53 protein-coding genes and 4 tRNA genes (2 of these 57 cut by a window edge) are annotated in these 57671 nt (G+C 37.1%); 16 read left to right on the forward strand and 41 right to left on the reverse strand.

Annotation, left to right across the window (positions count from 1 at the left end; genetic code table 11):
• The 4 genes in view from TYM08_RS17130 to TYM08_RS17145 are tightly spaced (at most 55 nt apart) and all read left to right on the forward strand, a layout consistent with a single transcriptional unit that may run on beyond the window.
• Positions 1–903: the 3' portion of a hypothetical protein gene (locus TYM08_RS17130; protein ID WP_422380369.1), read on the forward strand. Its footprint begins 870 nt before the window's first position; 903 of the gene's 1773 nt are visible here — the last part of the coding sequence; the start codon falls outside the window, past its left edge; its stop codon occupies positions 901–903.
• An 18-nt stretch (positions 904–921) separates the two neighbouring features.
• A complete protein-coding gene (locus TYM08_RS17135) occupies positions 922–2982 on the forward strand; it encodes an EAL domain-containing response regulator (RefSeq protein WP_422380370.1) in 2061 nt (686 codons plus the stop codon).
• A gap of 55 nt (positions 2983–3037) precedes the next feature.
• Positions 3038–4222, forward strand: a complete 1185-nt coding sequence (locus TYM08_RS17140) for an MFS transporter (protein ID WP_422380371.1) — start codon at positions 3038–3040, stop codon at positions 4220–4222.
• Positions 4209–4871, forward strand: a complete 663-nt coding sequence (locus TYM08_RS17145) for a pseudouridine synthase (RefSeq protein WP_422380372.1) — start codon at positions 4209–4211, stop codon at positions 4869–4871. Before TYM08_RS17140 ends, TYM08_RS17145 begins: the two co-directional genes overlap by 14 nt.
• On the opposite strand, the gene TYM08_RS17150 is transcribed toward TYM08_RS17145, so the two are convergent.
• The 20 genes from TYM08_RS17150 to rpsB form a co-directional block, all read right to left on the reverse strand.
• On the reverse strand, positions 4861–5808 hold the full coding sequence (locus tag TYM08_RS17150; protein WP_422380373.1) for an RluA family pseudouridine synthase: 948 nt from the start codon (positions 5806–5808) through the stop codon (positions 4861–4863). The two genes, TYM08_RS17145 and TYM08_RS17150, sit on opposite strands and share 11 nt — an antisense overlap.
• A complete protein-coding gene (locus tag TYM08_RS17155; protein WP_422380374.1) occupies positions 5805–6146 on the reverse strand; it encodes a hypothetical protein in 342 nt (113 codons plus the stop codon). Before TYM08_RS17155 ends, TYM08_RS17150 begins: the two co-directional genes overlap by 4 nt.
• Before the next feature lie 17 nt (positions 6147–6163).
• A complete protein-coding gene (locus TYM08_RS17160; RefSeq protein ID WP_422380375.1) occupies positions 6164–6811 on the reverse strand; it encodes a putative 2OG-Fe(II) oxygenase in 648 nt (215 codons plus the stop codon).
• Positions 6808–7230 (reverse strand): universal stress protein, encoded by a 423-nt coding sequence (locus tag TYM08_RS17165; RefSeq protein ID WP_422380376.1) that lies wholly within the window; start codon positions 7228–7230, stop codon positions 6808–6810. The genes TYM08_RS17160 and TYM08_RS17165 overlap by 4 nt, the downstream gene beginning before the upstream one ends.
• A 55-nt stretch (positions 7231–7285) precedes the next feature.
• Positions 7286–7603, reverse strand: coding sequence for a Rieske (2Fe-2S) protein (locus TYM08_RS17170; RefSeq protein ID WP_422380377.1), 318 nt, complete (start codon positions 7601–7603; stop codon positions 7286–7288).
• A complete protein-coding gene (locus tag TYM08_RS17175; protein WP_422380378.1) occupies positions 7600–8979 on the reverse strand; it encodes a hypothetical protein in 1380 nt (459 codons plus the stop codon). The genes TYM08_RS17170 and TYM08_RS17175 overlap by 4 nt, the downstream gene beginning before the upstream one ends.
• Before the next feature lie 72 nt (positions 8980–9051).
• The gene (lpxB, locus tag TYM08_RS17180; protein WP_422380379.1) at positions 9052–10185 is read right to left on the reverse strand and encodes a lipid-A-disaccharide synthase; all 1134 of its coding nucleotides are present in this window, start codon (positions 10183–10185) and stop codon (positions 9052–9054) included.
• Entirely contained in the window at positions 10185–10961 is a 777-nt protein-coding gene (lpxA, locus tag TYM08_RS17185) for an acyl-ACP--UDP-N-acetylglucosamine O-acyltransferase (protein ID WP_422380380.1), read from the reverse strand. Before lpxA ends, lpxB begins: the two co-directional genes overlap by 1 nt.
• Complete coding sequence (gene fabZ, locus TYM08_RS17190) at positions 10961–11413, reverse strand: 3-hydroxyacyl-ACP dehydratase FabZ (RefSeq protein WP_422380381.1); 453 nt, start codon at positions 11411–11413, stop codon at positions 10961–10963. The genes lpxA and fabZ overlap by 1 nt, the downstream gene beginning before the upstream one ends.
• An 11-nt stretch (positions 11414–11424) precedes the next feature.
• On the reverse strand, positions 11425–12471 hold the full coding sequence (gene lpxD, locus TYM08_RS17195; RefSeq protein ID WP_422380382.1) for a UDP-3-O-(3-hydroxymyristoyl)glucosamine N-acyltransferase: 1047 nt from the start codon (positions 12469–12471) through the stop codon (positions 11425–11427).
• A gap of 21 nt (positions 12472–12492) precedes the next feature.
• On the reverse strand, positions 12493–13089 hold the full coding sequence (locus tag TYM08_RS17200) for an OmpH family outer membrane protein (protein WP_422380383.1): 597 nt from the start codon (positions 13087–13089) through the stop codon (positions 12493–12495).
• A 29-nt stretch (positions 13090–13118) separates the two neighbouring features.
• On the reverse strand, positions 13119–15461 hold the full coding sequence (gene bamA / locus TYM08_RS17205; protein ID WP_422380384.1) for an outer membrane protein assembly factor BamA: 2343 nt from the start codon (positions 15459–15461) through the stop codon (positions 13119–13121).
• A 10-nt stretch (positions 15462–15471) separates the two neighbouring features.
• Complete coding sequence (gene rseP / locus TYM08_RS17210) at positions 15472–16818, reverse strand: RIP metalloprotease RseP (protein ID WP_422380385.1); 1347 nt, start codon at positions 16816–16818, stop codon at positions 15472–15474.
• A gap of 2 nt (positions 16819–16820) precedes the next feature.
• Positions 16821–17990, reverse strand: coding sequence for a 1-deoxy-D-xylulose-5-phosphate reductoisomerase (ispC, locus tag TYM08_RS17215; protein WP_422380386.1), 1170 nt, complete (start codon positions 17988–17990; stop codon positions 16821–16823).
• Positions 17987–18817, reverse strand: a complete 831-nt coding sequence (locus tag TYM08_RS17220; RefSeq protein ID WP_422380387.1) for a phosphatidate cytidylyltransferase — start codon at positions 18815–18817, stop codon at positions 17987–17989. Before TYM08_RS17220 ends, ispC begins: the two co-directional genes overlap by 4 nt.
• A gap of 23 nt (positions 18818–18840) precedes the next feature.
• Positions 18841–19569, reverse strand: coding sequence for an isoprenyl transferase (locus TYM08_RS17225; RefSeq protein ID WP_422380388.1), 729 nt, complete (start codon positions 19567–19569; stop codon positions 18841–18843).
• A 64-nt stretch (positions 19570–19633) separates the two neighbouring features.
• Positions 19634–20191, reverse strand: a complete 558-nt coding sequence (frr, locus tag TYM08_RS17230) for a ribosome recycling factor (protein ID WP_422380389.1) — start codon at positions 20189–20191, stop codon at positions 19634–19636.
• Positions 20181–20930, reverse strand: coding sequence for a UMP kinase (gene pyrH / locus TYM08_RS17235; RefSeq protein WP_422380390.1), 750 nt, complete (start codon positions 20928–20930; stop codon positions 20181–20183). The genes frr and pyrH overlap by 11 nt, the downstream gene beginning before the upstream one ends.
• 104 nt (positions 20931–21034) lie before the next feature.
• On the reverse strand, positions 21035–21895 hold the full coding sequence (gene tsf / locus TYM08_RS17240; protein WP_422380391.1) for a translation elongation factor Ts: 861 nt from the start codon (positions 21893–21895) through the stop codon (positions 21035–21037).
• A gap of 67 nt (positions 21896–21962) precedes the next feature.
• Positions 21963–22682 (reverse strand): 30S ribosomal protein S2, encoded by a 720-nt coding sequence (gene rpsB, locus TYM08_RS17245; protein WP_422382844.1) that lies wholly within the window; start codon positions 22680–22682, stop codon positions 21963–21965.
• A 479-nt stretch (positions 22683–23161) separates the two neighbouring features.
• Here rpsB and TYM08_RS17250 point away from each other — a divergent pair, with 479 nt between their 5' ends.
• Genes TYM08_RS17250 through TYM08_RS17265 form a run of 4 tightly spaced genes read left to right on the forward strand, consistent with a single transcriptional unit; the run spans position 23162 to position 27294 of the window.
• A complete protein-coding gene (locus TYM08_RS17250; RefSeq protein ID WP_422380392.1) occupies positions 23162–23329 on the forward strand; it encodes a hypothetical protein in 168 nt (55 codons plus the stop codon).
• Between the two features lie 42 nt (positions 23330–23371).
• Positions 23372–24583 (forward strand): phosphoserine phosphatase SerB, encoded by a 1212-nt coding sequence (gene serB / locus TYM08_RS17255; RefSeq protein ID WP_422380393.1) that lies wholly within the window; start codon positions 23372–23374, stop codon positions 24581–24583.
• A gap of 1 nt (position 24584) precedes the next feature.
• A complete protein-coding gene (locus TYM08_RS17260; protein ID WP_422380394.1) occupies positions 24585–26471 on the forward strand; it encodes an RNB domain-containing ribonuclease in 1887 nt (628 codons plus the stop codon).
• Positions 26464–27294, forward strand: coding sequence for a hypothetical protein (locus TYM08_RS17265; protein WP_422380395.1), 831 nt, complete (start codon positions 26464–26466; stop codon positions 27292–27294). The genes TYM08_RS17260 and TYM08_RS17265 overlap by 8 nt, the downstream gene beginning before the upstream one ends.
• Positions 27295–27346: 52 nt before the next feature.
• On the opposite strand, the gene TYM08_RS17270 is transcribed toward TYM08_RS17265, so the two are convergent.
• The 20 genes from TYM08_RS17270 to pomA all read right to left on the reverse strand — a co-directional run bounded on the left by TYM08_RS17270 (position 27347) and on the right by pomA (position 47614).
• Positions 27347–29209, reverse strand: a complete 1863-nt coding sequence (locus TYM08_RS17270) for a DUF1566 domain-containing protein (protein ID WP_422380396.1) — start codon at positions 29207–29209, stop codon at positions 27347–27349.
• Between the two features lie 82 nt (positions 29210–29291).
• Positions 29292–30143: a carbohydrate ABC transporter permease gene (locus TYM08_RS17275; RefSeq protein WP_422380397.1), complete on the reverse strand. Its 852-nt coding sequence runs from the start codon at positions 30141–30143 to the stop codon at positions 29292–29294.
• The gene (locus TYM08_RS17280) at positions 30143–31150 is read right to left on the reverse strand and encodes a carbohydrate ABC transporter permease (RefSeq protein ID WP_422380398.1); all 1008 of its coding nucleotides are present in this window, start codon (positions 31148–31150) and stop codon (positions 30143–30145) included. The genes TYM08_RS17275 and TYM08_RS17280 overlap by 1 nt, the downstream gene beginning before the upstream one ends.
• 94 nt (positions 31151–31244) lie before the next feature.
• The gene (locus TYM08_RS17285; RefSeq protein ID WP_422380399.1) at positions 31245–32474 is read right to left on the reverse strand and encodes an ABC transporter substrate-binding protein; all 1230 of its coding nucleotides are present in this window, start codon (positions 32472–32474) and stop codon (positions 31245–31247) included.
• 468 nt (positions 32475–32942) lie between these two features.
• Positions 32943–33899, reverse strand: coding sequence for an acetyl-CoA carboxylase carboxyltransferase subunit alpha (locus TYM08_RS17290; RefSeq protein WP_422380400.1), 957 nt, complete (start codon positions 33897–33899; stop codon positions 32943–32945).
• Positions 33900–33950: 51 nt separating this feature from the next.
• Positions 33951–37424, reverse strand: a complete 3474-nt coding sequence (dnaE, locus tag TYM08_RS17295; RefSeq protein WP_422380401.1) for a DNA polymerase III subunit alpha — start codon at positions 37422–37424, stop codon at positions 33951–33953.
• A complete protein-coding gene (rnhB, locus tag TYM08_RS17300; protein WP_422380402.1) occupies positions 37424–38038 on the reverse strand; it encodes a ribonuclease HII in 615 nt (204 codons plus the stop codon). Before rnhB ends, dnaE begins: the two co-directional genes overlap by 1 nt.
• A gap of 108 nt (positions 38039–38146) precedes the next feature.
• Positions 38147–38707 carry a DUF1287 domain-containing protein gene (locus TYM08_RS17305; protein WP_422380403.1) on the reverse strand — a complete coding sequence of 187 codons (561 nt, stop codon included), beginning with the start codon at positions 38705–38707 and terminating at the stop codon, positions 38147–38149.
• A 77-nt stretch (positions 38708–38784) separates the two neighbouring features.
• A tRNA-Asp gene (locus tag TYM08_RS17310) sits at positions 38785–38861 on the reverse strand.
• A 4-nt stretch (positions 38862–38865) separates the two neighbouring features.
• Positions 38866–38941: transfer RNA gene (locus tag TYM08_RS17315), tRNA-Val, on the reverse strand.
• Between the two features lie 67 nt (positions 38942–39008).
• A tRNA-Asp gene (locus TYM08_RS17320) sits at positions 39009–39085 on the reverse strand.
• Between the two features lie 9 nt (positions 39086–39094).
• Positions 39095–39170: transfer RNA gene (locus TYM08_RS17325), tRNA-Val, on the reverse strand.
• A gap of 145 nt (positions 39171–39315) precedes the next feature.
• Positions 39316–40617: a TRAP transporter large permease gene (locus TYM08_RS17330; protein ID WP_422380404.1), complete on the reverse strand. Its 1302-nt coding sequence runs from the start codon at positions 40615–40617 to the stop codon at positions 39316–39318.
• Positions 40618–40626: 9 nt separating this feature from the next.
• Positions 40627–41181, reverse strand: a complete 555-nt coding sequence (locus TYM08_RS17335; protein ID WP_422380405.1) for a TRAP transporter small permease — start codon at positions 41179–41181, stop codon at positions 40627–40629.
• Positions 41182–42177 carry a TRAP transporter substrate-binding protein DctP gene (gene dctP, locus TYM08_RS17340; RefSeq protein ID WP_422380406.1) on the reverse strand — a complete coding sequence of 332 codons (996 nt, stop codon included), beginning with the start codon at positions 42175–42177 and terminating at the stop codon, positions 41182–41184.
• Positions 42178–42257: 80 nt separating this feature from the next.
• Positions 42258–43085: a TRAP transporter TatT component family protein gene (locus TYM08_RS17345; protein WP_422380407.1), complete on the reverse strand. Its 828-nt coding sequence runs from the start codon at positions 43083–43085 to the stop codon at positions 42258–42260.
• A gap of 137 nt (positions 43086–43222) precedes the next feature.
• Complete coding sequence (locus TYM08_RS17350) at positions 43223–43648, reverse strand: c-type cytochrome (RefSeq protein WP_422380408.1); 426 nt, start codon at positions 43646–43648, stop codon at positions 43223–43225.
• A gap of 175 nt (positions 43649–43823) precedes the next feature.
• The gene (gene tkt / locus TYM08_RS17355) at positions 43824–45806 is read right to left on the reverse strand and encodes a transketolase (RefSeq protein ID WP_422380409.1); all 1983 of its coding nucleotides are present in this window, start codon (positions 45804–45806) and stop codon (positions 43824–43826) included.
• Between the two features lie 97 nt (positions 45807–45903).
• A complete protein-coding gene (locus TYM08_RS17360; RefSeq protein WP_422380410.1) occupies positions 45904–46863 on the reverse strand; it encodes a MotB family protein in 960 nt (319 codons plus the stop codon).
• Complete coding sequence (gene pomA, locus TYM08_RS17365; RefSeq protein ID WP_422380411.1) at positions 46856–47614, reverse strand: flagellar motor protein PomA; 759 nt, start codon at positions 47612–47614, stop codon at positions 46856–46858. Before pomA ends, TYM08_RS17360 begins: the two co-directional genes overlap by 8 nt.
• A 196-nt stretch (positions 47615–47810) precedes the next feature.
• On the opposite strand from pomA, the gene TYM08_RS17370 reads away from it, so the two are divergent.
• The 8 genes from TYM08_RS17370 (at position 47811) to creD (ending at position 55729) form a co-directional block, all read left to right on the forward strand.
• Positions 47811–48029 carry an exodeoxyribonuclease VII small subunit gene (locus TYM08_RS17370; protein ID WP_422380412.1) on the forward strand — a complete coding sequence of 73 codons (219 nt, stop codon included), beginning with the start codon at positions 47811–47813 and terminating at the stop codon, positions 48027–48029.
• Positions 48026–48904 carry a polyprenyl synthetase family protein gene (locus TYM08_RS17375; protein WP_422380413.1) on the forward strand — a complete coding sequence of 293 codons (879 nt, stop codon included), beginning with the start codon at positions 48026–48028 and terminating at the stop codon, positions 48902–48904. The genes TYM08_RS17370 and TYM08_RS17375 overlap by 4 nt, the downstream gene beginning before the upstream one ends.
• A gap of 12 nt (positions 48905–48916) precedes the next feature.
• Positions 48917–49600: a two-component system response regulator CreB gene (creB, locus tag TYM08_RS17380; RefSeq protein ID WP_422380414.1), complete on the forward strand. Its 684-nt coding sequence runs from the start codon at positions 48917–48919 to the stop codon at positions 49598–49600.
• A 36-nt stretch (positions 49601–49636) separates the two neighbouring features.
• On the forward strand, positions 49637–50083 hold the full coding sequence (locus TYM08_RS17385; protein ID WP_422380415.1) for a hypothetical protein: 447 nt from the start codon (positions 49637–49639) through the stop codon (positions 50081–50083).
• A gap of 15 nt (positions 50084–50098) precedes the next feature.
• Positions 50099–51079, forward strand: a complete 981-nt coding sequence (locus TYM08_RS17390; RefSeq protein WP_422380416.1) for a phosphotransferase family protein — start codon at positions 50099–50101, stop codon at positions 51077–51079.
• 53 nt (positions 51080–51132) lie between these two features.
• A complete protein-coding gene (locus TYM08_RS17395; RefSeq protein ID WP_422380417.1) occupies positions 51133–52611 on the forward strand; it encodes a hypothetical protein in 1479 nt (492 codons plus the stop codon).
• Positions 52612–52718: 107 nt separating this feature from the next.
• Positions 52719–54200, forward strand: a complete 1482-nt coding sequence (gene creC / locus TYM08_RS17400; protein ID WP_422380418.1) for a two-component system sensor histidine kinase CreC — start codon at positions 52719–52721, stop codon at positions 54198–54200.
• Positions 54201–54286: 86 nt separating this feature from the next.
• Positions 54287–55729 carry a cell envelope integrity protein CreD gene (gene creD / locus TYM08_RS17405; protein ID WP_422380419.1) on the forward strand — a complete coding sequence of 481 codons (1443 nt, stop codon included), beginning with the start codon at positions 54287–54289 and terminating at the stop codon, positions 55727–55729.
• A gap of 390 nt (positions 55730–56119) precedes the next feature.
• On the opposite strand, the gene TYM08_RS17410 is transcribed toward creD, so the two are convergent.
• Positions 56120–57671: the 3' portion of a DUF748 domain-containing protein gene (locus TYM08_RS17410; protein ID WP_422380420.1), read on the reverse strand. The gene runs 971 nt beyond the window's last position; 1552 of the gene's 2523 nt are visible here — the last part of the coding sequence; the start codon falls outside the window, past its right edge — the gene reads right to left on this strand; the stop codon is at positions 56120–56122.

Below are 57671 nucleotides of genomic sequence, written 5' to 3' on the forward strand. Positions count from 1 at the left end.
TCTTTTATCACCAAAGGCGAAGACAAGTCTGATCTTAATGTGCCAGAGTCCATCGATACCAATTTATTGCAGCATTTAATCCAATCTTGGGGAGGAATGAAGCAACGAACGTTCTCTCGCTTTAATGCAACTGGTGAAACTGAAGTTTGCATAGGATTAAGTGCTACTCACTATCATTTGTCTGGCGGACAATCTTTAGCCCAACAAATCTCTAAAGAAAAAATTGGCCTAGTGTCTAAAACCAACCAATTTATTGATGAAAATCTTGAACCATTACCAACTGAAGACATTTGGTCTGGCTCCTTTGATGCAAGTGATAATTTAATTCCTGTGAATCGCGAGTTTTCTAAAAAGCAAAATGATGCGATTAAAAATGATGACTACCCAAAATATAAAACGCTGCTAGTGAATACCAGTCCACGCGGATACTGTTTACAGTGGCCAGGGAAACCTGCCAATAACTTAGTTACAGGCGAAATTGTTGCCATTAAAGAAAAAAACCTATCCCACTGGAATATTGGTATCTTACGTTGGATACGTTTTGGCAAAAGTGGCAATACACAAATGGGTATTGAATTGATATCTCCTAATTGTGTGCCTTGCGCAGCTAGAATAATGAGTAAAGCTGGAGAACACGGCGAACATTTAAGAGCATTATATGTTCCAGAAATTCAAGCAATTGGGCAGCCGGCCTCGGTTATCACCGCCAAAATGCCATTCCAACTTAGCCAAAAAGTCGGGGTAAATATTGCTGGAGACGAATCACGATACCAACTAATTAAAAAAACGCTAAGCACTAGCCGCGTCAATCAATTTCAAGTAAGACCAATTAGTGCATCAACTGTCAAAGAAAATATCAGCGAAACGGGTGATAGCTTTGATAATTTATGGCGCAAACTATAATGAAAAAGAAGTAAATTCATGAAACCAACTAAAGCGACTATTCGATTATTATTAATTCATGACAATCAAGGGGATGCCGAACCATTGTTAAATATTTTACGTAACAATGGTTTTTCAGCACGCACCCATTTTATTGCAAGCGAACAAGAATTAACCCAAGTATTAGGTACGCAAACGTGGGATATGGCTTTTGTAAAGCTGGATACAGAAACGGTTGATCCAATTGAATGTTCGAAAATAATCTTAGCTTCAGAAAAAGACATACCGATTATTGGGTTATTAGATCAGTACAGCGCTGAAGATTTAACAAATGCAATGGAACTTGGTTTACAGGATGTTGTTGTAGAAAGCCAAGAAGACCATTTACATTTAGTGACTTCACGCGAATTTAAAGCATTAAATAATCGTCGCTTAAAAAGAAAAGCCCAAATCGAATTAAAAGAAACACAAAAACGCTGCCAGTTATTATTAGAAAGTTCAAAAGATGCCATTACTTATGTCCATGAAGGCATGCATATTTTTGCAAACAATACCTACATGGAAATGTTCGGTTACGATGATATGGATGAATTATCATGTATGCCAATAATGGATATGATTGCCTCTGAAAATGTCGCAAGCTTAAAAGATGCTTTAAAAATAAAATCCGGTGAACACAATATTGATTGCACTGGCGTCCATGAAAACGGAACTCACTTTAAAATCAAAATGACATTTTCTCCCGCTATTTTTGAAGGCGAAACCTGCCTACAAATTGTAATTCGATCCAATGAAGACAACAGCGCTGAGTTAGAAGAAAAACTTAATGAAATCCGTCAAAAAGACTTAGTTACAGGCTTATTTAATCGTACACATTTTGTTGATCAATTAGATTACTATTACCAACAATCCGTTCAATCTGGAAAACAAACGCCATTATTGTATTTAAGCATCATCAAATTTGCGGAGTTAAAAAGTGAAGTTGGATTAGCCGGTACTGATTTATTATTAAAAGACATTGCGGAAGTTTTAAATCACTGCAAATTAGAAAATAGTATAATTACTCGCTATCGTGATGATGTTTTTACGGTAATATTTCCAGGCTCAAGTAACGAAGAAATCAAAGAGCATGCTAAATTAATTTTACAATCAATCAGCGAACACCTGTTTGAAGTCGATGGAAAAACACTTAATTTACGCCCATTAATTGGCATCAGTAATATCAATGAGAAAAATGAAAGTGCATCTCAAGCTTTAACTCATGCTCATCAATCAAATACCCAAGCAACCGAAGAGCACCCAATCAATGTGTATGACCCAAGTGATTCTTCGAATTTAAAAGACGATGGATTACTTGCTCAATTACAGCATGCCATTGAACATGATCAATTCAATATATACTTTCAACCCATTGTCAGTTTACGTGGGGACAGTAAAGAGCACTACGAAGCATCTATTAGCTTAAAAGGGCCTGATGGCACCGAAATTAATGGCAGTGAGTTTTTAACCATGGCTGTGGATTCTGGTCTAAGCGCAAAAATCGATCGTTGGTTTATCGCTCATTGCGCGACAATTTTAGCCAACCAACGCCAAAAAAGTGGACAAACACGTTTATTTATTACAATCAGCTTTGAATCCATTCAAGATGCTGGATTTATTCCTTGGTTTAACGGTGTACTTACAGAAAGCCATTTACCAAGTGATGCAATATCATTACAAATCACCGAAGAAGTTGCTCAAACTTATTTAAAAGCAGCAAAAGCATTTTCGAAAAGTTTGGATGTTATCAAAACCCCATTATCCATCAGCCATTTTGGATTGATTCAATCCGATCTGAGTATTAATAAACACTTAAATATAAGTTATATTAAAGTGGATAAAAGTTTTGTTAATGATCTTTCTACATCAGATGCCGCTCAAGCAAAACTTAATGAACTGGTTAGTGATATTCACGCTCGTGAAATAAAATCCATTGTCACTCATATAGAAAGTGCCTCAGTCATGGCGACATTATGGCAAGCTGGTGTGCATTATATTCAAGGTCAATATCTTCAGTCACCTTCAAAACAAATGAATTATAATTTTTCAGAAGAAGAATAATCTCGATCAAAATTGCGCATAAAGCCTTTTATGCGCCCCCTTTAATGGTAATAATATGAACCGTTCCATATACTTAATTGCCATTGCGCAACTTTGCTTCATGTCTGTCAATATGATGTTCTTACTAACCGCTAGTTTGGTTGGCGCTGCATTGGATCAAACTGGCCTACTCAGTACAGCACCCCTTGCCATCATGTTATTTACTATTCTAATTTTTACCCCTATTGCTAATAAATTAATGCAACGGTTTGGGAAAATTTATATCTTTAGAATGGTTTCGATATTACTTGGGGTTTGCGTATTTATAGGTTACTTATCCATTATTAACCATTCATTTTATTTATATTTATTTGCATCCTCGCTATTGGGAATCAGCGCAAGTGCGGCTAATTTTTTTCGATTTGCTGCCATGGAATCTGCACAACCAAATAAGATGGCAAAAGCATTAAGTTTGATTATGTTAATGGGCGTAGCAAGCTCAATTATTGCTCCTAATTTAAGTAAAAGTATTGACTCCTTATTAGGTGTTCAATTTTCTGCTGTATACCTTGCAATGATTCCTTTTGCCGTTGTGATGTTCATAGTTTTTAGTATGACTCCTAATATAAAACCCCAACAAACAGCAAAAACCAACAAAAAAATAGCACTACCACCTAAACTTTATTTACCAAGTATACATGCCACAATTGCAAACGCAGTCATGGTATTTGTAATGGGTGTCACGCCTGCTGCTATGTATCATATGAACTTCAATTTTAGCGACTCTGCTTTTGTCATTCAATGGCATATGCTGGGTATGTTTGCACCTTCATTATTTTCTGCATGGATCATCAAAAAAATTGGCGTGTATCAATTTCAGTTTACAGGGGCATGGATATTATTGAGCGCTTTAATTATTAATTTAATTACAACCAATCATTTAAGCTTAACTATTTCATTATTTTTATTGGGTGTAGGGTGGAATTTTGTTTATATTGGCGCTTCTACGCAACTGGTACAATGGAATAAAAAAGAACATCTTGGCCAAGCACAAACTCGAAATGAAATGATGATTTTCGCTTTTTCTGGTTGTGCAATGTTATTTTCTGGGGCTATTTTAAATCTGTTAGGGTGGGAGTTGTTAAATACTTTCGCCATTATACCGGTTCTCTTTTTATTAGGGTTATTATTTTACAAACCCAATCACATCAATCCCTATCACATCAATCCCAACCAATTAAAAACCAATGAACCGACTTAATCAGTACTCCTGTTTTGATATCATAGAAAACAATCATGATTTTTTAATTATTAATAAACATGCAGGAATCAATGTCCATAAAACCAAACTAGAAAAAGGTTTACTTGATTACATACTATTAGAGACAGGGCTATGTGTAGATTTATGTCATCGTTTAGACAAAGATACATCCGGTATTATGGTGTTAGGTAAACACCATGATGCGACAAGTCAAATCAGTCAGCTTTTTGCCAATAAACAAATTCAAAAACGTTATGTGGCCATTTCCTCAGAACCACCAAAAAAGAAACAAGGCGCAATCATTGGTGATATCGTCCCAGCAAGAAATGGAAATTACAAATTAGCAAAAACCAAAGACAATCCAAGTAAAACCTTATTTAAATCTGTTAATTTAATTGCAAAACATAGAGCTTGGTTGTTAACCCCTATAACCGGAAAAACCCACCAGTTGAGGGTCATTTTAAAAAGTTTAGGCAGCCCTATTTTAGGAGACAGTCGATACTCGAATACAGTGGCAAAGCGCATGTATTTACATTGTTTTCATTTAAGTTTTCAATATAACGCTATTAAATATCGTTTTGATTTTTTACCTATCGACGGGGAGTTTTCTTTATTAACACACGCCCCAGAGTTGTGGTTTAGCCCTTAAGCCCAACTTCATTACAAAATTTAATCCATTGCGGTGAGTAATGCTCATCTTTAATTAATTGCTCTACACCATTTATATCTAGCTCAATTTCATAAGCCATTAATAAATGGTGCGATGTTTTTAATTTTAATTCGTCTAATTCAGTAATTTCATCATTTAAGCGTTTTAGATAATATTCACCGTTATTTGCATAAATTTTATCTCCCACAATAGGATGTCCTAGATGCGCAAGGTGAGCACGAAGTTGATGTTTTCGCCCTGTTTTTAAATGACACTCAATAATTGAATAGTCTCCACAGGTTTGTAAAACTTTAAAAAACGTTCCGCTTTGTTTTCCAGTATCGCACACGTACATTTTACAACGAATGTCACTGTCTTGTTTTGTATTTAAAAAACATTCAAAATCCAGCTCTTGCCAATTGGGCTTGCCATAAACAATCGCTTTATATACTTTCTTTTGCATTAAAGCGGCAAGTTTTGGCTGCCAATATTGTGCCTGTTCCTTATTTTTGGTTAATAAGACAATACCCGACGTATCCAAATCTAGTCGGTGTAATAGATGTGCATCTGAAAAATTAGATTCGCGCTGAACAAGTTTTACTAAAGTGTTGATGACATTTCTTGTGGTTTTATGGACAGGTAAATTGGCAGGTTTATGGACAGCAAGAATTTCATCCCCTTCCCAAAGTAATTTCCAGTTAATATCTACGTCAGGTTCGAAATATTCTACAACAGACCAACAAATATTTTGACCTTGTTTTATTTCAGTATTCGTATTTACAACAACCCCATCAATTTTACATTGCGAGTTTAATAATATTTCATCAATAACTGACAACTCTATGGTAGGCATGCAAAATTCAATATAAGTTTTAAGAAGCATCAAATGATGCCGTTGATGCACTATTTCATTAAACGCTTGATTGATTAAGATCAAAACAATTTCAATTCTGTTATATAACCCAATCCAACCGACTGATTGAGTAACAATAAAAACATAATGACCACTGCTGAAAAAAACCACCTCACTCGGGCACCAGAATTTCTAAATTTTGGGAAAATTTGAGCAGCATTTGTGATAAAAAAAGGCATGAGTAACGCATTCCCAAATGTATACAAAACATTAAAAACGCCAGATGAATCAGGATAACTTCGATCTGCAATCATATAAGCCATTATCATATTAAGCAGTATTAAAATTAATGTAATAATGAAAAATATTTTTGTATTTTTCAAACGTCGTTGTCGATCAAGTTCTTCGAAATCTTGTTGCATAGATCAGCGCCTAAAAATTATTCAATATGAATTTGTGCATTAAATGCAACCACGCGTCTTGATATTTTACCAAAATACGCAATTGCTGAATGTTTTAAATAAGATGGAAATATTATCACTTGGCCATCACAGGGTTCAATATCCCAAATGCCATTAGCCCCTAAATACGCAGTGCCTGAATCTTGATAATGATCTGCGTTTGACCGAGGGTCGTAAAAACGATTTTGTCCATTATCAATTTTACTTTCACCTTTATCTAAAAAATAAATACCACACCAAGAGCAGTTAGGATGCGAGTGTACATCATGGTATCCACCATTTTGAGTATCATGAAACCATGATTCAATGATTTCACAATGCACATCAACATTTTCAGGCCAGTATGGATGATTCACTTCATAGGCCACGGTTGAAATTAATTCAATTAAAAAAAATTTTAAATTTTGCACATATTGATCATCGGTATCCAAAAAATCAAACGCACTTTCTTTTAAATTATTTTTAGCTTTAGTGGCAACAAAACTTTGAATATCACATTTTTGAGATTCTATTAAACGATTAATCACAGCATGTAATTCAGGTGCCGTTGCTTGATGATCCACATAATTGGCCTCAAACATTAAAGTTGACCAAAGTTTGATAGGCTCAATTTGTACTTCATTCATACTCTTATCGCCATTACATCGCAAGTTGCTCCATGAATCACACCACTTGAATGGGATCCAAACAATAAGGATAAACCATGGCGACCATGACTACCCACTATAATCAAATCACACTCCAGCTCATCGGCAATCTGTCGAATTTTATTTGAAGTCTTACCATTTTCTAAAATACTATTTTCAACATCAACTGATAAACTTCGCACAAATTCATCTAGGCTTTTTTGAGCATAATTATCTATTTGTGTTTGAACTTGAGAGTAATCAATTGGTGCCTCACTTGCATACGCATATCGAATGGACTCCTGAACATGAACAACACTCAGTTTCGCTTGACTCAACTTAGTTAATTCAATGGCTTTTAATGCAATCTTTTTACTATCTTCAGTTAAATCTACTGCTAACAATATATGTTTATACATTTGATTTTCTCCTGTTATTTATAGTTGAATTTATAGTTGAATTTATAGTTGTAATTTAGAGTGACACCCACACAAATTCTTGTTCAATTTTATTATCAATCAAGATCAAGTGATCGCCTTGGCATGGACCTGATACACACTGACCTGTTTGAATTTCAAACAAAGCACCATGTGTTGAACAAATAATGAGTGCTTTATCCATATCTAAAAATTGATTTGGCATAAATTCCAAATCAATACCTAAATGCGGGCACTTGTTTTCATACACATAACATTGCTCATCTTTATATACAGCAAAAATCTTTTTACCGTTAATTTCAAAACCTTTTTCTTGGATAGATTTGAGTTCATTAACATTTATTAGTTTAATCATGAAGGTCGTCCGTGATATTTTGTAAGAATGGTTTGAGCTTGTTTGTTAAAAATACTTTGGTAGGATTTTTTTGCATTATCTAATTGCCATATTTCGATTTCACTGCCATCAAATCTATTCGTATCTCTTACTACAGACGCTTCAACAATTTCGCCAACACTTTGATTTGAAAACAATTCAGAGTTCACCCAAATTTCATCACCTACATGGGCGCTACTGATGCTTTGCATATCATTATAGACATCCCCTGCAACCATAGGTAAATTAACTCCCAATCGATTGGTCGTTGCAACAAATGCGGTGCCAAATGAAATTGTTATAGCAAATTTGGCTTGATTAAATAGAGTTCGTTTATTATCGTCAAGGTGCTCATCTTTTTTTAGAATTTCTAATGTTTGTTCAAATACTTTTGCTGCACACACACAATTACTGGCAGCTAATTCAATATCACGTTCACCTACTTCGTGCTCCATTCCAAATGCTAACATTGACCCTTCTGGCAATTGAGTTGCTCGATATAATTGAGTTAATTTATAGAGTGTATATTCATAGGTTTCCCATAAATAATTTAAAGTATAAGCGTCAAATTGGCGAGATAATGTATCGGAATTAATGCACCTGACATTTAATAAACATAACTCAGTATAAAACCCTTTATCTGAAATATTTCGCCATTGCTGCATCATTTTTAAAAACGAATGATGTTGTTTTTGTTGAATAATTGATTGGCTAACCGATAATATTTGATTATTTTCAATTGCATCAATAACCTGTTCAATTTGTTGCAATTGAGTTCCCGTTTTTGGTTGCCAATCTACTAAAACAGTTGCAAGTTTATTATTGATTAACTTTAATCTTTGTCTGTTTTTTAAATCATTTCTATACACTAAAAAAACGATAAAACTAAAACTCAAAAGATTAAATAATATAAATTGGATAATGACTTTGTTTTTATATTTTTGAGTAAATTGATCGTCAAACGTAAAATAAATTACGCCTATATTTTGTGATAAATAGTTAACCTCATAAGAATCCGTTACTTTATAAATCACTAATTGTCGTTGTTGCGCTTGGGCTATTATTCGTTGTTTGTCATCAAGTATTTTAATTTCACTTAATATTGGACGCTCAATGACATTAATTGCAATATCGGACAGACTGACGCTATCCCTACTGACAATTAATGGAGCCACTTGCTGTGCAATCAAACTCATCATCGCTTGTCTTTGGTCGAACTGTATTGCTTTCATACTATTAATTGAAGGTAATACTATTAAAAAAAGTAATAACGCATTCACTGCTACTAGAATAAACCCACCCATAATTAATAATGGATGTCGAAGAATATCTTTTATTAAAACATCATTTGAAAGCATTGCTTATTTATTCTAACTAAAATTGGACTTCATTTTATCAGAGGATAGAGAAGGAAGGCTAGTTTGATTAAATTACTTTGATAGAAGTAACGAATCAATCGCATTTACAGCTTGTATATCAGCTTGAGCGATAAGTGAGCGATGCATCTGAGTAAATAATTCGATTTGTCTTAATTGCTCATTCTTACCCATCAAAATAAGCACAGCATTTACTATGTTTTGTTCAGTTGCATCATCTTGCAATAACTCTTTGATGATTTCACGATTCGCGATGATATTCGGCAGTGAAACATAATCGATTGTAAGCATTTTAGAAATAATTTTGTAGGTTAATGCGTTCGCTTTATAAGATACAACCATAGGTGTTTTGCAAAGCATTGCTTCCAATGCTGCTGTACCAGAGGTAATTAACGCAACATTCGCAGCACTTAAAGCACTAATACTATCTTGCTTAATGATTTGATATTTAAAACTAGCTTCAACTAAATATTCTTGAAGTTGTTTTTCTCGTTTCTCACTTGAAACGGGAATTAACACAAACAAATTTTCAATTGATTGGGCTATTTTGTTAACACTTTGAATAAATAATGGTGCCATCCGTTTGATTTCTGACTGTCTCGATCCTGGCATCATGCATAACACAGGTGCGTCTACGTTAAGTTTTAATTTCTCTCGAGCTTGAAGGGTTTGTTTTTCTAACGGAATTTTATCTGCCAAGGTGTGACCAACAAATGTGGCGTTTAGCTGGTGCTTTTGACAAAACTCCACTTCAAAAGGCAATAAACACAACATTGAATCAACACTTTTTTTAATTTTTTCAACACGTTTTTCACGCCACGCCCAAACTGAAGGGCAGACATAATGCATGGTTTTAATTCCGTGCGCTTTTAACATTCGTGCCAAGGGTAAGTTAAAATCTGGCGCATCTATTCCAATATAGACATCTGGAGGGTTTTGTAGAAAATGATTTTTTAATGTTTTTCTAATTTTTAATAATTCGGGTAATCGTGATAGCACTTCGAACAAGCCCATTACTGACAACCTCTCCATATCAAATAAACTTTCAAATCCTTCTGCGATCATTTTTTCACCACCAATACCAATAAACTTAGCGTCAGGGTAACGTTTTTTCAATTCCTTAATTAGGGGGGCACCAAGTTGATCGCCAGATGACTCCCCAACAACAATCGCAAAAGTTTTTGCCATTATCTTATAATTCCACGAGTAGCACGCTGTAACGATTCAACAAATTGATCCACATATTGATTGGATTTCTCATCGTAACTTAATTCTTCAATCGCTTCGCTTAGGGTATGGCCTTCACGGTAAACAATTCGATATGCTCGTTTTAGTAACCGTAAATCGTCTTTATCAAATCCTCGTCGTTTTAACCCTTCAAAATTCATCCCTTTTGGTACAGTGGGTGTGCCCATACATGTTAAAAAATCAGGGACATCTTTTACAATGATTGAAGAGATTCCTATCATACAATGCGCGCCAATTTGACAAAATTGATGCACCATTACATTGCCACCTAAAATACTGTGATCGCCAAGCTTAACATGTCCCGCTAATGTTGATTGATTAGCCATAACAATGTCATTACCTACCAAACAATCATGCGCTATATGAACATATGCCATAAATAAATTACGCGAACCGATGATCGTTTTGGAATTATCTTGAATCGTACCACGTTGAATGGTCGTAAACTCTCGAAATACATTATCATCGCCAACGACCAATTCTGTTGGTTCATTATTGTATTTTTTATCTTGGCACGCTTCACCAATACTTGAAAATTGAAATAGTTTATTTCGCTTACCTAACTTGGTTGGACCATTTAAAACAACATGTGGGCCAATCCAACAATCATCACCTATTTCTACATCAGCTCCAATCACTGTATATGCACCGATAGTTACATTTGTACCCATTTTTACACTTGGGTCAATGATTGCTGTGGGGTGTATTAATTCCATTAGGCTTTTCTTTCTGCACAAAGAATCTCGGCACTGCAGCACACTTTGCCATCAACGGTTGCTTTGGTTTCAAATTTATAGATACCGCGACGTTCAGAGATCAATTTTGATTCTAAAACAAGTTGATCACCCGGAACCACTTGACGTTTAAAACGTACATTATCAATGCCTGCAAATAAATATAAATACCCATCTTGAGGACGGTTACCTGAAGTTAAAAAACCTAATACTGCTGAGACTTGCGCTAACGCTTCAGTAATTAAGACACCCGGCATAATTGCTTTACCAGGAAAATGGCCATTAAAAAACTCTTCATTTCCACTTACATTTTTATAACCTTTTAAAAATGTTCCAGCTTCGTATTCGGTGATTCTATCTACTAATAAAAAAGGGTAGCGGTGGGGTAACAACTCTTTGATTGCTTCATGATCTAACGGTAATTCGATTGACATAATTTAAGTTCTTATTTTTCTGCTTTTAATAATTTTTTTACATTTAAAGTCAGTTCATCAATTTTGCGCAATCTCGCTATGAGTTTACGCCATGATTTGTTATCGCTTAAAGGTAATCCTGAGGAATATATTCCTGGCTCACTAATGGACTTAGTTACCATTGCTTGTCCAGTAAAATGGCAATTATCTGCTATATCTAAGTGTCCTGCAAATCCACACTGTCCTGCTATTGTGCAATTTTTACCAATTTTGGTCGACCCTGCTATTCCTGATTGTCCAGCTACGGCAGTGTTTTCGCCAATAAATACGTTATGAGCAATGTGCACTAAATTATCAATAATCACATTATTTGAAATGATTGTCGCACCAATTGCACCACGATCAATACTGCAATTGGATCCAATTTCAACATTATTGCCAATTTGCACTGTGCCATTTTGATATATTTTTTGCCAACCATTCTCTGTAGGAGCAAAACCAAAACCGTCACTACCAATCACTGTACCCGAGTGTATCAAACAATGTTCACCGATTTTACAATTGTGATAAACGCTCACATTTGACTTAAGTATACTGCCTTTAGCAATGTAACTATGTGCATTTATCACACTACCAGGCCATACCTGACAATCGTCTTCAAGTACAACATCTTCTTCAATCACAGCATTAGCACCAATATAGACACGCTCTCCTAATTTTGCACTAGGGGAAACAAAAGCGGTTGGGTGAATATGAGATTGTACTGATGAACCAGTTTTTGGTACCGTAGAAAACAGTCTTGATATTTTTGCATAAGCAAAATAAGCCCGCTCAACTTTAATAATAATGCCATTAAAGTTAGGGGCCTGTAATTGATTAGAAATGATTAGCGCTTTGGCTCGACAATTTTGAATGTCGGTTAAATATTTAGCGTCACTTATAAATGTGATGTCATTTTCATTTGCATCTAAACAGGTCGATAAAGCGGTAAAACTGATGTCTTCCGCCGATTCATTTAAATTTAATGATAACGCGTCAATTTGCAATTCACTGCAAATACTCGAAAGCTTTACATTCATAACACCACCTATCTATTTTAATTATTGGGTAGCTTTTTGTGACTCTAGTTGTGCTTTTAATTGCTCGTAACTTGCTGCAGTTAACTCATCAAATTTCTTAAGCACATCTGTTGAAATATTTAAGTTTTCATTTACATGCAACAGATTATTACCATCAAACACTAAGTCTAATTGCTTCTCTTTCACTACTAATTCTAGCGCAGAACTATAAACTGAACCGAATTGTTGTGAAAAGCTTTGTGTGAAATTTGCATACAATTGTTGTTGCTGCTGTTGTAACACTTGAATATCGTATTCTTTTTGTTTCATTTCTTGCTGCATAACTTGCAATTCTTGGTCGGTTGCAATGCCTTGCTCATTTTTATACGTTTTTTGCATTTCTTGCAGTTCAGCAATTAATTCATTGCCTTTTTGTTCGATTTTACGGTTTTGAGCTTCAATACTTGGCTTATACAGTTTTGCTATAGCACTTTGCTCGAACAATACTTCTTGGAACATATACCCAATGGTTAATTGCTCCATTTGCATCGATTTTTGCGCATCGTTAAGCTCCACTGCTTGAGCTGCACCAGTAACTGTTAATACAGTCGCCATAAACCATAATTTAATTAATTTCATTATTTATTTCTCCAAAAAATTTACTTAATTTAATACGCGCCACCTAAACCAAACACAAAGTTTCTAAATTGATCACCGTCTTGCTTGTTAATAGGAAACGCGTAAACAAACGCTAAAGGAAACGGCCCTAGTTGCCACGTCAATGACGCGCCATATGAACCTCTCAATTCTTCAAAATTGACTTTTGTCATACAGGTTGTATTTCCATCTACACAATCTTGATTAAATACATTACCAAAATCAATAAATAATGAGGTTCTTGTAGAAGACTCATCTATTAATGGGGTTGGAATCAATAGCTCTAACCCAGCTTTAACTAATATATTTCCACCAAGTGGCGTACCACCAACTGTTGAGGTAATTCCATCAACGCTCACTGTTGATAATGAGGTTTTAGGACCTAACGAGTTTTGATTATACCCTCTGACCGTACTCATACCACCTGCTTTAAACGTCTTATAAAATGGAAACAAATCTTCATCTTTATAAGTTTGACCATATGCCAAACGACTGTGGGCACGTAATGAATATTTGCTATTAAATTTAAAGTATTTTTGACCATTATAACTTAATGAAAAATATTCAATATCGCTACCAGGCACCGTTGAATAGAATGATAAGCTCTGAGACATACCATCATCAGCGAGTAAAGCACCGTTTACTGATGAATAACTATAAGAAGCTCTTAAGTTAAATGTTTTGATATTATCATCATATAAATCAACAAAATTTCTAATTTCAACAGCGGGCAAATTGGTATATAAATCGGTATTAGTAATAGAAGCATTAAAATTCAAACGCTCAAATTCGCTGATTGGATAACCCCAACCTAAACCAAAATCAACTGAGTTAAATCCATAACTACCTGCTGAAATATTTGAATAATCTTTCTTAGATAAATCAAAATTAATTGAGCGACTGCCGCCTGTTTTTGTAAAGTAGGGATCACTATAAGAAATCGAAGTAGAGCTTGCACCTTCACTCCAAGTTAAATCGGTTTTTAAACTTTTACCGGTTCCTAAAAAGTTGTCTTTGGAAAATTGGAAACCAAACTCAACGTCCCCTCCTGGCTGCCAAGCTAATTGAGCTTGAATATTACCAATGAACATTTCTTCCACTTTAATGACAATATCGATTAAATCCTGCCTACCTGGTACAGGCTTTGGAATGATTTGAGCAGATTTAAAAAAACCTAATGCCTGAATACGAGCTTGTGAGCGATTGATTGAAGCACGCGTAGCAATGGTTCCCTCTAACTGGCGAAACTCTCTTCGAACGACTTCATCTAATGTGGTTGTATTTCCCTGTACTTCAATTCTTCTTACGTAGGTTTTAGGGCCAGTTTCAACAAAAAGCACTACGTCAACCTGCTTTGTCACCTCATCAACAATTGTATTATGTCGAACACTTGAATAATAATAACCATACCTGTCTAATAAACTTTGGATACGCTGAATATTTAAATCGATTTGTCGTTGAGAATAACTCCAACCTTTGGTGTATGTGACCAAATTATTGATGCTGTCATCAAGTCCTTGTAAGTCTCCAGCAACTGTAACTTCATCTAAATAAAATATTTCGCCTTCATCAATGTTCACAATTAACGTGACGAAGTTTTTATCTTCACTTAACATAATTTGATGAGATTCAACATCAAAATTTAAATAGCCATTATTTAAGTAGAAAGAACGTAATGCTTCTAAATCCGCACGAAATAATTGACGATTAAATTTAGATTTAGAATTAAACATTTGAACCAACGGATTATCACTAACGCTTCTTTGAGTTAAAACCTCTAATAATTCGTCGTCATGAAATTTGTTATTACCAACAATTTCTATGTGATCAATTTTAACGCTTGGCCCTTCGTATATATCGATTTTTAAATCAATTCGATTGTGTGGTTTTGGTACGATCAACACATTCACCTCTGCGTTATATCGCCCTTGTAATGCATATTGACTCGCAAGTTCTGCTTCAATTTCTGATACAGTTGAGCGTTTAAGAATTTCACCCTCTCTTAAACCAACGCCATTCATGCCCTGCTCTAATCCTTCAGTAGGAATCAATGAATTACCATCAATTGTAATACTGGCGATCATCGGTCGCTCAATCACTTTTACAATAAGATTGGTGTTATCCCAGCCTATTTTGATGTCTTCAAAATTACCTGTTGAATATAATCGACGTATTGCTTGTGAAATCATACTTGAATCCACGTCATCGCCTTTTGAGAAATTTAGTGCATTGTAAATTCCGCCTTGAGACAATCGTTGCAATCCATCAATTTTAATATCACCCACAACTTGAGCCTGTGCCATTGTACAAACAATACTCAACACACTTATTAATAAAATTTTCAATTTAATCATTTAACAACCATTATAAATATCTAAACAGATCATTGGTTATGGCAACAGCCATCACACTGACCACAATCAACAGACCTATCTTTTTAAATCGTATTTGCCAACTTTCAGAGAGTGGCTTTCTACGAATAAGTTCAATTGTATCAAATAAAACATTTCCGCCATCAAGCATAGGAATAGGTAATAAGTTAATGACACCTAACGAAATACTCAAAATGCCAAGCAAGGATAAAAAACTTAAAAACCCAGATTTTGCAGCTGAACCCGATGCATTAGCCATGGTTCCTGGCCCACCCAGATTATCTAAGCCCAGATCGCCTTTTATTAATTTTACAATCGAGATGACATTAAACTTAATCATTTCCCAAGTATACTTAAAACTATATAAAGCAGATTCAAAAATGGTTAAATTTTGCTCAATAATATGACTGTATTCTAAGGCATTGGATTGTACCTGAACTCCTATCAAATAGGGGGAATGTTTCTTGGTTTCATCGCGCTTTGGACGCAATATTAAATCAATTTCATCCCCATCCCTTAATACAGTCCAATCGATTGAATCGCCTTGCGCGATTGCCATTCGCCATTGTGCATCACTGGTTATTGGAACACCGTTAATTTTAATCCATCTATCACCAGCTTGCATACCCGCGATGTGAGCAGCACCTGGATTAATTGTTTGCGCAAAAACTTGATAGCCCACATCAGTTTGAATAAGACCTAGTTGAGAAATCACACTAACAGCTGACTGAACGTCTAATTGATCAATATATAATTGACCAGATTTCAACTCTCCATTGTACTCATACTCTAAATTCACTGTACTTGATTGACCTGCAAACCTATACAAATACAAGCGAAATTCACGTAACGTTTCAAAGGATTTACCATCAAATGCTGTGATTGTAATACCACTTGGAATTCCTGCGTTTGCAGCAATAGAATCTGGCACGACCTCGTTAAAATGCAAATCTTGCTGAGCAATTGGATGGGTAAAAATCAACGCATACAGTAAATAAGCCAATATAAAATTAAATAACGGCCCAGCTAATGAGATTGCAATGCGTTTAATGGGCGGTAACGTGTCGTAATAACGCTCACCTTCTTTTAATTCAATGGGTAAATTGTTGCTGTCTTTTTCTTGGCTTCCTGCCATTCTGACAAACCCACCTAATGGAATGGCCGATATTACAAATTCCGTGTCTTTTTTATTGCGCCATTTAATAAGTTTTTGACCAAAACCCACGCTAAATGTGATGATTTTTACTTTGAATAATCGGGCAATTAAATAGTGCCCCCATTCGTGAAAACTCACCAATATCAGTATGGCAACAACAAAAAACAAGATATTCCACAACATGATTACATTCCTTTAATGATGTTAATGGCTTCTGTTCTTGCAAGGACATCGACTTGCATTAATTGATCAATACTGACCACTTCATCATTTTTAATGTTACTCATGGTTTGTTTCACTACTTTTGCAATATCTAAAAATGCGATGTTATTATTTAAAAAGGCATCAACCGCCTCTTCATTGGCTGCATTTAAAATGGCAGGCATAATGCCACCCTGGGCAAATGCTTGTTTGGCAAGCGCTAGACATTCAAATCGAGATTCGTCTGCTTGATCAAAGGTTAATTGATTAATTTGGAAAAAATCCAAAGGTTCAACGCCCGATTCTATTCGCTCAGGATAACTCAAACCATAAGCAATCGGTGTTCGCATATCAGGATTACCCATCTGCGCAATCACGCTACCATCGGCATAAGACACCATCGAATGAATAATTGATTGTGGATGCACAACCACTTGAACATCTTCAACTTTTAAATCAAACAACCAACAGGCTTCAATTAACTCTAAGCCTTTATTCATCAAACTTGCAGAATCGACGGATATTTTTTGACCCATCGACCAATTTGGATGCGCAACCGCCTGCTCTGGCGTGACATTTTCAAGCTGTTGTTGGGAGAATTTCAAAAACGGACCGCCTGATGCGGTCAGTAATATTTTTTTAACCCCTTGCCCAGACTTTCCTTGCTGGTAATCAAAAGGTAACGATTGAAAAATCGCATTGTGTTCGCTATCAACAGGCAATAACGTGGCGCCGTATTTTTTAACTGCCGACATAAATAATTGACCGCTGATCACTAGCGATTCTTTGTTAGCCAATAATACTCGCTTACCCGCGCATACTGCAGCGTAAGACGATTGTAATCCTGCTGAACCGACAATGGCCGCAACCACGGTATCTGCAATAGGATCTTTAGCTATTTGAATCAATGCGTCTTCGCCTGTTAATACTTCAACAGTTGAATCGTTCATTGCTTCTTTTAATGTTAACGCACTTTGCTCGTCACTCATCACCACCACTTTTGGCTGAAAACGCTGAATAATTTCATGCATTTTCTGCCAATTTTTGTGACCGCTGACGCTGTGTAATTGGTATTTTTCGGGATGACGCTCAATAATATCTAACGTACTGGTCCCGATTGAACCGGTTGCACCTAACAAGCAAATGGTTTTCATTTAACAAACATCGGAATAAATAAAACGAAAAAAGGGACGGCAGCCAATAAGCTATCAACACGATCCATGACACCGCCGTGCCCTGGCAATAATTGACTGCTGTCTTTAATGTTTTCATGACGCTTAAGCAGGCTTTCAAACAAATCACCCACAACAGAAAACAAGACAATCACGGCTGACATAACAAATAATAAACCCCAATCCATTACACTGTAATTGGATTGGTCAAATAAACAAAACGCGGCGATCACTGAAAAGATCATGGCTGTTAGCATTCCGCCATACACGCCTTCCCATGTTTTTTTAGGGCTGACTTTTTCTGCTAATTTGGTTTTACCAAAATGACGACCCGCAAAGTAAGCACCACTGTCTGCGCCCCACACCAAAAACATTAACCATACTAAGTAGTATTCAGCATCGTCACCCATGTTTTTAAGCATAACCAAACCAATCCACATAGGGATAATAGCGAACACACCGATAATTAAGCGCGCTGATTTTGCCCGCCAAAACAATTTAAATTTAGGAAAGCACAACACACAAATAAGCGCTAACACCCACCAAATAATGGCAAGGCGTAATGTCCACGTACGTGAAGCGTCATCATCACCATAGCGAAGGGTCATATAACCAAATAACACAATCGCAATTGCGTAACCCACTCTTACAAAACTAGATTTAAAACCACTTAACTTTGCCCATTCCCAGCTAGCAAGCGCAGCAATAAGCATAATAAAATAAGGGAAATACATTGGGGATAAAAAGAAAATACCCACAATCATCAATGGCGCAAGGACCATTGCCGTTAGTACTCGTTGTTTAAGCATGTTTAGAATTCTTATATAATTAGTTATTTTTCTTTTGAAATTTGATCGTCTGTTTTACCGAATCGGCGTACACGATTTTCATATGCATCCATGGCTTTTTGTAGATCTGCTTTACCAAAATCAGGCCAAAGCACATCAGTGAAATAAAACTCACTATAAGCAAATTGCCATAACAAGAAATTACTAATACGCATCTCATTTGCAGTTCGAATACATAAATCAGGCTCCGGTAAATCACCTAATTGAATATATTGCTGTAAATGGGCTTCTGTAATATCTTGAGGCTCTAACTTGCCATCTTTAACTAATTGCGCCACTTTTTGAGTTGCATTAACGATATCCCATCTGCCGCCATAGTTAGCGGCAATGGCTAATATCAAACCTGTATTGTTTTGAGTTAACGCTTCGGCTTGTTTGACGTGTTGCTGGATTTTTTCATTAAAGCCAGACACATCGCCAATAATTTTCAAGCGGATATTGTTTTTATGCAGTTTTTTGACTTCACGCTGCAAGGCCATTAAAAACAATTCCATTAATGCACTGACTTCATCTTTTGGGCGCTTCCAATTTTCACTAGAAAACGCAAACAACGTCAGTACTTCAACACCTTGATTTGCACAAAATTCAACACTTTCACGCACGGCTTTTTGGGCGGCTTGATGCCCAGCAATGCCACCTAAAAATTTCTTTTTGGCCCAGCGGTTATTGCCATCCATAATGATCGCAATATGTTTTGCACAAGATTTAGTCATACTTCGCTCGATATCTTTAAAACAAAAAAAGGCCGAAGTATCTTCGGCCTTTTAACAAACGGTTTTAAACCGTTAACAGTTGTGTTTCTTTTTCAGCTAAACGCTTATCGATCGTTTCAATAAATGTATTGGTCATTTTTTGAATTTGATCTTCAGCTGCGTGCGCTTCATCTTCAGTGATTTCTTTATCTTTCAATAAGTTTTTCACATCAGTGTTCGCTGCTTTACGTACGTTACGTACAGAAATACGACCGTTTTCAGCTTCTGCTTTTGCATCTTTGATGTAGTTTTTACGCGTTTCTTCAGTCAACATTGGCATAACTAAACGAATCGTCTCACCACTTGTTTGAGGATTTAACCCAAGATCTGATTTCATGATCGCTTTTTCAATCGCCACTACCATTGGTTTTTCCCAAGGTGTAATCGTTAACGTACGACCATCCTCAACACCAATGTTTGCTACAGCAGAGATTTCAGTTTGCTGTCCGTAATAGTCCACTGTAATTGGATCTAAAATACTTGGATTAGCACGACCGGTACGGATTCGCTTAAACGCATTTTCTAGCGCTTCAATTGAGCGATCCATTTTTACTTTTGTTTGGTCAAAAATTTCATTTAACATTATCAATTGTCTCCAGCATTGTGGTGCCAACTGATCGATCAGTTATGACTTTTACAAGTGCACCTGGTTCATTCATATTAAAAACACGTACTGGCATATTGTGATCACGTACTAAACAAATAGCCGTTAAATCCATTACACCTAATTTTTTCTCTAATGCTTCGTTATAGGTTAATTGCTCATACCTAACCGCTTTAGGATTTTTGCGTGGATCACTATCGTAAACGCCATCCACATTGGTTGCTTTAAACACAACATCTGCATCGATTTCAATACCGCGTAAACACGCAGCAGAATCGGTAGTAAAGAATGGATTACCTGTGCCCGCAGCAAAAATAACCACTTCACCTTTAGATAAATGACGCATAGCTTTACGACGATCGTAATCGTCTACAACACCTGTCATTGAAATAGACGACATTACTACAGTTGCAATATTAGATCGCTCTAACGCATCACGCATAGCAATAGCATTCATAACGGTAGCTAGCATACCCATGTGATCGCCGCTTACACGATCAAGACCCGCATCACTTAACTCTTTGCCGCGAAATAAATTTCCGCCACCAATTACTAAACCGATTTGGATACCAATTCCAACTAACTGACCAATTTCAATCGCCATTCGATCCAAAACCGCTGGATCGATCCCAAAACTCTTGCTGCCAGCTAATGCTTCGCCGCTAAGTTTCAGTAAAATTCTTTTATATTTGTTTGTACTATCCGCAGTATTAGCCACTACTCATCCTCTTAAAAAAGTCAGATAATAAAAGAGAGCGCAAGGCACTCTCTTTAATTTGCATTATTATGCAATATTTTTCAGCTTGCGAAAAGCAAAAAGGATTATACGCCTGCTGCTGCCGCTGCTACTTCTGCTGCAAAATCTACAACTTCAACTTCAATACCTTCACCCACTTCAAAACGGATGAATGATTCGATTGTTGCATTCGCTTTTTTAGCCAATTGACCGATTTTAACATCTGGGTCTTTAACGAAAGCTTGTTCAGTTAAGCTGATTTCTGCTAAGAATTTCTTGATACGACCAACCATCATTTTTTCAATGATTTCTGCAGGTTTTCCAGAATCTTCAGATTGAGCACGAACTACTTCTTTTTCACGCTCTAAAACGTCTTCAGACACATCTTCAGGGTTTAAGAATTGTGGATTTGAAGCTGCGATATGCATAGAAATATCTTTCGCTAACTCAGGTGTACCGCCAGTTAATACTGTAACCGCTGCGATTTTTGCGCCGTGAGTATAAGCTGATACAACATCACCTTCAACATACTCAATACGACGTACAGAGATGTTTTCACCGATTTTTTGAACTAATTCTTCACGTGCTTTTTCTAAGTCGCCAGCCATTAATGCCGCAACATCAGTTTGCTTAGTTTCAAACGCTTTCTCAGCAACTAAGTTAGCAAACCCTAAGAAGTTAGCTTCACGTGCTGCAAAGTCAGTCTCAGAGTTAACTTCTACAATAATTGCAGATTTGTTATCATCAGCGATTTTAACAACAGCGATACCTTCTGCCGCTGTACGACCAGATTTTTTCGCTGCTTTTAAGCCAGACGCTTTACGCATGTTATCAATTGCAGTTTCGATGTCGCCTTCAGCTTCTTTCAAAGCTTTTTTGCATTCCATCATACCAAGACCAGTACGGTCACGTAATTCTTTAACTAGGCTCGGAGTAATTGCCGCCATCGTTATATTCCTCTATTTAAAATGTAAAAAGGGGAGCGAATGCCCCCCATCTGAAATCAAAAAACTATTAGTTAGCTTCTTTAACTTCTACGTATTCTTCAGCACTTTGATCACGAGCTTCTAAAACAGCGCCGCTTACAGCTTCTAAGTAAATTTCGATTGCGCGAATCGCGTCATCGTTACCAGGAATTACGTAATCAACACCATCTGGGTTGCTGTTAGTATCAACAACACCAAATACAGGAATACCTAATTTGTTAGCTTCGTTAATAGCGATTCTTTCATGATCCGTATCGATTACGAATAATGCGTCAGGTAAACCACCCATATCTTTAATACCACCGATAGAGTTTTCTAATTTTACCATTTCACGTTGACGAGTTAATGCTTCTTTCTTAGTTAGCATTTCAAACGTACCGTCTTTTTGTTGTGATTCTAAATCACGAAGACGTTTGATTGATTGACGAATAGTTTTGTAGTTCGTCAACATTCCGCCTAACCAACGGTGTGCAACATAAGGCATACCAGAACGTTCAGCTTCTTTACGAATGATTTTGCTTGCAGAGCGCTTAGTACCAACAAATAAGATTTTGTTCTTAGCAGTCGCGATTTTCTTAACTTCTACTAATGCATTGTTTAATGCAGGAACAGTGAATTCTAAGTTGATGATATGGATTTTGTTACGAGCACCAAAGATGTACTGGTCCATTTTAGGATTCCAGTAACGAGTTTGGTGACCAAAGTGAGCACCCGCTTTAAGCAAGTCACGCATAGATACAGTCATAATATTCTCTTTTAAAATTGAGCGCTAATGCACTCTGGGTTAGGCCTCTGAACACCCCATTTTCCAACCTATTTATTAAAAAGGCACCCAGAAAAATGTGTCGATGAACGTGAGTATTTAAAACACACCATTATTGATGCGCGATTTTTTGACAAAGCGATCAAACCACTTTATCTCCTGATATTTTCAGGGCGCGTTTTATACCATATTTGCTAAAAATTTAAAAGGTTTTCGTGTTTTCCGAAGTCAAAAATGTGCTTTTTGATAAAAATAGGCAAATTACGTAAAAGCTTGTTAATTTTTCCATCTCATTTGCTACACTTTATTTCGAATAAAACCGATGAAATATAGGTATTTTTCATCCCCACAGGTGCATTTAGGTTTTTAGTCAGTACAATAGCTGGCAACTTATCTATATCTTAACTGCCTGATCTTTTTATGCTCAATTTTCAAGCATTTACACACTTAATTAGGAGACTTTTATGTCTGACTCAAACAACGCATTAAAAACTGAATTAGAAACAATTAAACACGGCCTATTTTTGATGAGTAGTGTTGATCGTGGTCGCGCACTTTCTACTCACGAAACTGACGATTTAATTGAAGCGTTACGCAAAAATGTTGAAACGGCTTTACAGCTAGCAAAATAAATCTTAGCTAACCACACCTTTCCAACAACAGAAGACAATTCAATGAACGAAGTGCTCATGTTGAAAGTAACTGGCGATGACCAACTTGGTCTAACCAGTTCACTAACAACAATTCTTGCCCAAGCCAATATTACGATTTTAGATATTGGCCAGTCTGTCATTCATGACCAAGTATCACTTGGCATGCTTTTAAAATTCCCCGAAAGCGAAGATGTGTCTAATACGATTAAAAACGTATTATTTTGCGCACACGAACTTGGCATAAGAGCAGTGTTCACTCCTGTTTCTTCAGATAGCTACGAACAATGGGTTAGCCAGCAAGGTAAAGATCGATTCATTTTAACTTTACTTGGCAGACAACTTTCAGGCTCAAATATTGCCGCGGTTTCTAAAGTCATTAGCCACCAAGGTTTAAACATTCAGGACATTACTCGCCTGACTGACAGACAACCGTTAGAGCTTCCAAACAATGAAAGCAAATCTTGTATTGAGTTTTCATTACGTGGCCTACCTAACAACCCAGACCAATTGCGAGCAGAGTTTTTAGAGATTTGCGCCGAGCATAATGTAGACATCGCCTTTCAAGAAGACAACGTTTACCGCCGAAACCGTCGTTTAGTTGCCTTTGATATGGACTCAACCTTAATTGAAGCCGAAGTTATTGACGAATTAGCAAAGGAAGCCGGTGTTGGCGAACAAGTGGCCCACATTACCGAAATGGCAATGCAAGGTAAGCTTGATTTCAACGAAAGCTTCAAACAACGTATGGCACTTTTAAAAGGATTGGATGAGTCCGTGCTTGCAAAAATTGCTGATCGCCTGCCGATTACTGAAGGCGCTGAACGATTAATCCGCACACTAAAACAATACGGTTATAAAACGGCTATTTTATCTGGTGGTTTTAATTATTTTGGAAAACACCTTCAACAGAAATTTGGTATCGATTACGTTTACGCAAACGAGCTTGAAATAAAAGACGGCAAAGTAACAGGTAACGTGATTGGCCAAATCGTTAATGGCGAACGCAAGGCTGAATTACTAAAAGAAATTGCCGAAAAAGAAAATATTCGAATTGAACAAACCATTGCAGTTGGCGATGGCGCAAATGACTTACCTATGTTGAGCCTTGCAGGCTTAGGTATTGCATTTCGCGCTAAAAGTATCGTTGAGCAATCGGCTAAACAATCCATTTCCACATTAGGCTTAGATGGCGTACTTTACCTTCTAGGTTTTAAGGACCAAGACATTATTTAATATGCTAGATCTCAATGCACTTTCCCAACTTAAAGATTTAAAATCAGCACTTCATGAAGATACAAAATTTTCCCAAGGCACCGTTATGGGTAGCTTTGGCAGATATGGATTTGTTCAAAATGAAAAAGAACGCATCTATTTATCTTCAGAACAAATGTCACTTACACTGATTGATGACACCATCGAATACAGCGTGACAGAAGTTAATGGAAAGCAAAACGCAATTGTTGAAAGTATTGTTAAAAGCAAACTTAAAGAATTGATTGGTAAATACGTCATTAAAGGCAAAGGGCATTTTGTTGAAGCGCTGGACAGCCGAATTCAAACCCGTATTTATATTCCTGAAACCCTAAGAAACAAAGCAGTGGAAAACGACATTGTTCGCATCAAAATTAGCAAACACCCGTTTAAATCTGAAGGCAATACACAGGCTAAAATCACAGAAATTTTAGGCAATCTGTCTGATGCTGGCATTTGGCACAAAGCCTCAATTGCACATTACGAATTAAATACGCCAACTGATTTAACCGATGACGAGCAAAAACAATACTTATCCACATTTGAATCAACCGTACATTCAAGAAAAAATAACAACCAAGATTTAACTCATTTGGATTTTTTCACAATTGATTCACAATCAAGCAAAGATTTAGATGATGCAATTTGTGTAGAAAAATCAAATGACAAATATACATTACACATTGCCATTGCTGACCCAAGTGCGTTAATTAATAGCGATGACATACTTTACAAACAAGCATTAGAATCTTGCACCAGCGTATATTTACCGGGCAAAACCATTCCAATGCTGCCTTCTTTTATTAGCAATACATTATGCTCGTTATTACCTAACGAAGAACGCCTAGCATTTGTCGTCACATTTGAATTTGATGACACCTTTAAGTTAATCGACAGTTCAATTTCTTCAAGTGTCATTCAGTCAAAAAGACAATACAGCTACGATGAAGCTGATACATTAATAGACAGCGACAAAAACTTATCTGTATTAAAAGAAATTACCGATTCATTTTTTGAGAATCGCTCAAACAATGAAATCATCATGCAACAATCTAACGATTATCAATTTAATTTAAATGATGATTTAACTTTAGATAAAATCACAATCAAACCTATTTCAGCAAGCGCCAAAATGATTGAAGAATGCATGGTTTTTTCAAATAAATGGATCGCATCTTTTCTAAATAAACACGATTTGGGTTTATTTATTAGCCAAGCAGGTTTAAGAAATAACGCAAAAGCACAGGCCATTGAATTTCTTAATGAAAATATCACTGACTTTTCTGAAGAAAAACTAAGCGAGCCTAGCTACTTTACACAATGCTTTAATCAACTAACTCACAAGCAACAGCTTTGCATTCAAAAACGCCTAGACCGCTCCGAGGTCACCACTAAAAGCGCAAATCACTGGGCAATGGGTATTGAGCAATACTGCACTTTCACTTCACCCATTCGTAAAGTGAATGATTTTATTAATCACCAATTTTTACATCATATCATTAATAAAAAAGCAAAACCCTTTGTAGATAAAAACATACTTGCGCAACTTAATTCACAAACAAGAAATGCAAGACAGGCATCAAACCAAGTTGAAAATCAAATTAGAATTGACTCAATCGCTGATGATGAAATATTTGACGCGACAATCAATCACGCAACACCGGGTAGTATTATCTGCCAAATAACATCTATCGGTGGACAATGCCAATACAATTTAAGAAAAGTTAAAACTGCATTTAACCCTTTAGATTTCAGCCACACCATTAAGAAAACAACTTACAATCTTAATGATGAAGTCCAAGTTAAAATCACCAAAAAGGACAGTTTTTCAGGTATTTTAGAATGCGTTATTATTGAAAACGATGAATAAATTAACCGCTCAATGCTTTGAACATTTCGAAAAATTAGAACATGCTTTAAACGCATTGAGCAATATTCAAAATTCGACCAATCAATTTTACATCCCTGAATCACTTCAACACACATCCATTAACAACCAGTTAAATGATATTTACTACCAAAGCGAAGGTGATGGCCGTTTATCAAAAAGCTACTGGGGATTAGTGGGTGTAGATTCTAAAACGATCTTAAAACTAGAAACAATAAACACACTAAAAAAAGCATTTCAAACTTCAGTCATTGCTTTAAAAACATCCAATGAAAATGACTGGATGAATATTTACCAAAATATCAATTCGCGGCCGAGTATTATTAAACAATCCTTTAATCTTGCTGATCTTTCCAGATTACATCTAAAACAAACCTACAGACAAATACCTATTTTACGGGCACAGCCGTCAAAAGTTTCGTTTAGTTGGTACAGCTCAGGGCGTTCAATAAAACGCCTCACCAAACAGCAAGTACTCGAGAAATTACTAAACTTAGGTGAAGATAAAATCCATATTCAGATGCAAATAAACAATCTTTTAAGTGTCGATGATTCTCATTTTGCTCAGATTCAAACCCAAGCCCCACTAATTAGAACCAACATACTTTTTCCGGACCAACAGACTCAAGCTATCAACACTTCATTGCCTATATTTTTTGATTTAAGTGATCCTGATCATTTTCCGTATGTATCCGAATTACCTGAAACCCCTTCTTTAAAAAGAACAAGAAAAGTTCGTAGTGACAGTAAAATTCAAACAGACATCTTTTTACAAAGCTTAAGAATCCATCGTTATAATGTATAAATTTTAAGCAAAAAAAACCCGCTAAAAGCGGGTTTTTTATAACTGAATTTAATTAATCAGCATCACGAACTAAACGTATACGACCAGAGAATCCTACAGGGTTGGTTGATGAACGACCATCCCTAAAGTTAACTCCCCAAGTGTATAAGTTATCATAACTCAAGCTTGAATCACTCCAGTAGAAGTTACCATCAGCAAGTTTGGTTTTATTTCCTGTTTTAACTACCGGAGTTGGGAATGCTACTTTATCCAACATCCAAATACCGGTAATTAAATTCTCTTTTTCAGGTGCATTATCGTAAGTTCTAATTGGGGAACGACTTAAATAACCACAAGGCTCACGAACCACATCGTTCTCACCAGGGAAGGTACCATTTAAAAGAGCAACTCTTGTTACGTATACACTAAAGTCAGTCAACACCTCACTCTCCAGTGCATCCATACCTTCAATTTGTGTAATATTATCACCTGCTAAAAATTGATCTAAATCATCTAAGCTTGATAATTCTATAATATCTAAGAAGTTATCCACCTCAATATTAATTTTTCGGATGATATGATTTTGCTCTTTGATATCTTTTAATGCATCTTCTTTTGTACGCACGATTGTATCTTCGGTTATTTCAAGCTCTAACAGGATTTGTGCTTTTTGCAACTCAACAGCAGCAGCTAGACGACCTTCACGATCTAATTTAGCTACTCGAAGTTCTTCATCCCTTAACACTCTTTGTGAATTATAATCATTGATGATTCCTGATTTTTTAGCACCAAGACTCAACTCATTTTTATAATAGTCACGCTTTAAACTTCTCAAACTTGTTTCAGAAGCAAACATTTTTTCGATTTCTGCATTAGTTTGAGACGCGATTTCACGCTCTAATTCACTGATGATTTTTGCTTTCTCTGCAGCGTGTTTATTTAAAAATTCGGTTAACTCATTTTTACGTTTCACTTCTTCAGTAATTAAAGAAATATCACCTTCTTTTTTATCGTAAACTTTTTCATAGAATGCGATCACACCTTTCACAGCGTCTAATTCAGTCTTTTTATCGACAATATCAGATGTCGTTCTTTGTGCTTTTGCATCTTTAAGGTCACTTTTTAGCTTACGAATCAATTTAACTTTATCTTTAAATTCAGACTCAACAGCTGCGATGATATCTTTATGTTTAGCACGCTCTTCAGCTTGAGCGGCAACATTTTTTTCAAGTAAGTCATCGACTTCAGCAATATTTGCTTCTAATTCATCTTTTTCTTTTTGCATTAAAAGCTGCAAAGTAGTCACAGCTGAAGCTGCTGCATCTTTTTGTGCTTGCGTCTCAGCTTTAAGATTTTTAATATCATTTTCTAGTTTTTTATCTAAATCAGCCAGCTGCTTTTTATAAGCTTCGATGTCAGCTTTATTTTCAGAAATAATTTCTTCACGCTCAGCTTCAATTTCTTTTATCTCATCATTTGCGCGACCAATATTTCTAATTCTTAAATCGGCGTAATCTCTTAGTGCCTCTTTAAGATCTTTGTTTTCTTCTTCTTCTAAATAAGCAATTTCATTTGGAGTTAATTTTGAGCAATAACGCAATGAACGTAACTCTTCGATTGAAGGCATTCTCCAGTCAGTTAATCCGGCTACATTAATATCACTTTGACCACGATTAATTACTGGCGCAACTCCTTCGATGTATTCGTATTTTATTGTTTCGTTTTTCCCTTCACATAATGATTCTGCTTGGTTCCAAACTTCACCCAATGAACAACGCATCCACTCTAATTTTGTTTCTTTATCTAATACAACACTTCCATTGTATTTATATTCATAACGCTCGGCTGGCGGCGTTTGATTATTCGAATCACAACTAGATAACAAACCAGCACTTACTGAAACAAGTAATGCAGTTTTGAAAAATTTAGCTTGCATGTTTTTACCTCTTAGCTTGTTCGCAAACAAGCCTATCATTTTTTGTAGAGGCCACAATGTGACCTCAAATATTTACAGACGATTATTTAACCGCACCACTTGTTAGACCAGAGATCATTTGCTTAGACGCTACCATAAACACAACAATAAGCGGCAACATTGATAAGAAAGACCCTAAAATAACTGCACCCCAAGGAGTGTTTGGTGTACCTTGCATCGAGCGCACCATTGTAATAATTACTTCTTTTTGATCTTGTAATATTACTAGCGGCTGTAAGAAGTTATTCCATAAAAATACGAACTGTATGATTGCTAACGTTGCTAATGCAGGCTTCAACAATGGCAGAACAATTGTAAAATAAATTCTAAATTCTGCGGCACCATCTAATTTAGCAGCTTCAATTAAATCAACAGGAATTGACGCTACTACATATTGACGCACAAGGAAGATTCCCATTGGCGCAATAGTAAACGGAATCCAAACTGCAAATAAAGTATTGTTAAGACCTAATAATTGTACGATCAAAAAGTAAGGAATTAAACTTAATACAGGTGGGATCATCATCGATAACAACATAATTGCAAAAAAGACATTTCGACCTTTAAACTTATATACCGCTAATGCATAACCACACATTGAACAAAATAATAAAGAAACTAGGGTACCTAATACTGAAACAATTGCACTGTTTGAAATACCGCGCCAAAAATTAATTCGGTCAAGTAACACGTCATAGTTAGCCATAATATCAATGCCTAATGATAATGAGACTCCCAAACTTGAAATACCTTCACGATCATGAGTAGATAATACAATCGAATAAATAAATGGAAAAATAGTTGTGATTGCAAATACTACTAAGAATGCTAAAACACAGTACTTTAAAAATGTATAAATGCTTTTTTGAAAAAGCCCGCTTTCAAAAATATTCATTATTGACCCTCTTGTAACCCTTCACGACCAAATAGGAAGAAGTAAATTGCTGTGAATGTCGCAATTACCGCAAATAAAATCCACGAGATAGCCGCAGCCATACCCATTGCTTGCTGTTGCCAAGCAACACGGAATAAATAGTTAGAAATTGTCATACCTTTATCAGTAGCACTTTGTAATCCATTTGTTAAAACAAATGGCTCATCAAATAAATTCATGTTACCAATAATTGTCATGGTTACACCAAAGAAGATGAAAGGTTTTAAAAGTGGCAATGCGATTTGAGTAAAACGTTGGAATGTATTTGCACCGTCAATTTTCGCAGCTTCATACAAATCTGTTGAGATTGTAGCCATACCTGCAGAATAAATTACGATGTTAAAACCTAAGTACTTCCAGAAGACAACCATTGAAATCGAATATTGGATCACGCTATTAGCACGAACCCATTGGATAGGGTAATCAGGATCAAACCAAGTAAAAAATGGAGCTGTTAAAGACCAATCATGGAATACAGTGATTGTGCTGTTGATAATACCGCTGCCTTGGAACATCATGAAGAAAATCATGGATACTGCAACAGTAGAAGTAATGTATGGTAAGAAGTAAGCGGAAGTAAACCAATGACGAGCACGCTCTCCTAATTGAACTAAAATATACGCCATCGGAATAGCAAATAAATGCTGCGGCACGCCCGACATAACCGCCATACACAAGGTGTTCCACATTGAGCCATATAATAATGGATCAGTAAAAGCTTTCACGTAATTCTCAGTACCGACGAATTGCATTGCCCCCATACCTTCAGATGGATTCCAATCTTGAAAAGACAAAAATACCATGAAGAATAGTGGGAATATCCCAAAAATACCGTAAAGAATCATCCACGGTGACAAAAACCAATATGGAGTCCCGTCAGATAATATTTTTTTGAGTTTATTCGGGGCTGGAATTTCCAGCTGCGATACATCAGAACCCTGAGTACCAATTCCAGGATTTCTACTCATATGTTTCTACCTATGTTAATTGTTAATGAATGACTTTTTGAACATGAAAAAAAGCCCTAGAGATTCTAGGGCTTTGATCATATGAGGTTAAATATTAACGCATACGTTTTTGTAATTGTTGTGCAGCATCTTTAAGTGCTTCATTAACGTCACGACCGTCAGCTAATACTTCTTGTAAAGCAGTGTTTACAACTAAAGTTTCAGCGATGTTGTCGTATGCACCTGGTTGTACAGGGATTACGTTGTTAGCGATTTCAGAGAATAATGCACGAGCATTTTGGCCACGTAAGAAGTCGATTTCTTCTTCAAACATTTCGTTAGCATGTACAGTTTTGTTAGCTGGGAACATTGCCCACTCATCAAATGCTGCTAATTGAGCTTTTGGAGAGATCATGTATTCAATTACGTTCCAAGCAGCTGCTACGTCTTTAGACTGAGTTGGGATTGCAGCAAAAGTACCACCCCAAGTTCCGTAGATACCGTTAGGTAAGTTAGACGCACCCCATGAACCTTCAGTATCAGGAGCGATCCAGCCTTGTAAATGACCTAACATCCAAGCGCCTTGGATCTCCATAGCAAACGTGCCTTCTTTAAAGCCGTTATACCAATCGTCATTCCACATACCAGTGTTAGCATCTAAGCCTTCTTCACGAAGTTGCTTAGCCATGTTGAAAGCGAATTTGAAACGATCGTTTTCGATTAATACTTCATTGTTAGGACCAGTATAGATACCGTTACCAGCTTCAACTGTTCCGTAAATGATTGAACGAGCGATGCCGTCAGCGTTAGATACTAAGTATACGCCGTAATCATCACGCAATTCACGACCGTATGCTAACCAAGATTCCCAAGTAGCCATTACTTCGTCAACATCATATCCGATGTCTTCCATGTAATCGCGACGGTAGAAAGCAACACCTGGACCTAAATCAACAGGAACAGCGATTTGCTGACCTTTTTCGTTTTGACCTTGCTTAACAGCGAAATCAACCATGTTTTTTTCAAATGGTGCGAATTTAGATGTTAAATCCATTAAACCACCACCGTTGATGTAACCACCAACCATACCAGTATCAACAAGAACCATATCCGCTGCACCAGAACCTGTTGCTAAGTTCAAAGTAAGCTTGTTGTGGTGTCCGCCCCAGTCGTTTGCATTGTGCTTGTAGTCACCAGCTGCTTTAGTGATGTCTTTTTTAAAATCTTCAAAATAGTTACCGTAATCACCGTATACGTCTACTGTGATTGCTGCTTGAGCTGAAGTTGCTACTACTACTAAACCTGCAGCTGCTACTGCTGCACTTAATGTTTTCTTAAGATTCATTGGAATCTCCTATTAGTTTGCTGAGAAAATTAACCAGTTAGACTCAATGCCCAACGGCTCTTTTTTACTTCACTCTTTACGAGCTTATTATTGATTGCACTTGAAAGGCATTTCTACCCTCCCCCTAAACCACCTTCATGGCCGTACAATCTTGAAACGCTTCACATGGATATTAACCAACATCGTGATTCACGATTTCTGGCAAGTTCAATCGAACCTGTCCGAATACACATCATTATCACCTATTTTTAAACAAAACCTCAAATTTTTTTTCGAAGACGTTCAGTTTAGATTTAGGTTCATGTACTTTATTTATTGAATTTTTCCAGAAAAAGACTACATTTATTAATATTTTGTGACCCAATTCATCATTTCTTAACAATTCAACAAAATATAATTATTTACTTTTACAATTCATTTGAATTTTATTTTCATAAAAAACATATTTTTTTATGCAAGATTTTGCATTTAACCCTCAATTGCACCAAAGGACATCAATCTTTTATAGCGTTTTTCCAATAATTCTTCTTCGCTCATATTTGTAAATGTATCGTAATTGGATATTAACTCTGCTTTGATCGACTCTGCCATTGCCTGATGATTTCTATGAGCGCCACCTAACGGTTCCTCAATAACATTTTCCGCCAAACCTGCCTCTTTTAAATGTACAGATGTAATCCCCATAGCCTGTGCAGCATCGGATGCTTTTTCAGCAGTTTTCCACAAAATTGACGCACATCCTTCTGGAGAAATAACCGAATACGTTGAGTATTCAAGCATATTTAAGTGATCACACACACCAATTGCTAACGCACCACCGGATCCACCTTCTCCAATTACTGTTGAAATGATCGGTGTTTTTAAAGAAGACATTTTCAATAAGTTATAAGCAATCGCCTCAGATTGACCACGCTCTTCCGCTTCTAAACCAGGATATGCACCCATCGTATCGATAAATGTAAATACAGGTAAATTAAAACGCTCTGCCGTTTGCATCAATCTTAATGCTTTTCGGTAACCTTCTGGTTGTGGTGAGCCAAAGTTTCTTTTGACTTTCTCTTTGACGCCACGACCTTTTTGATGGCCGATCACCATAACTGGCTTCCCATTCAAACGAGCCGTTCCGCCCATGATCGCAGCATCATCACCAAAGTGACGATCACCGTGTAATTCATCAAAATCTGTAAAGATCATATTGATATAATCTTCAGTGTACGGACGCTGTGGATGACGACTCAATTGAGAAATCTGCCAAGGCGTTAAATTTGAAAAGATGTTTTCAGTTAACTTTGTAGATTGATTACGCAACTTGGTGATTTCTTCACCAATGTTTAAATTATTATCGTTACCTACCAGACGTAACTCTTCAATCTTTCCTTCAAGCTCAGCAATCGGCTGCTCAAATTCTAAATAATCTGGATTCATACTGTACCTTCTATGTAAATGACGTAAAAAATAACGGGTAAGATTACTTGATTAATCATGATAAATAAACTCATTCTCACTAAACAACTGCTTGATCTTAAATAAGGTCTCGTCATCTAATGGAATTTTATGAGCGCGATCCAGTTGCACAACCCCTGTTGCCAACTCGCTTTTTAAGCTTAATTGTAAAAATGCACCATTCTCAGCTTCTGCATTCACAATTTGACCCACCGCTGCTTGAATTTGTTTTTGCGACCAATCAGACACACCAACACGTATTGCTTTAATTAATTTTAATCTTGCCGTTTGAAGCGTATATAACGCTTTGGTTTTGACTCTTGTTCGATCTGAAAACTCATCATGAGCCACCTCAGCTTCTGCCACGACTATTTCATCAACGATGACCATGGGCTTCATTTCATCCCACTGCTCACCAAAAACAGTTATTTCTGTTCGACCTGTTCGATCATCAAGGGTGATGATTCCAAGACTTTTACCACTTTTTGTTATCATCGTTCTTACTGACAACACCAAACCTGCAATAATCTGAGTCATTCGTGGTCTTGGCTCTAACTGCCCCAAACGCACGGTTGTAATTTTATTTACTTCTTCTTCAAATTCATCAATTGGATGGCCCGTTAAAAACAAACCAAGGGTATCTCGCTCGCCTTTTAAGCGCTCTTTTAAAGACCAATCTAATACATGGCTATATTCTTTATATGGATCGGTTTTTTCTTCTTGCTCCATTTCACCAAACATATCCATCATGCCAGCACTTGCATTTCTTGATGCCTGACCCGCAGCTTGCAATGCATCTGAAATTGCAAAGAACATTTTAGAACGAGAATCACCGATTCCGTCCATCGCCCCACCTTTAATCAAAGCCTCTAACACACGTTTATTAATTTTCTTATTGGCGCACTTTTCACAAAAATCAAACAAATCATCAAAGTGTTTGTGCTCGGCTCTTGCCTCAACAATTGCCTCGACCGGTCCTTCGCCCACCCCTTTTACAGCACCTAAACCGTAAATTATTTGATTATTATCATTAACAGTAAACATAAATTCGCCGTGATTCACATCAGGTGGGAGTAAATCCAACCCCATATTGCGACACTCTTCTACCAAGATCACTACTTTCTCGGTATTTTGCATATCCGCTGACATTACCGCCGCCATAAAGGCTGCTGGGTAATGGGTTTTTAGCCACAATGTTTGATAAGAAACTAATGCATAAGCTGCAGAGTGAGATTTGTTAAAACCATAACCCGCAAATTTTTCAACCAAGTCGAAAATTTTGGTCGCAAGCTCAGGATCAATCCCTTCACTCTTAGCACCCTCAGCGAAAACTGTTCTCTGTTTTGCCATTTCTTCTGGTTTTTTCTTACCCATTGCACGACGAAGCATGTCGGCACCACCAAGAGAGAAGCCAGCCAGCGCTTGCGCAATTTGCATTACCTGCTCTTGATATACGATTACGCCATAAGTTGGCTCTAAAATGGGTTTTAATCGATCATGCTGATAATCAACATGCGGATAAGCGACACGTTCACGACCATGTTTACGGTTAACAAAGTCATCTACCATGCCCGATTCAAGCGGACCCGGTCTAAACAAGGCTACCAATGCGATCATATCTTCTAAATTATCGGGTAAAAGCCTTAAAATTAATTCTTTCATCCCTCGGGACTCAAGCTGGAAAACCGCTGTGGTTTCTGCACGCTTTAATAACGCAAAGGATTTTTCACAATCAAGGGGAATATGGGCAATTTCAATGGGTGACTCGCCATTTAACTGCTTTGAGTTAATGGTTTTAACAGCCCAATCAATAATAGTCAGGGTTCGCAACCCCAAGAAATCGAATTTAACTAGACCTGCTGATTCAACGTCATTTTTATCAAATTGAGTCACTAAACCAGAGCCATCTTCATCACAATAAAGCGGCGAGAAGTCGGTTAATTTATTAGGCGCGATCACCACACCACCCGCATGCTTACCTACATTTCGGATCGTCCCTTCCAAAACGGTTGCCATATTCCAAATTTCAGTGGCATCGTCATCCCCTTCCACAAAATCAACGAGCTCTTTAGTGGTTTCCCAAGCTTTGGTCAAATTCATCCCTACTTCAAAGGGGATTAATTTTGATAACTTATCCGCTAAACCATAAGCCTTACCTTGAACACGCGCCACATCTCGCACAACCGCTTTTGCCGCCATCGTACCAAACGTAATAATCTGTGAAACGGCTTGCCTTCCATAAGTGTCAGCCACGTACGCAATCACTCGATCTCGACCTTCCATACAAAAATCGATATCGAAATCGGGCATCGATACACGCTCAGGATTCAAGAATCGCTCAAACAGTAAATCGTATTCCAGCGGATCTAAATCCGTAATATCCAATACATATGCCACCAATGAGCCAGCTCCTGACCCACGCCCTGGACCAACTGGAATATCGTTTTCTTTACTCCAGCGAATGAAATCCATCACGATCAAGAAATAACCAGGGAATCCCATTTGTAAAATAATATCGAGCTCAAACTTTAAACGAACGTAATATTCCGCTCTTCGCTCTTCGTAATCATCCGCTTCTTTATCTAAAATATATTGAAGTCTGTTTTCTAATCCTTTTGCAGATAAATCTCTAAAAAATTCATCCATTGTCATTCCGTCGGGAATTGGATAATCCGGCAATGCGTAGAAATTTAACTTAACCGGACTGCTGCATCGCCTTGCGATTTCCACTGTATTTTCAATGGCAGAAGGGACATCCACAAATAATGCAGCCATTTCATCGGCTGATTTAAAATATTGTTCAGGACTGTATAAACGATCTCGCGTCGGATCAACAATGGTCACACCATCATTAATACACACACGCGCTTCATGAGCGTCAAAGTTATCGGTTTGATGAAACATGACATCGTTTGTAGCAACAACAGGTACATCAAACTCACTAGCCAACGCAATGGCGGCATGAACATGGGCTTCATCATTTGCACGATCCGTTCGATGCAACTCAAGATAATATCGATCACCAAAAATTGATTTCCATTTTTGTAATCGCGCTTTTGCAATATCTAATTTTTCATCAATGATGGCAGAACCCACATCACCGTAATTAGCACCCGAAAGCAAAATTAAACCTTCGTTAAATTTTTCAATTAATTCATAAGGCACCACAGCCTTATCGTTATGCTGATACTTTTGATAAGTGTCCGACATCATTTGTGTTAGGTTTTTATAGCCAGTGACATTCATCACCAAAAACGGCATACGAAATGGTTTTTTCTTATCATCTGGGTTTTCAACCCACATATCTGCACCTAAAATTGGCTTAACACCCTCACCAATGGATGCGTTATAAAACTTAACTAAGGAGGATAAAAAACTTTGATCCGTTACAGCTACCGCCGGCATATTATTTTCAGCGGCTTGCGCGACTAATTTTTTAACTCGAATCAAACCGTTAACTAAAGAGTATTCGCTGTGAACACGTAAATGAATAAATTGAGCAGACATTAATTTTTTTCCAAAATGCGTTGAACAGGTTTATAACTTTGACGATAACCTGGAATTAAACCGTGAGTTTCTATCGCTTCTAAATGCGCTTTTGTAGGATAACCCTTATGATTTGCAAATCCATATTGCGGAAACTCATCGTGTAAATCTTTCATTTGCTGATCACGAGTGACTTTTGCCAAAATTGAAGCCGCCGCAATACTGGCTACTTTACTATCCCCTTTTACTACGGCGGTTGCCTCACAAGGCAAGTCTTTAGGTATTTTATTACCATCTATATATGCATGACTTGGCTTTACATCCAACTCATTTACCGCACGAGACATTGCCAGCAACGAAGCTTGTAATATATTAATATCATCTATTTCTTCAGGTGTTGCGTGAGAAATAGCATAACTTAGAGCGTACTTTTTAATTTCATCGAACAACTGTAATCGTTTTTTTTCAGATAATTTTTTCGAATCATTCAAACCTAATATTGGATGTTTAGGGTCTAAAATAACCGCAGCGGTTACAACATCACCCACTAAAGGGCCACGACCCACTTCATCTACCCCACAACTAAGAGGCAAGTTATATTCTGAATTAAGAAACAAATCATCTTGTATAGACATATTGAGTGATGCGATAAAAAAGGGACGGGGATTGTATCATTTTTAAATAATTTGAGGAGTATGATTTAAGGATTGAATGATCAATCCTTAGGAAGCTTTTTAAACGAGTCAGTATCGATAATGCCCTGTTATTTTATAATCAAACAACATATCTTCATGCTTAGGACCCCAGCCAATATTGTGCACAATCATGGGGTTACCTGTTTTTTCATTGATTTGGTCCGTCACAATTCCAATATGCGGTCTGCCCGATAACGACCACGTAACAATATCGCCCGCTTTATAATCTTCAGCTTTTGAACTCACACCTAAACTTTCGCCAAATCGAGTAAAAAATACCTGTAGATTTGGTACGCGTCGATGGTCAATATTTTTATCGGTACGAGTTAACCCCCAAATTCGCTTAGAAGGATACACATCAAAATTCTCAAGCATATCTTCATGCACGAGCTTTTGCAGATCAATACCTAGCGCACGGTAACTGCGAATAATGACATCTGTACAAACACCATATTTTTTGGGCACATCGCCATTTGGATATTCAAGAGAAAAATAAGCAGGATTATAAATCACAAAATGTTCAGTGCGCTCTAAGGCTGCATCAACAAGTGATTGAGAGAAACTAAAAGAAGGAAGTATTAACAAAAACAAAAATAAGTGAGCGCGCATAAAAAAATCCAGTAACTGGATTTCATTATGATCACATTTTTTTGCTTTAGTTCCCTGCATATTGCAGAAAATAAAAGTGGCGGAATGGACGGGACTCGAACCCGCGACCCCTTGCGTGACAGGCAAGTATTCTAACCAACTGAACTACCACTCCGCAGTGGTGGGTGTGAACGGGATCGAACCGCTGACCCTCGCCTTGTAAGGGCGATGCTCTCCCAGCTGAGCTACACACCCAATCTTGTTTGTCGCTAAACAAGAATTGGTTTCGTTTTTATTTTACTTCTCAAAAACGTAAAGAAGTTGGCGGAATGGACGGGACTCGAACCCGCGACCCCTTGCGTGACAGGCAAGTATTCTAACCAACTGAACTACCACTCCGCATCGATTTGGTGGGTGTGAACGGGATCGAACCGCTGACCCTCGCCTTGTAAGGGCGATGCTCTCCCAGCTGAGCTACACACCCAAATCGACAATCCTTCAAATTAGTTTGAACTGCTTCAAAGGAGGTGCGCATTTTACCGAAAATCCCTTTGGTGTCAACTATTTAGCTCATTTTTTTTTATTTATTTTCATATTTTTATTTAAGCGAAAAAATGATCATTTATTAGCTATGCAACAAACACCAAAGAAAACCACGGAACATAAGTAATTAATAAAACAACAGCAAATAATAAGAACAAATAAGGCAACGTTGCTCGATATAATTCACCGATTGATTTATTAAACCGAGAACTTGCAATAAATAAATTCATCCCTACCGGTGGTGTAAAATATCCAATTTGCATATTTGCTACAAAGATAATGGCCAAATGCACTGGATCCACCCCAAAACCAACAGCAACTGGCAACAACAATGGCACCATAATTACTAAAGCTGCAAAAATATCCAATATTGCTCCTAGTAATAGAAGCAAAATATTTAATAAAATTAAGAACTGCCATTTTGAGTCAACGTGCTCTTGAATCCAACTCAGCAACATACTTGGAATTTGTGCATCTATTAAATAAGCCGAGAAAACCAAAGCCACCGCCAAAATTAATAAAATACCACCCACCATCTTCATGCTATCTAATGCAATCTGCGACACTTTAGATAATGGAATTTCTTTTTGAACAAAGACAGTAATAATAAATACATACATAGCGGTGACCGCAGCGATTTCAGAAATCACAACTTTGCCTGTCGCAATACCACCAATAATCACAACAGGAATCATTAGCTCCCACTTAGCTTCCCAAAGCGCACTTAAAAATTCTTTTAATCTAAATGCATGTAACGGAATATCTTGGTTACGATTTGCCCACAACCCCCAACCAAATAAAACCGCTATCATCAAAAATGCAGGTAAAATACCCGCCAAGAACAGATCAGAGATTTCAACATTCACTTCCATTTGCTGCGCAATCACACTAAACAAAATCAATGGAATCGCAGGAGGAAGCAATAAACCCAAACTGCCTGAGGTTGTAATCAACCCCAAAGAGAAACGCTCGTTATAATTAGATTTCACTAATGCTGGGTACAGCAAGCCACCCACTGCAACAATCGTCACACCAGAGCCACCAGTTAACATCGTAAAAAATGCACAGGTAAGCAAGCTTACCAACACTAACCCGCCAGGCATCCAACCCAATGAGGCTTGAGACAATCGGATCAAACGATCCGCAGTTTTAGATTCACTTAATAAAAACCCCGCAAAAGCAAACAATGGCAATGTTTTTAAAACACTGGCTGAGGACGAATCGGTAAACCCACCCATAATTGTAAAATAAGTTTGCAGAGCAAAATCTTCAATTTCAGCACCGGTTGAGAACCAACCAATACCCGCACCTGAAATAATAACCACAAACAAAGGCGCAGAAAAAACAATCAATAATAAGACAAGAACAGAACTAATGGTGATTTTCACAAATATTCCTTAAACGTTTTTTAAATTATGACGGTTAACCAAACTATGAACACCCACTTTAATTAAGCGGTAACCCATAACAAAAAAACCCAAAGGAATAAAAACCTCAAACACCCACTGAGGCACGTTTGCAAACACAATAAATGAGCCGCCATCTGTGATATTTTCAAAGGTGATTAATGAGCAAAGATAAGCCAAATAGAAACAAACCAACCCAGAAAGGCAGGCACCAACCAATGCGAAATGATATTTTATTTTTGAAGGGACATAATTTTGAAATACATCAAAGGCAATATGCTCGCCTTTTCGACCTGCAACCATTGCACCTAAAAATGCAATAATGAGCACCAAATGCTGAGTTAACGTTTCCGTCCAACCAAATACTGGTATTTGATAAGCAATATTCACCGACTCATAATTTGCATTCGCATAAGTCACCCAAGATTTTAAGTTACGCATAATAATCTGCATAACCGTTAACAATATAATGCCACCTAAGGCTGAAACTAAAAGACTGGATTCAACCAGTCTTAAAGCTTTACGAACACTATGAATCGCTTTCATTTATAGCGCTCTGTGCTTTTCTACAATCGATTTCATTTGATCAAAAATCTGCTGGCTAAATTCACCACCTTCAATCAGTGCTTTAATTGCACCTTGTGACTCAATGGCTAGCGCCTTTTTTTGTTCGTCAGTTGGTTCAATTGATTTAATATTTTGAGAAGCCAACGCATCGAATGCTTTTAGGTTTTCTTTACGGCTATCTTCATCCATCAATACAACCGCAGCTGTTAACACTTCTCTAACAATTATTTGATCTTCAGCACTGATTTTATTAAATATTTTATCAGAAATCGCCAATGTGCCATAAGTGTACATAAATGGAACATCGGTTACGTATTTTACCTTACTGAACCATTGCAAAGCCAAAGCCGCTACAGGTGGCGCTACAATTGCGTTAATTGAGTTGGTTTGAAGCGAGGTTAATACTTCACCAATACCTAAATAAATAGGAGATATTTCCAATTCTTGTGCAATGCGAGCAACCAATGGATCATTTGAAGGCAACCATAATTTTTGCTGCTTTAACTCAGTCACTGAAGTTACAGGATTGTTTGTCATTGCGTATGCAAATCCACCTTCAATTAAACCAAAAGTATTCCAACCTGCATCCGACAAACCTGACTCAATCACTGAATCCAATTCAGCTCGTACCGCATCAACTTCATCGTAACCATTAAAAAACATAGGCGCGTTATAAACTTGGCTATCCGCATAATCTGCCGCAAATGCACCACCTTCTAACATAGCACCGCCTAGTAATCCTTTATTGATTTTTTTCAAAACCGTTGTATTACCACCTTGAACACCACCGGGATACAGTTTAATTTCAACTCGCCCTTCAGTTCGCTCTTTAATTTGTTTGGCAGCATCACGCAATTGGATCAACGAATAAGTTCCATCTGGATACTGTGTTGCAATTTTAACTTTCGTTGCAGCTTGTGTAATAGGTGCGATGAATGATGTTAATAAGGCACCTACTAATAATATATTTTTCATTTTATTCTCTCACTTAACTTGATGTTATATTTTTCATTATGAACTATTCAGATGAATTCAATCTGAATAACGCCCTTTAATTAGAAATAATCGTAACTGCCATCTAACAATCGTTTCGCTTCTTTTTTAGCGTATTCATTTTGCAACGTTAAACCATGAAAATTAGAATCCGCCTCTAACACTTCATTTAATAATCGGTCATGCAATTCTTGCTCAAACATTAAACGCCCATAACCTTCGGCATACATAACTTTTGCTATTAAATTGCTAGGGTTCACTTTGATTGCACGTTCAAAATAATCTTTAGCAATTTCAGGTTTTCCACCTAATGATGGCGGTAACAAACTATTTAATGCACCTAAATAAACAAGCGGCATGCCGTTTTCGTATTGTTCATCAAGACTCACTACTTTTTTCATCATCAACTCTACTCGACCGAGCTGCGCGATTGAGTTGTAATCTGAAGAGGTTAATTGAATCAAACTTGTCCAACTGCTTGCTACAGCATATAAATATGGCAAATCTTTTTCTTTTTTGATCTTTGCTATTTCTTGCTCAAACGCACCAAAAGACATATCCATTAACTTACATGCCGACTTGCGATGCAAACACATTGCACGCTGAGCAAGATCAAAAGACTTTTGCGTCATTTTTAGCTTACGCGCCTCATCTTCAACAAACACACCACCATAAGCAGAGTTTAAAGACGATGCGGTTAATAAAAGAGATTCGCTTTCAGGGTAAGTGATTAACGCACCATCCACTAACAACAGATAAGTTGGCAGACCTTCTTTAACTGTCACCAAATCATCACTATTTAAAACACCATACCCAATATCATTAGGTAAACGGGTAATTGCACAGCTTTGTAAAAACAAAACACAGCAAACAATGGTCAAAATACGCATAAGACTCCTAGAAGACGATCTTTAAAAAAGGGGGGATTATAACGAGCTAATGAATAAAGCTCTAGCTCAAATGACAGAAATAAAAAAAGCCCTCAAAGGGCTTTTTAAAAAACTATCGTAAATTTGTTTTTTTTTGATTATTGAGATTGCTCAACCATATAATCAACAATACCTTTTACTTCATCATCGCTAAGAGCAGTAAAACCACCTTTAGCCATCATCACCGTACCTGGAACACCATTTAATCCACTTAGATATAAAGCGTCGATTCCTTTAGTAATTCTTGGACCCCAAGCATCTGCATCCCCAACAATTGGGGCACCGCCAACACCTGTCCCATGACAAGAATTACACTTACCTTTAAACATTGCTTCAGGTGAGTTTTTATCAGCTTTAGCTGAAGCAACCACATTAGCCGTTGTACACTCAACACCTTCAACACATACATTTCCTGCTGGCATTAAACGCGAAGCCACACCCTCATCCGTACTTGCAACAGCATTCACACTTGCTAGCGCCACAACTATCAAAAAAGCATGTTTAATTAAATTTGAGATTTTCATTAAATTATTACCTTATTTAAAAAATGTTTTTATAATTTTGCGAAGTATAACCACTTCTTTACCTGCAACCAATATCAACATACAAACTTCAAATGGAAAAAAAGAGGTAGTTTGCCACCTCTTTTACTTTAGTTAGAAATCCTAAAATTTCCAACTACACCAATTTAACAGAGTATTAAAGTGCTTTAGCAGCTGCAACTACTGCATCAACGGTTATTCCAAAATGCTTATAAAGATCCGCAGCTGGAGCAGACTCACCGAATGTTTCCATACCGATAATCGCGCCGTCAAAACCCGTGTACTTAAACCAGAAATCTTTAGCACAAGCTTCAATTGCAACACGCTTACGCACTGCATTTGGCAATACAGATTCTTTATATTCAGCAGATTGCTGATCAAAGATAGCCGTACAAGGCATAGAAACTACACGAACGTTATCACCCAGTTGCTCAGCTGAATCCATCGCCATTTGTACTTCAGAACCTGTCGCGATCAAGATAATTGCTGGCGTACCCACACTGTCTTTTAAGATGTAACCACCACGTTCGATATCAGCAATTTGCGCTGCAGTACGTACTTGATGATCCAATGCTTGACGAGAAAAAATCAAAGCAGAAGGTGTCGCTTTTCTTGTGATTGCACTTTTCCAAGCAACCGCAGACTCAACAGAGTCACATGGACGCCATGTATCTAAGTTTGGCGTACTACGTAAGCTGACGATTTGCTCAACAGGTTGGTGAGTTGGACCATCTTCACCTAAACCAATTGAATCATGAGTGTATACAAAAATTGAACGCTGCTTCATTAATGCTGCCATACGAACCGCATTACGCGCGTATTCCATGAACATTAAGAAGGTTGCACCAAACGGCACTAAACCTTTATGTAATGCAATACCATTCATAATTGCTGACATACCAAACTCACGCACACCGTAGAAACAGTAGTTTCCACTTGCGTCATTAGCACTGATACCTTGAGCTTTTGACCATAGTGTTAAGTTAGAACCGGCTAAATCAGCAGATCCACCGAAGAATTCAGGCAACTCAGCAGCAAATGCTTCAATTGAATTTTGTGATGCTTTACGAGATGCAATGGTTTGCGCTTGCTCGTTTACGTCAGCGATGATTTTATTTGCTTTTTCATCAAAGTTTGCAGGCAATTCATTGCTAGAACGACGCTCAAATTCAGCCGCCAATTCAGGATGCGCCACTTTGTATTTCGCAAACAACTCATTCCAAGCGCTTTCAGAAGCCGCGCCTTTTTCATTTGCATCCCATGCATCTTTAATATCTGCAGGAATTTCAAATGGAGCATGTGGCCAATTTAGGCGCTCACGCGTTAATTTAATTTCTTCATCACCTAATGGCGCACCGTGACAATCTTCTTTACCTTCTTTGTTTGGCGAACCAAAACCGATGATTGTTTTACAGATTACCAATGTAGGCTTATCAGATTCAGCTTTTGCTGTTTCAATAGCTTGTAATAATTCTTCAGAATCGTGACCATTTACACGAGGAATCACTTGCCATCCGTATGCTTCAAAACGTTTTTGAGTATCGTCAGTGAACCAACCTTCCACTTCACCATCGATTGAAATGCCGTTGTCATCATAAAATGCAACTAACTTTCCAAGACCTAATGTGCCCGCTAATGAACAAACTTCGTGAGAAATACCTTCCATCATGCAGCCATCACCCAAAAATACATAAGTGAAATGGTCAACGATTTCTAAGTTTGGTTTGTTAAATTGTGCGCCCATTACTTTTTCAGCAATAGCCATACCTACACCGTTTGCAATACCCTGGCCTAATGGACCCGTAGTAGTTTCAATGCCTGGCGCGTAACCGTATTCTGGGTGACCGGGTGTTTTTGAGTGCAATTGACGGAAGCTTTTCAAGTCATCAATGCTTAAATCGTAACCTGATAAATGCAATAAAGAATAATGCAACATTGAACCATGGCCGTTAGATAAGATGAAACGGTCACGGTTAACCCAATCAGGATTAGATGGATTATGGTTTAAATGTGTATTCCATAATACTTCGGCAATATCTGCCATACCCATTGGTGCACCGGGGTGACCACTTTTGGCTTTTTGTACTGCGTCCATTGAAAGGGCGCGGATGGCATTGGCTAGATCAGATCTTGAAGGCATTGAGATTTCCCAAATTTAGGCGGATAAAAAAAGGCGTATATTGTCCTTGATTGGCCCCAGATGGTAAAGGCCAAAAGGCAGATAATCGGCATTTAACTTAAAATATTTCATCTGGGGCTAAATCGAACGCTGATCTAGGAGAAAACTCCATATCTTCACCTTCACTCTCACTATCTAAATCACTGCCATCCACTTTTTTCTTAATCATTATTTCGACCCGACGATTAACCGATCGACCTTCAGCGGTTTCGTTATCTTGAAGCGGATCAGTAGAGCCATGCCCCACAATTGTAAATCGGTTTTCACTTAATTCATCTGCTTCAAACAAATATTCAGCCACTGCCAATGCTCTTGCAGAAGACAATGCCCAGTTTGACCTGAATTTAGAAGAGTTTATCGGTCTGTCATCAGTATGACCATCAACAAACAAATCCCCTTGGGTTTCTACTAAAACCTTACGTATTTGGTCCAAAACAGGTAAAAAATCATCTGCAACATAATCAGTACCCGCACCAAAAGACTGCTCTTTGATTCGAATAATGATCACATTCAATTCGGTTTCTACTTGAAGCAAACCTTCACCTATGGCTTCAGCCAATATAGTGGAGATTCTTTCTGCTTCTTCTTCGACCTCTTCTTGCGTTTGCTGTTTATCGGCCACAGTAATTTCTCGACTTTGCTTGCCAGACTCGCCCTGAGCGTCGTTTTGCTGAATCATCTGATCCTGACACATCACTTCAAGACTGTCTTTTAAATCATTCACTGTATCTTGACGGATAATATTCAACGGCGTAGGCGTAGGGATACTTGGACTGAATTCTTGCGCAATTATGCTGGTACCCTTTGGAATATCATTGACACTGATTTGATTTTGCACACCAAATGCGTTTCGCATAGAACCTGCCAAACGTTTAAATTTTAAAGCATCCATTTCAGAGAACGATAAAAGCAAAACGAAAAACGACATCAATAATGCCATTAAATCCCCAAACGTCGCCAACCATCCAGGTAAACCGGCGGGGCATTCAGGGCATTCATCTTCCTCTTCATCACTCACTTGCTTCCCCTCTGTCACTACTTGCTAAATATGTTTTCAGTAACGAATCAATAATTCTAGGGTTTTGACCTGCTTGAATAGCAAGTAGGCCATCAATAATCATACGTTGCAGACGATCTTCTTCACCTGCTCGTAATTTCAATTTATCTTTAATAGGTAATGCTATAATCGTTGCCACAACTGAACCATACAAAGTGGTTAATAACGCAACTGCCATAGCAGGGCCAATGGATTTTGGATCATCCATATTTGCCAACATCCCTACCAAACCCACAAGCGTACCGACCATCCCCATAGCTGGCGCCACATCACCAAAGGCATCAAAAATACCCGCACCCATTTCGTGGCGCTCTAAAGACATTTTCATATCTTTGGTTAATAGATTTTTCACCACCTCAGGATCATGACCATCTACTAATAACTGAATCCCTTTGGATAAAAAATCGTTACTCACTTCTTTACCTTCTAAAGAAAGTAAGCCGCCTTTACGTGCTAAATCCGCTAATTCAACTATTTCTTCAATTAATTCAAGTGGCGCAACCGCTTTAAATGAATACGCTTTACCTGCTACTTTGGCTGCACCTAAATATTGCTGAAGCGTGTATTTTTGCATGACCACAAAAATAGACCCACCTACCACAATCAACATTGAAGGCACGTTGTAATACATACCCACACCACCTGCGAGTACCATCGCCAACACAACCATAGCCAGTGCGCCGGCAAGACCAACAATCGTTGCTAAATCCAAAATACACCCCTCTTAGCTAACATCTCATTTTTCAGTCTAGACGCAAAAAAATCAATTTGTGAAATCTTGTTAATAAATTTCTACTAATTAATTGATAAACTAAACGATCAACGTTTCTTGACCAAAAATACACAAAAAGGTAGGGTTCGCGCTCAATCCATGTTCCTGATCTCTGTTTTATTAAGGCGTTTTTGTTATGGCTAAAGCCCAATCTAATTTTGAACAATCCATTGTCGAACTTGAAAAGTTAGTTGACGCTCTTGAAGGCGACGAACTGAGTCTTGATGAATCATTAAAAGTCTTTGAAAAAGGCGTTAAATTATCGCGTTCATGTCAAAAAATTCTCGATCAAGCCGAGCTTAAAATTCAAAAATTAAGTGACGAGCAATGGCAGGACGTATCAGACGAACTATGAACAACGAAATTTATGACCCAAGCGTACTTGAATCCATAGAAACACGCTTAAGCGAACTGACCGACCAATACGCCAAATCCAGCCCCGAATTAAAAGCCGCCATTAACTACAGCTTATTAAGTGGTGGCAAACGTCTTCGTGCTTTATTAGTAAAAGCCGCCAGCCAATTGATTGATCCTGACAATAAAAACTGGATAGACTGCGCCTGCGCACTTGAAATGATGCATTGTTATTCGTTAATACATGACGATTTACCTGCAATGGACGACGACAATCTTCGCCGTGGCAAACCCACCAATCATATTCAATTTGATGAAGCCACCGCTATATTAGCTGGCGACGCATTACTAACCATGGCATTTGAAGTCATCGCCAACACATCAGTTAATGATTCAATCAAAATCAAACAAATTCAAATTTTAGCGCACGCCAGTGGCGCAAATGGCATGGTGGCAGGTCAAGCGATTGATCTAGCCTCCACTAACCAAGAAATTGATTTTGAACATTTAAAAACCATGCACAAACTGAAAACAGGCGCCTTAATATTAGCGTCGGTTCAAATTGGCGCTTTGTGCGAGCCAAACATCACACCCTCACAACAATCTGCCTTAAAACAATACGCACAAAATATAGGCCTTGGCTTTCAAATTATTGATGACGTATTAGATGTAGAAAGCGACACTCAAACATTAGGTAAACCTCAAGGCTCCGACAGCGAAGCGAACAAGTCCACCTACGTTAAACACTTAGGTTTGCAAACCGCCAAAGACACCGCCTTACAACTAATTGAACAAGCCTGCGAGCATATTCAAATTTTTGAACACCCACAAATGCTGAACAACATTGCGTTGTTTGTATTAAATAGAAAGCATTAAAAAGGTAAGCTAATGCAACCCACCATACTCATCGTTGACGACGAACCCAGCATCAGCCAAACCTTAGTATATGCGTTGCAACTTGAAGGATTTAACTCAGTTACCTGCGAGCTAGGCGGACAGGCTTTAGAAATTTTAAAAAACCAATCCATTGATTTTATTGTATTAGATGTAGGCCTTCCTGATATAAATGGCTTTGAGTTATGCAAAACCATTCGTGAATTTTCAACGACACCCATTTTATTTTTAACGGCTCGCAATGACGAGTTTGATCGAATATTAGGCTTAGAAATTGGCGCAGACGATTATGTTTGTAAACCGTTTAGCCCAAGAGAAGTCAGCACCCGTATTAAAGTAATTTTAAAAAGATTAAACACAACATCAAAAAAAGAACCAGAAACAACGGCACATAATGCATTATTAGAGTTAGATTCAAATACAATGTCAGCGATGTTTTATTCCAAACCTCTGAGCTTAACCAAATTAGAATTTCAAATTTTAGCCGTATTATTTAAGCGACCAGAGCAAGTTTATTCCCGCGCACAACTTATGGATATTATCTGGCCTAATTCAGCAAGCTTAGAGCGCAGTGTGGATACTCATATAAAATCATTACGTACAAAGCTTAAATCAATTAACTGTGATCATGACATCATTAAAACCCATCGTGGAATTGGTTATAGCCTGATTTTATAATACTAATGACGCATCATTTAAAAAGGATATTCACTTTTGAAATTTTTAATTTTATTAACTGTATTAATACCACACTTAATTTATGCAAACGACTGCATTTATGACGACAACAGTTATTCAGACTTTGCTAAAGATTATGTATCCAAGCAAAAACAAGCAACACTTTCAGAAGATTTTGAAATCACAACGACCTATAAAGACTCCTTAGTCATCGTTAACGGAGGTGGTTGCTCTCACTTAGGTTACGATATTCACTACACATTAAAACAAAACATAAACGAATCTGAATTTTTCAATCTTGTGATTGAGTTAACCAATATTTTTGGCGTTTGGATTGGATATAACGACCAAATAAAAAATGCCATTGCAGAAAATAAATGGGCCAAAGAAGGTAACAATTACTCCTTTGATTTTAATGGTTATCCTATTTTTGATGCTTCACTTAATGACCAAGAATTATACATAGAGTTTTACATCAATTAATTAAAGGAGTCTTCCATGCGAAGTAATACAAAGATCACGTTGGATAAAGACACCATTAAGAAGCTATCCAACAAAGCATTTGGCCCTAAGCAGATCTCAGACACACAAGAATTAACTTACGGATGGTTCAACACAGCTTACAAAATCACATTTAACGATCAGACTACTGTTGTATTAAAAGTAGGTCCACCGCAACATGCGCCAATCATGTGTTATGAAAAAAACATGATGCAAGCAGAAATAAACTGCACCGAACTTGTATCCAAGCGTTTAAATATTCCCAGTCCAAAGGTTTTATTTTCAGATTTAACCAAACAAGATATCGATTACCCGTATTTCTTTATGGATTTTATGCCTGGCATTATTTGGAATACCATTCGTGATGATTTAAGTGAAGATCAAAATAATCAATTATTATTTCAACTGGGTGAAATAACAGCGAAAATTAATTCAATACAAAATGCACATTTTGGTTATTTTGATTTATCAGAAAAACACACAAACTGGTTTGATGCATTTAGCGCAATGAGTACCCAGTTATTTAACGACGCTAAAACCTACAACATCAAATTACCTTTAACCCAATCAGAATACACAACGCTATTAAATGATTATCAATCTATTTTTGCAGAAGTCACTCAAGCACAATTAGTCCACTGGGATTTATCGCCATCTAATATTTTTATCGACGAACAGGATCATTGTCATTGTCATATTTTAGGAGCAATTGATTTTGAGCGCGCTATTTGGGGCGACCCACTGATGGAATCTATATTGTTTGACAAAAATAATATCGAAGCCTACTCAAAAGGGTATCAACAAAATTTACTCACCACTGACAATCAAAAAAGCAGACGATTATTTTATAATTTATACCTATGTTTAATTATAGTCATTGAAGACGGCCCTAGAGATTACGATGATAAGTCAGCGGTTATTTGGGCAAACGACGAGTTAGTAAAAATCGCCGACCAATTAAACAGGATAAAAAAATAAAGTTGGGATAATTATTGCTAAGCTAATACAAACACACTTTTTAGCGGCAATTTATGAAATACTCACGGGTTTCACTTAAAGATTTATCCAAACAAGAATTAAAACAACTCACTAAACAACTGGGGAGCCAAAGTGATTTCAGTATTGCTCGTGAATTTAATCTCAAACCTTTTGAAGTTAAAATTTTACGTCAACAAAAAAACATACCTTCAGTTAATGAAGACTGCGCAAATAAAAAATTAAATTGGACAGACAGTAAAATTAAATTATTAGGCACAACCACTGATGTAAAACTTGCGCAAAAGTGGGGCAGCACAAGAAGTGTCATTTACAGTAAACGTAAATTATTAGGGATTCCTCCGTTTCAACCTGAAACATTAGAATATAAATCAATCGCCGATTACCATATTTGGACAGCCAAAGAAGTAGCATTACTTGGTACTATGTTTGATACCGAAGTTGCTTCAATTGTGGGTCTGGCGCCTTGTACCGTTACAAATTATCGAAATTCACTGGGCATAGAGCCATTTAGTGAACGCGGACCCATAATATGGACAGACATCATGTTACGCAATCTTGGGGAAATGTCAGACAAAGAGTTTAGCGAATATTTTGAAGTCAGCGTGACAAGCATTTGCTGCAAACGCATACTCATGCAAATTCCATCCTTTGGAACAGGTCAATTAACCAAACCTCCAATTTTAACCCCACAAGCGATTGCTAAACTTGGCACCCAAACCGATGCGAGTTTATCCAAAAAATATAAACGCGCTCGCTACATATTTAGATTACATCGACATTTAAGAGGCATTGCGCCTTTTAAAGAAGAAGCAAAAAGTAAATACAATTGGACTAAGTCAATTATCAATAAAATGGGTGTCATTGGCGATTCTGAAATTGCAAGACAGACAGGTATTCCAAAAGTAATGGTGCGACAAAAGCGTAAAAAGCTAGGAATCAAAACAGCAGACAGACAACAAAATATCACCTGGACGGATTCGATGGTTAAACAACTTAAATTAATGGAAGACAAATATCTTGCACAAGCCTTAAAAGTAACCGTTGAAACCGTGACGCAAAAACGTGAATCGTTAGGTATCAAAGCACACATCGGTTCAAAAAAATGGACAGCTTCAGAGTTAAAATTATTAGGCACTGACACAGATGTTAATATTGCGAATCAATTAAGCGTATCTTCAAGCTCCATTTTGCGTCAACGAAAGCTACTTAACATCCCATCGTTCAAAGGAAGCACACCGTTTAAATGGAAAAAATCCGCCATTGCCATGTTGGGCAAATTTACCGATGCCGATATTGCATTTGAATTAGGCGTGCACGCATCCACCGTTTGGAAAAAACGAAACGAATTAAATATTGAACCATGCAATCTAAAAGGCTGTGGTAATTGGCGCGATCCAAAAATGCTTAATAAACTCGGTAAAATTCCAGACGAACAATTGGGTGAATTAATTGGCATCACTGCATTAGCAGTAAAATCAAAACGACAATCAATGGGGATTGCGCCCGTTTAAAGCACTCCTTTTATATGGGTTTATGTTCAAAAAAACAAAAACCCATTCTCTTCTTATATGAATCAGATACAATCTTATGATAAACCATTTTATTTAAGGTAAGACTTGTGTCAAATTTCAATCTAAAAACATTACGAAAACGATTTAATATCACTTTTTCCAGTCGTATATTTTTAGGCTATTTTATCATTGCAGGCACATCCGCTTGGTTTTTATATGACAATTTATTAGACCAAATCAAACCTGCCATGCGCCAGTCAGTTGAATACACATTAGTTGATAACGCAAATTTATTGGCTGAAATTTTTAAAGACGATGTGCTACAAAATACAATTTCAGAAGAGAAAGCCCAAGCGATTTTAAAAGCCAAACAACGCACATTAAACGCTAACATTTGGTCTAAAGCTAAAGCGCATATTAATCTTAATTTTTACATCACAAATAAAGCGGGCATTGTTATTTATGATAGCAACCATCAATTAGAAGGTTTGGATTACAGCAGATGGCGCGATGTTTTTTTAACATTAAAAGGAAAATACGGCGCTCGAAGTACAATGTCAGATCCTAACGACCCGCTAAGCACTGTCATGCATGTTGCCGCACCGGTATTAGATGACCAAAACAATATTATAGGTGTGTTGACGGTTTACACCCCCAATTTATCCTTACAACCTTTTTTAGAATTAAGTAAAAAAACCACGCTAAAACAAGGGTTAATTCTTATATTAATCACCACCATCATTGGTGCCATTTTATCAATATGGCTATCTAGTTCCATCAAAAAGCTGGCAAATTACGCACACACTATTGGCCAAGGTAAAAAATCCACCCTACCAAAACTACAAGGCACCGAGCTAAATAAATTAAGTCACGCAATAGAACAAATGCGTATTGAATTAGAAGGTAAAGCCTATGCTGAACATTACATTCAAGCGTTAACTCACGAAATAAAAAGCCCAATTGCCGCCATTAAAGGTTCTGCCGAATTAATCACGCAAGACATGCCAGCACAACAACACACTCAATTTATTGATACTATTTTTACACAAGCCACCCGAATTGAATGCACGATTGAGCAAATGCTAAAACTGTCAGAGCTTGAAAATTCAGAACAACTAGATACTCAAATTTTTGATGTGAATGCTCTTATTGATAATTTAATCACCCAACAAACCGCACATGCACAACTTAAACAATTATCCTTATCATTTGATCACACAATAAAAGATACCCACATTCAAGCCAATCAAGATTTGATCAGCATTGGGTTAAACAATTTAATTGATAACGCCATTGATTTTGCCAACCCTAATAGTGTCATCGAATTTAAGATTGAAAAAACAGACAGCAACCTAATCATTTACGTTGAAAACCAAGGTGAGTCGATTCCTGAATTTGCACAAACCAGAATATTTGATCGCTTCTATTCGTTACCAAGACCCAACGGACAAAGTAAAAGCACGGGACTGGGTTTGAGTTTTGTCAGACAAATAATGAATTTACACAATGGAAGCATTGAGCTTTCAAATCATAAAGATGCGAATAACAATAATACAGTGGTAGCTTGTATGACTTTGCCTTTAAGCTAAATCCACACATAAAACACATAGACAACACACGTAAACCACACAGTCGTTATTTATATTGAATCCTTAACTTACCGAGGATAATAACAATGACGACTGACTCAAAAAAAAACTCACCCCAATCAAACACTCAACGCGCATTCTGGATTAAGGTCCTCATCATATTTGGACTATTTTTACTGTTACAAATACCCATGATGTTTGTACAAGACAGCGTAAAACAACGATCTTATTCATTACAAGATGCCAAACACAATATTGAGCAGTCTTATAGTAAATCCCAAAGCATCGTCACCCCCATATTAGCCATTACCTATCAAACCAGTGAAATAAAAAGTGTGTGGGACAAAAATTTAGAAGCGTATATCAATCAAGAATATATTTCGACACACACAAAACTACGACCTGCTAACCAAGTATTAGTAGACAGCAACATTCAAACTTCCATGCGTAAAATGGGCATATTTAACACGCCTGTATTTGAATCAAATATGAAAGTGTCAGGTAACTTTGAGCCTTCAATCATTAGTGACATTCAATCTATTGAGCACTTTCAAAAAATTGAATCGATTTCCTTAATTACATTTATTAATGATCTACGCGGAATCACAAGTATTCCACAGCTAAACATGAATGAGGACACCTATTATTTTGAAGAAGGCACGTTAATCGACCCTGAGCTCACTGGTCTACATACAAATATTCCATTATCTGCATTTAAAGACTCACTAACCACACCTGTTAGCTTTAATTTCGTATTACCATTTAAAGGAACAAGCTCGTTGTCGGTCTACCCTGTTGGACAAACTAACGAGGTAAATTTAAGCTCAAACTGGCCACACCCTAGCTTTAATGGAAAATTCTTACCTGTGAACCACGACATCACAAATGAAGGATTTTCAGCCACTTGGAAAATAACCTCACTGTCTAGTAACTTATCCACATTACTATCTCAGTGTGAATCAGGCAGATGTCAAAAACTCATTGATGCGTCGTTATCGGTTAATTTGTTTGAGCCTGTTAATCATTACACATTGTCAGAACGCGCCATTAAATATGGCAACATATTTATACTACTGACATTCATTGCCTTTTTTATGTTCGAAATATTTAAATCTCTTAGTATTCATCCATTACAATATTTTATGGTTGGCCTGTCTTTAACGATGTTTTTCTTATTGTTAATTGCACTATCTGAACATTTTAACTTTGCGATCTCTTACATCGTCAGCAGCTTATCGTGTATTGGATTAATCACTTTATACACAGGATACATATTAAAATCATTCCAGCGCTCATTAACGATATCTAGTATTTTGCTGATTATTTATTTTGCTTTATATTTTATATTACACAGCGAAGACTACGCTTTTTTGATGGGGTCCATCTTAATATTCTCGTTATTAGCTATTACTATGTTAGCCACTAGAAAACTAGATTGGTATAACATTACATCGAATATAAAATTAAATATAAATAAAGAACCTACCCCTTCATCATCCTCTCACTTTAATAAAAATTTTGAGGAATAAGGAAGTGTTTTTAGTTATCGCAAGTTTTATATGCGCTGGTATATTTTATATCAGCCCTATCATTGGGACGTTCATTTTCATTTGTTATCACACAGAAAAGCACCATTGCTTACTATTACCAAAAATCCATATGATGATTCAATGCATAATTTGGGTAGTAGCGATCATTGTATCCGGAGTCTCTATTGTTGCTTTAATTGCTTATATATTCGACATGAGGCGGATTGATGACAAAATAATAATCACCTGCTTGTTTTTTATTTTTAATGCACCAATTTTAGGTGCGATTGAATTATTGATTTATAGAAAATTCACATTAGAAAAATTTAGAAGAGCACAATAAAAAAGGGAGGCTAATAAGCCTCCCTTTTTTATTTTAATTTAAACATATTAAGCACCAAACTCTAAACGAGGTATTGCTTTTTTCTTTTCATCGACTTTAGGCGAACAAATTAATAATCGGGAAGAATCAATCTTACCCTCTACAACCAGCTTCAATTTAAACGTTTCTGCACGTTTAGTCGCCAATGCTAATAATTGCTCGTACTGTAATTCTGAGATAACGAAATCTTCAACGGATACAGACTCTACAACTTCAGGTTCTTGAATGATTTCAGCGGATTCAATCACTTCAACGGGCTCAACTTCAATTACTTCCGCTTCTTTTAATGCAGCGGCTTTTTCTAATTCAATTAATGCTAACAAATCATCTTTAGTAGCTATTGGACACACACGTACAACCACGTCTTCTTTATCGCTTAATAATGCAGTAATTTGTCCAACAAACTCAGACTGCGCTTCGCCTATTTCAGTTTGACTAGGTGCATATTGTAAATCTTCAAAACGTACTTTTAAGGCAAGATCACCAGCACTTAATGCTACCGAAACTACTTTAGCGTAAGGTACAAATAAATTTAAAAGATAACTTTTAGCTTGTGCCATGGCAACTTTTTTAACAACCAAACCCACAATACTTCCCACACCAAAACTTGGATCATACACATCACCATGCACAGGAATTTTAAGTTCAATATTGCCGTCACGGTCGCGTAACATACCTAATGCCACATTAAGTGGAATCACCGCTTTACCAATAATGTTCGAGCCTTCATCTTGTTTAGTATTTCCAAATTTTGCGCCACGCAATAAAACAACCGAGTCACTTTGTAGAATATCGTTTCTAACTGAGCCACTAAAATCTAAGTCCATTTGCCCCGCTTTTACTTCAAAACCTAAACTGTCTTTTAAATACGGCGCCACTTCATGTAATGGAAACTCGCGCATAGTTAAATCTGCATAGAAATTCAATTGATACGTAAATGGTGTTATCCATCCTTTCGCCTCACCTTTAAAATAGCTTTCATCAGCAAACTTAATATCAAATTGTGTTTGCTTAGTCAGCTCACTGCTATCAACACCATCGATCACTGCATCCGTTACGATGAATACTTTTTTAAATATTTCTGACGTGCTTTTGTCTTCAATCACAACATTCATAGGATCTATCAAAGTGATTTGACGAATTTGAATACGCGGGTCTAACAACTCGACTTCTTGCTCAGTTTGCACAACCGCTACATTATCAGATTCAACTGCATCAGTTGATTGCGTTGCTGGAACAACCACTTCATCAGTTAATATGTCAGTGTCTAATAATGTTTCTAGAAAGTACTCTTTATCTAAACTGACGTAAGTGTCACCGCCGCCTAATTCAATATGATCCATTTTTACAACGCTTGGAGTGACATCAAAACTGTTTATATTAAGGCTGTCCATTTTTAATAACGCTGGTAATTCATCACTTACTTTTGAAGCCATCAGACCTTCTAATTGAATTTGATCACCCGTTATTTTGTAATCTTCACCTTTTAACTCAACGCTTAAATCACTTGTTGATAACCGCCCTAACGTACTTAATATAATCGGACTGTCAGTTAAACCG

This window comes from Marinicellulosiphila megalodicopiae (assembly GCF_045862395.1).
GTDB lineage: Bacteria > Pseudomonadota > Gammaproteobacteria > Pseudomonadales > Natronospirillaceae > Marinicellulosiphila > Marinicellulosiphila megalodicopiae.

Excerpts from the sequence above, each read along its gene's own strand:
- TYM08_RS17265 (WP_422380395.1), top strand. The coding sequence starts at position 26,464 with ATGAATAAATTAACCGCTCAATGCTTTGAACATTTCGAAAAATTAGAA.
- TYM08_RS17350 (WP_422380408.1), bottom strand. The coding sequence starts at position 43,648 with ATGAAAATCTCAAATTTAATTAAACATGCTTTTTTGATAGTTGTGGCG.
- TYM08_RS17375 (WP_422380413.1), top strand. The coding sequence starts at position 48,026 with ATGAACAACGAAATTTATGACCCAAGCGTACTTGAATCCATAGAAACA.
- serB (WP_422380393.1), top strand. The coding sequence starts at position 23,372 with ATGAACGAAGTGCTCATGTTGAAAGTAACTGGCGATGACCAACTTGGT.
- TYM08_RS17165 (WP_422380376.1), bottom strand. The coding sequence starts at position 7,230 with ATGTATAAACATATATTGTTAGCAGTAGATTTAACTGAAGATAGTAAA.
- creB (WP_422380414.1), top strand. The coding sequence starts at position 48,917 with ATGCAACCCACCATACTCATCGTTGACGACGAACCCAGCATCAGCCAA.
- lpxB (WP_422380379.1), bottom strand. The coding sequence starts at position 10,185 with ATGGCAAAAACTTTTGCGATTGTTGTTGGGGAGTCATCTGGCGATCAA.
- TYM08_RS17220 (WP_422380387.1), bottom strand. The coding sequence starts at position 18,817 with ATGCTTAAACAACGAGTACTAACGGCAATGGTCCTTGCGCCATTGATG.
- tkt (WP_422380409.1), bottom strand. The coding sequence starts at position 45,806 with ATGCCTTCAAGATCTGATCTAGCCAATGCCATCCGCGCCCTTTCAATG.
- frr (WP_422380389.1), bottom strand. The coding sequence starts at position 20,191 with ATGTTAAATGAAATTTTTGACCAAACAAAAGTAAAAATGGATCGCTCA.
- TYM08_RS17170 (WP_422380377.1), bottom strand. The coding sequence starts at position 7,603 with ATGATTAAACTAATAAATGTTAATGAACTCAAATCTATCCAAGAAAAA.
- TYM08_RS17175 (WP_422380378.1), bottom strand. The coding sequence starts at position 8,979 with ATGCTTTCAAATGATGTTTTAATAAAAGATATTCTTCGACATCCATTA.
- TYM08_RS17260 (WP_422380394.1), top strand. The coding sequence starts at position 24,585 with ATGCTAGATCTCAATGCACTTTCCCAACTTAAAGATTTAAAATCAGCA.
- TYM08_RS17280 (WP_422380398.1), bottom strand. The coding sequence starts at position 31,150 with ATGAGTAGAAATCCTGGAATTGGTACTCAGGGTTCTGATGTATCGCAG.
- TYM08_RS17275 (WP_422380397.1), bottom strand. The coding sequence starts at position 30,143 with ATGAATATTTTTGAAAGCGGGCTTTTTCAAAAAAGCATTTATACATTT.
- fabZ (WP_422380381.1), bottom strand. The coding sequence starts at position 11,413 with ATGTCAATCGAATTACCGTTAGATCATGAAGCAATCAAAGAGTTGTTA.
- TYM08_RS17155 (WP_422380374.1), bottom strand. The coding sequence starts at position 6,146 with ATGCAACAAGATTTCGAAGAACTTGATCGACAACGACGTTTGAAAAAT.
- TYM08_RS17290 (WP_422380400.1), bottom strand. The coding sequence starts at position 33,899 with ATGAATCCAGATTATTTAGAATTTGAGCAGCCGATTGCTGAGCTTGAA.
- TYM08_RS17335 (WP_422380405.1), bottom strand. The coding sequence starts at position 41,181 with ATGAAAGCGATTCATAGTGTTCGTAAAGCTTTAAGACTGGTTGAATCC.
- TYM08_RS17270 (WP_422380396.1), bottom strand. The coding sequence starts at position 29,209 with ATGCAAGCTAAATTTTTCAAAACTGCATTACTTGTTTCAGTAAGTGCT.
- TYM08_RS17390 (WP_422380416.1), top strand. The coding sequence starts at position 50,099 with ATGCGAAGTAATACAAAGATCACGTTGGATAAAGACACCATTAAGAAG.
- TYM08_RS17285 (WP_422380399.1), bottom strand. The coding sequence starts at position 32,474 with ATGAATCTTAAGAAAACATTAAGTGCAGCAGTAGCAGCTGCAGGTTTA.
- TYM08_RS17395 (WP_422380417.1), top strand. The coding sequence starts at position 51,133 with ATGAAATACTCACGGGTTTCACTTAAAGATTTATCCAAACAAGAATTA.
- rnhB (WP_422380402.1), bottom strand. The coding sequence starts at position 38,038 with ATGTCTATACAAGATGATTTGTTTCTTAATTCAGAATATAACTTGCCT.
- lpxD (WP_422380382.1), bottom strand. The coding sequence starts at position 12,471 with ATGAATGTAAAGCTTTCGAGTATTTGCAGTGAATTGCAAATTGACGCG.
- TYM08_RS17225 (WP_422380388.1), bottom strand. The coding sequence starts at position 19,569 with ATGACTAAATCTTGTGCAAAACATATTGCGATCATTATGGATGGCAAT.
- tsf (WP_422380391.1), bottom strand. The coding sequence starts at position 21,895 with ATGGCGGCAATTACTCCGAGCCTAGTTAAAGAATTACGTGACCGTACT.
- lpxA (WP_422380380.1), bottom strand. The coding sequence starts at position 10,961 with ATGGAATTAATACACCCCACAGCAATCATTGACCCAAGTGTAAAAATG.
- ispC (WP_422380386.1), bottom strand. The coding sequence starts at position 17,990 with ATGAAAACCATTTGCTTGTTAGGTGCAACCGGTTCAATCGGGACCAGT.
- TYM08_RS17200 (WP_422380383.1), bottom strand. The coding sequence starts at position 13,089 with ATGAAATTAATTAAATTATGGTTTATGGCGACTGTATTAACAGTTACT.
- bamA (WP_422380384.1), bottom strand. The coding sequence starts at position 15,461 with ATGATTAAATTGAAAATTTTATTAATAAGTGTGTTGAGTATTGTTTGT.
- TYM08_RS17145 (WP_422380372.1), top strand. The coding sequence starts at position 4,209 with ATGAACCGACTTAATCAGTACTCCTGTTTTGATATCATAGAAAACAAT.
- dctP (WP_422380406.1), bottom strand. The coding sequence starts at position 42,177 with ATGAAAAATATATTATTAGTAGGTGCCTTATTAACATCATTCATCGCA.
- TYM08_RS17135 (WP_422380370.1), top strand. The coding sequence starts at position 922 with ATGAAACCAACTAAAGCGACTATTCGATTATTATTAATTCATGACAAT.
- dnaE (WP_422380401.1), bottom strand. The coding sequence starts at position 37,424 with ATGTCTGCTCAATTTATTCATTTACGTGTTCACAGCGAATACTCTTTA.
- TYM08_RS17140 (WP_422380371.1), top strand. The coding sequence starts at position 3,038 with ATGAACCGTTCCATATACTTAATTGCCATTGCGCAACTTTGCTTCATG.
- TYM08_RS17345 (WP_422380407.1), bottom strand. The coding sequence starts at position 43,085 with ATGCGTATTTTGACCATTGTTTGCTGTGTTTTGTTTTTACAAAGCTGT.
- TYM08_RS17305 (WP_422380403.1), bottom strand. The coding sequence starts at position 38,707 with ATGCGCGCTCACTTATTTTTGTTTTTGTTAATACTTCCTTCTTTTAGT.
- TYM08_RS17160 (WP_422380375.1), bottom strand. The coding sequence starts at position 6,811 with ATGAATGAAGTACAAATTGAGCCTATCAAACTTTGGTCAACTTTAATG.
- TYM08_RS17250 (WP_422380392.1), top strand. The coding sequence starts at position 23,162 with ATGTCTGACTCAAACAACGCATTAAAAACTGAATTAGAAACAATTAAA.
- rseP (WP_422380385.1), bottom strand. The coding sequence starts at position 16,818 with ATGTTGTGGAATATCTTGTTTTTTGTTGTTGCCATACTGATATTGGTG.
- TYM08_RS17370 (WP_422380412.1), top strand. The coding sequence starts at position 47,811 with ATGGCTAAAGCCCAATCTAATTTTGAACAATCCATTGTCGAACTTGAA.
- creD (WP_422380419.1), top strand. The coding sequence starts at position 54,287 with ATGACGACTGACTCAAAAAAAAACTCACCCCAATCAAACACTCAACGC.